Source organism: Paraburkholderia gardini, assembly GCF_907164545.1.
Taxonomy (GTDB): Bacteria; Pseudomonadota; Gammaproteobacteria; order Burkholderiales; family Burkholderiaceae; genus Paraburkholderia; species Paraburkholderia gardini.
Genome location: NZ_CAJQZB010000006.1, coordinates 56,911 through 111,578, shown reverse-complemented (window position 1 = coordinate 111,578; position 54,668 = coordinate 56,911). Strand labels below are relative to the sequence as shown.

Annotated in this window: 59 protein-coding genes and 1 other RNA gene (2 of these 60 only partly in view); 27 read left to right on the top strand and 33 right to left on the bottom strand. The window is 63.4% G+C overall.

Features of this window, described 5'->3' with window-relative positions; genetic code table 11:
* Both secD and secF read left to right on the top strand, forming a co-directional pair.
* Positions 1-146, top strand: the final stretch of a protein-coding gene (gene secD / locus LPA37_RS06915) for a protein translocase subunit SecD (protein ID WP_229012125.1). Its footprint begins 1,903 nt before the window's first position; only the last 146 of its 2,049 coding nucleotides appear in the window; its start codon lies off the left edge, out of view; the stop codon is at positions 144-146.
* A gap of 18 nt (positions 147-164) precedes the next feature.
* Entirely contained in the window at positions 165-1,115 is a 951-nt protein-coding gene (gene secF, locus LPA37_RS06910) for a protein translocase subunit SecF (protein ID WP_228975072.1), read from the top strand.
* Between the two features lie 106 nt (positions 1,116-1,221).
* Here the strand turns inward: secF and LPA37_RS06905 are convergent, their stop codons facing one another.
* The 4 genes from LPA37_RS06905 to LPA37_RS06890 form a co-directional block, all read right to left on the bottom strand.
* Positions 1,222-2,499 carry an MFS transporter gene (locus LPA37_RS06905; RefSeq protein ID WP_228975074.1) on the bottom strand — a complete coding sequence of 426 codons (1,278 nt, stop codon included), beginning with the start codon at positions 2,497-2,499 and terminating at the stop codon, positions 1,222-1,224.
* A 243-nt stretch (positions 2,500-2,742) separates the two neighbouring features.
* Complete coding sequence (locus LPA37_RS06900; protein ID WP_228975316.1) at positions 2,743-3,303, bottom strand: YceI family protein; 561 nt, start codon at positions 3,301-3,303, stop codon at positions 2,743-2,745.
* 86 nt (positions 3,304-3,389) lie between these two features.
* Positions 3,390-3,953 (bottom strand): YceI family protein, encoded by a 564-nt coding sequence (locus tag LPA37_RS06895; protein WP_229012124.1) that lies wholly within the window; start codon positions 3,951-3,953, stop codon positions 3,390-3,392.
* Positions 3,954-3,960: 7 nt separating this feature from the next.
* Positions 3,961-4,530 carry a cytochrome b gene (locus LPA37_RS06890; RefSeq protein WP_229012123.1) on the bottom strand — a complete coding sequence of 190 codons (570 nt, stop codon included), beginning with the start codon at positions 4,528-4,530 and terminating at the stop codon, positions 3,961-3,963.
* Between the two features lie 442 nt (positions 4,531-4,972).
* Here LPA37_RS06890 and LPA37_RS06885 point away from each other — a divergent pair, with 442 nt between their 5' ends.
* From LPA37_RS06885 to LPA37_RS06870, 4 genes are read left to right on the top strand one after another with little or no spacing between them, the layout of a single operon-like run.
* On the top strand, positions 4,973-5,653 hold the full coding sequence (locus tag LPA37_RS06885) for a paraquat-inducible protein A (RefSeq protein WP_228975081.1): 681 nt from the start codon (positions 4,973-4,975) through the stop codon (positions 5,651-5,653).
* A gap of 7 nt (positions 5,654-5,660) precedes the next feature.
* Positions 5,661-6,311, top strand: a complete 651-nt coding sequence (locus LPA37_RS06880; protein ID WP_228975083.1) for a paraquat-inducible protein A — start codon at positions 5,661-5,663, stop codon at positions 6,309-6,311.
* Complete coding sequence (locus tag LPA37_RS06875; RefSeq protein WP_228975086.1) at positions 6,308-7,927, top strand: PqiB family protein; 1,620 nt, start codon at positions 6,308-6,310, stop codon at positions 7,925-7,927. Before LPA37_RS06880 ends, LPA37_RS06875 begins: the two co-directional genes overlap by 4 nt.
* Entirely contained in the window at positions 7,924-8,721 is a 798-nt protein-coding gene (locus LPA37_RS06870) for a PqiC family protein (RefSeq protein ID WP_229012122.1), read from the top strand. The genes LPA37_RS06875 and LPA37_RS06870 overlap by 4 nt, the downstream gene beginning before the upstream one ends.
* A gap of 1 nt (position 8,722) precedes the next feature.
* On the opposite strand, the gene LPA37_RS06865 is transcribed toward LPA37_RS06870, so the two are convergent.
* Positions 8,723-8,968 (bottom strand): hypothetical protein, encoded by a 246-nt coding sequence (locus LPA37_RS06865; RefSeq protein WP_229012121.1) that lies wholly within the window; start codon positions 8,966-8,968, stop codon positions 8,723-8,725.
* A gap of 34 nt (positions 8,969-9,002) precedes the next feature.
* On the opposite strand from LPA37_RS06865, the gene LPA37_RS06860 reads away from it, so the two are divergent.
* The 3 genes from LPA37_RS06860 to LPA37_RS06850 all read left to right on the top strand — a co-directional run bounded on the left by LPA37_RS06860 (position 9,003) and on the right by LPA37_RS06850 (position 11,691).
* Positions 9,003-10,307: a THUMP domain-containing class I SAM-dependent RNA methyltransferase gene (locus LPA37_RS06860; RefSeq protein WP_228975090.1), complete on the top strand. Its 1,305-nt coding sequence runs from the start codon at positions 9,003-9,005 to the stop codon at positions 10,305-10,307.
* Between the two features lie 192 nt (positions 10,308-10,499).
* Positions 10,500-10,883, top strand: coding sequence for a VOC family protein (locus tag LPA37_RS06855; protein ID WP_229012120.1), 384 nt, complete (start codon positions 10,500-10,502; stop codon positions 10,881-10,883).
* 61 nt (positions 10,884-10,944) lie between these two features.
* Positions 10,945-11,691, top strand: coding sequence for a helix-turn-helix transcriptional regulator (locus tag LPA37_RS06850; protein WP_229012119.1), 747 nt, complete (start codon positions 10,945-10,947; stop codon positions 11,689-11,691).
* 55 nt (positions 11,692-11,746) lie between these two features.
* On the opposite strand, the gene LPA37_RS06845 is transcribed toward LPA37_RS06850, so the two are convergent.
* Genes LPA37_RS06845 through LPA37_RS06835 form a run of 3 tightly spaced genes read right to left on the bottom strand, consistent with a single transcriptional unit; the run spans position 11,747 to position 14,682 of the window.
* Positions 11,747-13,201, bottom strand: coding sequence for an NAD(P)(+) transhydrogenase (Re/Si-specific) subunit beta (locus LPA37_RS06845; protein WP_229012118.1), 1,455 nt, complete (start codon positions 13,199-13,201; stop codon positions 11,747-11,749).
* Positions 13,201-13,527, bottom strand: coding sequence for an NAD(P) transhydrogenase subunit alpha (locus LPA37_RS06840; RefSeq protein WP_228975099.1), 327 nt, complete (start codon positions 13,525-13,527; stop codon positions 13,201-13,203). The genes LPA37_RS06845 and LPA37_RS06840 overlap by 1 nt, the downstream gene beginning before the upstream one ends.
* Positions 13,528-13,539: 12 nt before the next feature.
* Positions 13,540-14,682: a Re/Si-specific NAD(P)(+) transhydrogenase subunit alpha gene (locus LPA37_RS06835; RefSeq protein WP_229012117.1), complete on the bottom strand. Its 1,143-nt coding sequence runs from the start codon at positions 14,680-14,682 to the stop codon at positions 13,540-13,542.
* A gap of 228 nt (positions 14,683-14,910) precedes the next feature.
* Between LPA37_RS06835 and LPA37_RS06830 the strand changes: the two genes are divergently transcribed.
* From LPA37_RS06830 to LPA37_RS06820, 3 genes are all read left to right on the top strand, one after another.
* A complete protein-coding gene (locus tag LPA37_RS06830) occupies positions 14,911-15,408 on the top strand; it encodes an NUDIX hydrolase (RefSeq protein WP_229012116.1) in 498 nt (165 codons plus the stop codon).
* A 10-nt stretch (positions 15,409-15,418) separates the two neighbouring features.
* A complete protein-coding gene (gene mnmA / locus LPA37_RS06825) occupies positions 15,419-16,579 on the top strand; it encodes a tRNA 2-thiouridine(34) synthase MnmA (protein WP_229012115.1) in 1,161 nt (386 codons plus the stop codon).
* A 67-nt stretch (positions 16,580-16,646) separates the two neighbouring features.
* The gene (locus tag LPA37_RS06820) at positions 16,647-18,281 is read left to right on the top strand and encodes an FMN-binding glutamate synthase family protein (RefSeq protein WP_229012114.1); all 1,635 of its coding nucleotides are present in this window, start codon (positions 16,647-16,649) and stop codon (positions 18,279-18,281) included.
* A gap of 98 nt (positions 18,282-18,379) precedes the next feature.
* Here the strand turns inward: LPA37_RS06820 and LPA37_RS06815 are convergent, their stop codons facing one another.
* From LPA37_RS06815 to LPA37_RS06805, 3 genes are all read right to left on the bottom strand, one after another.
* Positions 18,380-19,243: an ABC transporter permease gene (locus LPA37_RS06815; protein WP_229012113.1), complete on the bottom strand. Its 864-nt coding sequence runs from the start codon at positions 19,241-19,243 to the stop codon at positions 18,380-18,382.
* A 16-nt stretch (positions 19,244-19,259) separates the two neighbouring features.
* Complete coding sequence (locus LPA37_RS06810) at positions 19,260-20,054, bottom strand: ABC transporter ATP-binding protein (protein ID WP_228975111.1); 795 nt, start codon at positions 20,052-20,054, stop codon at positions 19,260-19,262.
* A 102-nt stretch (positions 20,055-20,156) separates the two neighbouring features.
* The gene (locus LPA37_RS06805; RefSeq protein WP_228975113.1) at positions 20,157-21,179 is read right to left on the bottom strand and encodes an ABC transporter substrate-binding protein; all 1,023 of its coding nucleotides are present in this window, start codon (positions 21,177-21,179) and stop codon (positions 20,157-20,159) included.
* Between the two features lie 234 nt (positions 21,180-21,413).
* On the opposite strand from LPA37_RS06805, the gene LPA37_RS06800 reads away from it, so the two are divergent.
* Positions 21,414-22,091, top strand: coding sequence for a response regulator (locus LPA37_RS06800; protein WP_228975319.1), 678 nt, complete (start codon positions 21,414-21,416; stop codon positions 22,089-22,091).
* Positions 22,081-23,478 carry a sensor histidine kinase gene (locus LPA37_RS06795; RefSeq protein WP_228975115.1) on the top strand — a complete coding sequence of 466 codons (1,398 nt, stop codon included), beginning with the start codon at positions 22,081-22,083 and terminating at the stop codon, positions 23,476-23,478. Before LPA37_RS06800 ends, LPA37_RS06795 begins: the two co-directional genes overlap by 11 nt.
* 21 nt (positions 23,479-23,499) lie before the next feature.
* On the opposite strand, the gene LPA37_RS06790 is transcribed toward LPA37_RS06795, so the two are convergent.
* Entirely contained in the window at positions 23,500-24,111 is a 612-nt protein-coding gene (locus LPA37_RS06790; protein ID WP_228975116.1) for a glutathione S-transferase C-terminal domain-containing protein, read from the bottom strand.
* 206 nt (positions 24,112-24,317) lie between these two features.
* Between LPA37_RS06790 and LPA37_RS06785 the strand changes: the two genes are divergently transcribed.
* The 9 genes from LPA37_RS06785 to LPA37_RS06745 all read left to right on the top strand — a co-directional run bounded on the left by LPA37_RS06785 (position 24,318) and on the right by LPA37_RS06745 (position 33,748).
* Positions 24,318-25,742, top strand: coding sequence for an aminopeptidase P N-terminal domain-containing protein (locus tag LPA37_RS06785; RefSeq protein ID WP_228975320.1), 1,425 nt, complete (start codon positions 24,318-24,320; stop codon positions 25,740-25,742).
* Positions 25,743-26,948, top strand: coding sequence for a UbiH/UbiF/VisC/COQ6 family ubiquinone biosynthesis hydroxylase (locus tag LPA37_RS06780; RefSeq protein WP_228975122.1), 1,206 nt, complete (start codon positions 25,743-25,745; stop codon positions 26,946-26,948). It begins immediately after the preceding gene.
* 196 nt (positions 26,949-27,144) lie between these two features.
* Positions 27,145-28,200, top strand: coding sequence for a tRNA dihydrouridine synthase DusB (dusB, locus tag LPA37_RS06775; protein WP_228975123.1), 1,056 nt, complete (start codon positions 27,145-27,147; stop codon positions 28,198-28,200).
* Positions 28,197-28,430: a Fis family transcriptional regulator gene (locus tag LPA37_RS06770; RefSeq protein ID WP_090532649.1), complete on the top strand. Its 234-nt coding sequence runs from the start codon at positions 28,197-28,199 to the stop codon at positions 28,428-28,430. Before dusB ends, LPA37_RS06770 begins: the two co-directional genes overlap by 4 nt.
* Positions 28,431-28,484: 54 nt before the next feature.
* Positions 28,485-30,050 carry a bifunctional phosphoribosylaminoimidazolecarboxamide formyltransferase/IMP cyclohydrolase gene (gene purH / locus LPA37_RS06765; RefSeq protein ID WP_228975124.1) on the top strand — a complete coding sequence of 522 codons (1,566 nt, stop codon included), beginning with the start codon at positions 28,485-28,487 and terminating at the stop codon, positions 30,048-30,050.
* Positions 30,051-30,306: 256 nt separating this feature from the next.
* A complete protein-coding gene (gene ruvC / locus LPA37_RS06760; protein WP_229012112.1) occupies positions 30,307-30,849 on the top strand; it encodes a crossover junction endodeoxyribonuclease RuvC in 543 nt (180 codons plus the stop codon).
* Between the two features lie 151 nt (positions 30,850-31,000).
* Complete coding sequence (gene ruvA / locus LPA37_RS06755; RefSeq protein ID WP_229012111.1) at positions 31,001-31,582, top strand: Holliday junction branch migration protein RuvA; 582 nt, start codon at positions 31,001-31,003, stop codon at positions 31,580-31,582.
* A 120-nt stretch (positions 31,583-31,702) separates the two neighbouring features.
* Positions 31,703-32,770 (top strand): Holliday junction branch migration DNA helicase RuvB, encoded by a 1,068-nt coding sequence (ruvB, locus tag LPA37_RS06750; protein WP_228975134.1) that lies wholly within the window; start codon positions 31,703-31,705, stop codon positions 32,768-32,770.
* A gap of 45 nt (positions 32,771-32,815) precedes the next feature.
* The gene (locus tag LPA37_RS06745) at positions 32,816-33,748 is read left to right on the top strand and encodes an oxygenase MpaB family protein (RefSeq protein WP_228975136.1); all 933 of its coding nucleotides are present in this window, start codon (positions 32,816-32,818) and stop codon (positions 33,746-33,748) included.
* A gap of 85 nt (positions 33,749-33,833) precedes the next feature.
* On the opposite strand, the gene LPA37_RS06740 is transcribed toward LPA37_RS06745, so the two are convergent.
* From LPA37_RS06740 to tyrS, 3 genes are all read right to left on the bottom strand, one after another.
* On the bottom strand, positions 33,834-34,493 hold the full coding sequence (locus LPA37_RS06740; protein ID WP_228975138.1) for a histidine phosphatase family protein: 660 nt from the start codon (positions 34,491-34,493) through the stop codon (positions 33,834-33,836).
* A gap of 75 nt (positions 34,494-34,568) precedes the next feature.
* Complete coding sequence (gene dtd / locus LPA37_RS06735) at positions 34,569-35,027, bottom strand: D-aminoacyl-tRNA deacylase (RefSeq protein WP_228975142.1); 459 nt, start codon at positions 35,025-35,027, stop codon at positions 34,569-34,571.
* A gap of 64 nt (positions 35,028-35,091) precedes the next feature.
* Positions 35,092-36,339: a tyrosine--tRNA ligase gene (tyrS, locus tag LPA37_RS06730; protein ID WP_229012110.1), complete on the bottom strand. Its 1,248-nt coding sequence runs from the start codon at positions 36,337-36,339 to the stop codon at positions 35,092-35,094.
* 190 nt (positions 36,340-36,529) lie between these two features.
* Here tyrS and LPA37_RS06725 point away from each other — a divergent pair, with 190 nt between their 5' ends.
* A complete protein-coding gene (locus LPA37_RS06725; RefSeq protein WP_229012109.1) occupies positions 36,530-37,660 on the top strand; it encodes an anhydro-N-acetylmuramic acid kinase in 1,131 nt (376 codons plus the stop codon).
* 111 nt (positions 37,661-37,771) lie between these two features.
* Here the strand turns inward: LPA37_RS06725 and erpA are convergent, their stop codons facing one another.
* The 3 genes from erpA to rplM all read right to left on the bottom strand — a co-directional run bounded on the left by erpA (position 37,772) and on the right by rplM (position 39,194).
* The gene (gene erpA / locus LPA37_RS06720; protein ID WP_090532670.1) at positions 37,772-38,137 is read right to left on the bottom strand and encodes an iron-sulfur cluster insertion protein ErpA; all 366 of its coding nucleotides are present in this window, start codon (positions 38,135-38,137) and stop codon (positions 37,772-37,774) included.
* A 224-nt stretch (positions 38,138-38,361) separates the two neighbouring features.
* On the bottom strand, positions 38,362-38,754 hold the full coding sequence (gene rpsI / locus LPA37_RS06715; RefSeq protein WP_090532672.1) for a 30S ribosomal protein S9: 393 nt from the start codon (positions 38,752-38,754) through the stop codon (positions 38,362-38,364).
* Between the two features lie 11 nt (positions 38,755-38,765).
* A complete protein-coding gene (gene rplM, locus LPA37_RS06710; RefSeq protein ID WP_095418259.1) occupies positions 38,766-39,194 on the bottom strand; it encodes a 50S ribosomal protein L13 in 429 nt (142 codons plus the stop codon).
* A gap of 639 nt (positions 39,195-39,833) precedes the next feature.
* Here rplM and LPA37_RS06705 point away from each other — a divergent pair.
* Positions 39,834-40,256 carry an OsmC family protein gene (locus LPA37_RS06705; protein WP_228975149.1) on the top strand — a complete coding sequence of 141 codons (423 nt, stop codon included), beginning with the start codon at positions 39,834-39,836 and terminating at the stop codon, positions 40,254-40,256.
* 95 nt (positions 40,257-40,351) lie between these two features.
* Here the strand turns inward: LPA37_RS06705 and rnpB are convergent.
* The 3 genes from rnpB to pyrC form a co-directional block, all read right to left on the bottom strand.
* Positions 40,352-40,765, bottom strand: an RNA gene (rnpB, locus tag LPA37_RS06700) — RNase P RNA component class A.
* Positions 40,766-40,804: 39 nt separating this feature from the next.
* On the bottom strand, positions 40,805-41,641 hold the full coding sequence (locus LPA37_RS06695) for a DUF3025 domain-containing protein (protein WP_407672492.1): 837 nt from the start codon (positions 41,639-41,641) through the stop codon (positions 40,805-40,807).
* 148 nt (positions 41,642-41,789) lie between these two features.
* Positions 41,790-42,851: a dihydroorotase gene (gene pyrC / locus LPA37_RS06690; protein ID WP_228975151.1), complete on the bottom strand. Its 1,062-nt coding sequence runs from the start codon at positions 42,849-42,851 to the stop codon at positions 41,790-41,792.
* A 168-nt stretch (positions 42,852-43,019) separates the two neighbouring features.
* Here pyrC and LPA37_RS06685 point away from each other — a divergent pair, with 168 nt between their 5' ends.
* Positions 43,020-43,937 carry a class II glutamine amidotransferase gene (locus LPA37_RS06685; RefSeq protein WP_229012108.1) on the top strand — a complete coding sequence of 306 codons (918 nt, stop codon included), beginning with the start codon at positions 43,020-43,022 and terminating at the stop codon, positions 43,935-43,937.
* Between the two features lie 105 nt (positions 43,938-44,042).
* Here LPA37_RS06685 and LPA37_RS06680 read toward each other — a convergent pair whose 3' ends face one another.
* The 6 genes from LPA37_RS06680 to LPA37_RS06655 all read right to left on the bottom strand — a co-directional run bounded on the left by LPA37_RS06680 (position 44,043) and on the right by LPA37_RS06655 (position 49,801).
* Positions 44,043-44,768 carry an amino acid ABC transporter ATP-binding protein gene (locus LPA37_RS06680; protein ID WP_229012107.1) on the bottom strand — a complete coding sequence of 242 codons (726 nt, stop codon included), beginning with the start codon at positions 44,766-44,768 and terminating at the stop codon, positions 44,043-44,045.
* Entirely contained in the window at positions 44,765-45,442 is a 678-nt protein-coding gene (gene gltK, locus LPA37_RS06675) for a glutamate/aspartate ABC transporter permease GltK (protein ID WP_228975158.1), read from the bottom strand. Before gltK ends, LPA37_RS06680 begins: the two co-directional genes overlap by 4 nt.
* On the bottom strand, positions 45,442-46,182 hold the full coding sequence (locus LPA37_RS06670; RefSeq protein ID WP_228975159.1) for an amino acid ABC transporter permease: 741 nt from the start codon (positions 46,180-46,182) through the stop codon (positions 45,442-45,444). The genes gltK and LPA37_RS06670 overlap by 1 nt, the downstream gene beginning before the upstream one ends.
* A gap of 78 nt (positions 46,183-46,260) precedes the next feature.
* Positions 46,261-47,154: a glutamate/aspartate ABC transporter substrate-binding protein gene (locus LPA37_RS06665; RefSeq protein WP_228975161.1), complete on the bottom strand. Its 894-nt coding sequence runs from the start codon at positions 47,152-47,154 to the stop codon at positions 46,261-46,263.
* Positions 47,155-47,373: 219 nt separating this feature from the next.
* Positions 47,374-48,678, bottom strand: coding sequence for a Glu/Leu/Phe/Val family dehydrogenase (locus LPA37_RS06660; protein WP_228975163.1), 1,305 nt, complete (start codon positions 48,676-48,678; stop codon positions 47,374-47,376).
* A gap of 166 nt (positions 48,679-48,844) precedes the next feature.
* Positions 48,845-49,801 carry a LysR family transcriptional regulator gene (locus LPA37_RS06655; protein WP_228975164.1) on the bottom strand — a complete coding sequence of 319 codons (957 nt, stop codon included), beginning with the start codon at positions 49,799-49,801 and terminating at the stop codon, positions 48,845-48,847.
* A 185-nt stretch (positions 49,802-49,986) separates the two neighbouring features.
* Here LPA37_RS06655 and purB point away from each other — a divergent pair, with 185 nt between their 5' ends.
* Positions 49,987-51,375, top strand: a complete 1,389-nt coding sequence (purB, locus tag LPA37_RS06650; RefSeq protein ID WP_229012106.1) for an adenylosuccinate lyase — start codon at positions 49,987-49,989, stop codon at positions 51,373-51,375.
* 202 nt (positions 51,376-51,577) lie between these two features.
* Here the strand turns inward: purB and LPA37_RS06645 are convergent, their stop codons facing one another.
* The 6 genes from LPA37_RS06645 to LPA37_RS06620 form a co-directional block, all read right to left on the bottom strand.
* Positions 51,578-51,859 carry a hypothetical protein gene (locus LPA37_RS06645; protein ID WP_229012105.1) on the bottom strand — a complete coding sequence of 94 codons (282 nt, stop codon included), beginning with the start codon at positions 51,857-51,859 and terminating at the stop codon, positions 51,578-51,580.
* On the bottom strand, positions 51,856-52,470 hold the full coding sequence (locus LPA37_RS06640; protein ID WP_229012104.1) for a hypothetical protein: 615 nt from the start codon (positions 52,468-52,470) through the stop codon (positions 51,856-51,858). The genes LPA37_RS06645 and LPA37_RS06640 overlap by 4 nt, the downstream gene beginning before the upstream one ends.
* Before the next feature lie 2 nt (positions 52,471-52,472).
* A complete protein-coding gene (locus LPA37_RS06635; RefSeq protein ID WP_267478131.1) occupies positions 52,473-53,003 on the bottom strand; it encodes a PAAR domain-containing protein in 531 nt (176 codons plus the stop codon).
* On the bottom strand, positions 52,996-53,379 hold the full coding sequence (locus LPA37_RS06630) for a hypothetical protein (protein WP_229012103.1): 384 nt from the start codon (positions 53,377-53,379) through the stop codon (positions 52,996-52,998). The genes LPA37_RS06635 and LPA37_RS06630 overlap by 8 nt, the downstream gene beginning before the upstream one ends.
* Positions 53,380-53,813: 434 nt before the next feature.
* Positions 53,814-54,308, bottom strand: a complete 495-nt coding sequence (locus LPA37_RS06625; RefSeq protein ID WP_228975176.1) for a gluconokinase — start codon at positions 54,306-54,308, stop codon at positions 53,814-53,816.
* Between the two features lie 14 nt (positions 54,309-54,322).
* Positions 54,323-54,668, bottom strand: the end of a protein-coding gene (locus tag LPA37_RS06620) for a GntP family permease (protein WP_228975178.1). Its footprint extends 1,016 nt past the window's final position; only the last 346 of its 1,362 coding nucleotides appear in the window; the start codon falls outside the window, past its right edge; the stop codon is at positions 54,323-54,325.

The following is a 54,668-nucleotide window of genomic DNA, read 5'->3' as shown; positions in this document are numbered from 1 at the left end:
ACACGGCGCAAGCCGTCGCTGCCGCCGGCGCACGCAAGGCCGCGAAAGCCAGTGCGGCGAACGCCGCGCCGCGCACCGGCAAGCCGGTTGTCCGCCGTCGTAACGATCCGGGCACCGCGCCCCGGAAACCGGGTTCATCCCGCTGAGTCCCGGAGAAAGAGACCATGGAATTTTTCCGCATCCGCAAAGACCTTCCGCTCATGCAGCGCGCGTTGATTTTCAACGCGATCTCGCTGCTGACGTTTATTGCCGCCGTGTTTTTCCTTGCGCATCGCGGGCTGCATCTGTCGGTGGAGTTCACCGGCGGAACGGTGATCGAAGTGCAGTATCCGCAGGCCGTGCCGCTCGAACCGTTGCGCGACACGCTCGGCAAGCTCGGTTACGCCGACGCGCAGGTGCAGAACTTCGGCACTTCGCGCGACGTGCTGATCCGCCTGCCGCTGAAGTCGGGTTTCACGTCCGCGCAGCAGAGCGACCAGGTGATGGGCGCGCTGAAGACCGATAACGCGAAGGTGCAGTTGCAGCGCGTCGAGTTTGTCGGTCCGCAGGTCGGCAAGGAGCTCGCTACCGATGGCCTGCTTGCACTTGCATGCGTGGTCGCCGGTATCGTGATCTATCTGTCGTTCCGGTTCGAATGGAAGTACGCCGTCGCCGGCGTGATCGCCAACCTGCACGACGTGGTGATCATTCTCGGCTTCTTCGCATTCTTCCAGTGGGAGTTCTCACTGTCGGTTCTCGCCGCCGTGCTCGCGGTGCTCGGTTACTCGGTGAACGAATCGGTCGTTATTTTCGACCGGATCCGCGAGACGTTCCGCCGCGAACGCAAGATGACGGTCATCGAAGTCATCAACCACGCGATCACCAGCACGATGTCGCGCACGATCATCACGCACGGCTGCACGCAGATGATGGTGCTGTCGATGTTCCTGTTCGGCGGCCCGACGCTGCACTATTTCGCGCTGGCGCTGACGGTCGGTATCCTGTTCGGTATCTACTCGTCGGTATTCGTCGCCGCGGCGCTGGCGATGTGGCTCGGCGTGAAGCGTGAAGATCTGATCAAGGACAGGAAGGAACGTCACGACCCGGACGATCCGAACGCAGGCGCGCAGGTTTAAGTATTACCCTTCGCGACAACGCAGGTGCATATGACAAAGGCCGGTTCTTTCGAACCGGCCTTTGTCGTTTACCGCGCAACCGTCTGCCGTCTGCGCGGCAACCACATCATTTGAACCCGAGCTTGCGGCGCGCCGCGATCAACGCGACAAGACTGATCACCGCCGCGAACATCATGTAGAAGCTCGGCGCGGTTTTGGTCCCGGTCGCGCTGATCAGCCACGCGATGATGAACGGGCCGAAGCCGCCAAAAACCGTCACCGCGATGTTATATGCGAGCGACATGCCGGTCGTGCGCGTCGCCACCGGAAAGATCTCCGAGAGCAACCCCGGCAGCGCGCCGAAGTAACCGGTCATCAGAAACGCGAAGACGATCTGGATCGCGATGAGCGTTTCGAACGTCGGATGCGCGACGAGATACGCGAACGCCGGATAGATCAGCACCAGCAGCAACACGGCTGACGCCAGCATGATGCCGGTTCGTCCGTGGCGGTCGGACAGATGCCCCACGACCGGCGAGAACACGAGCTGGATCGCGCCGACGAGCAGGATCGCCGCGAACGACACCGAAGGCGACAGCCCCAGTTGCTTCACGCCGTAGGTCGGCATGAACAGCACGAGATACGTCGATACCGTGCCGAGCACCACGAGGCCCATCGCGATCACGAGGCGCAGCTTGTGGCTCGCGAAGGTATCGCGCAGCGGGGTGGTGGTGGTTTCGGCGGCGAGGAATTCCGGCGTCTCGTCGAGGCGCGTGCGGATGTACCACGCGACCGGCCCGATCAGCAGCCCGAAGACGAACGGCACACGCCATCCCCACGACATCATCTGCTCCGGCGAGAGCTTGCCCGTCAGCACGACGCCGAAGAGCGCCGCGAGCAGCGTGGTCAGCCCCTGGCTCGCGATCTGCCAGCTCGCGAAGAAGCCCCGCCGGCCCGGCACGTGTTCGGCGAGAAACGCCGTCGCGCTGCCGAACTCGCCGCCGGCGGAAAAGCCCTGCATCAACCGCGCGAGCACCAGGATCACCGGCGCGGCAAGACCGATCGTCCCGTATACTGGAAGGACCGCGATGATGAGCGTGCCCGCCATCATCAGCAGGATCGAAAGCGTCAGGGCCGCCTTGCGCCCTGCCCGGTCGGCGTACGCGCCGAGCACGATCGCGCCGAGCGGGCGCATGAAGAAAGAGACGCCGAACGTGCCAAGCGTGACCAGCAACGAAACGGTGTCGTTACCCGCGGGGAAAAACAGCTTCGAGATGGTGACCGCGAAAAACCCGTAGACGACGAGGTCGAACCATTCCAGCGCATTGCCGATCGACGCGGCGACTACGATGCGCCACGAACTGTGCCGTGCCGCTGCGGCGCTTGTGGCCGTCGTTGCATTCATTCAGATCTCCCGTGCGCGCGAATCGTGTCGTCGCCCGCCTGGATGCGCGCACAACCAGTTGGGCAGTAGCGCACTATGTACCTGAAAAATTAACTTCGCGCGAGCACCAGATGCAGCACCCGGACATCACGCCTGAAGCAAAACACCCCACTGGCGTCATCCGCCAGTGGGGTGCAGGGTCCTGCCAGTTGGGTTCAGTGCGGGTTCATGTCTCACCATCCCGCGCGAATGCCCGGGAAACCGTTACTGCTTGATGCCTTCAGACTGGATATGCAGCTTCGTCTGCATGCTGAAGCCATACTTCTTGCCGAAGTCCATGCCGAAGTCGGCGCGATCGAACGTCGTGCTGGCTTCCACGCCGCACACTTCGCGCTTGAGCACCGGATGCTGCATGCACTTGAACGATTCGATCGTCAGGTTCACCGGCTTCGTCACGCCATGCATCGTCAGCGTGCCGATCACTTCGACAGGCTTGTCGCCGTCAAATTTGATCTCAGTGCCTTTGTACGTCGCCGCCGGAAACTTCGCGACGTCGAAGAAGGCATCGGACTTCAGGTGCTCGTCGAGCTTCGGGTTACCGGTGCTCACCGAAGCCGGATCGACCGTGACGTCGACCGTGCCGGTCTTCGCCGCGCGGTCGAGTGTGACCGTGCCCGTGCTCTTCGTGAACTTGCCGCGCCACACCGACAGGCCGCCGAAGTGGTCAGCCTCGAAGCTCGGATACGTGTGCGTGGGGTCGAGTTGATAGGTATCGGCGGCGAACGCGCCAATCGAGAGGGTCGATGCCAGAGCGGCGATCAGCAGATGTTTCTTCAATTCATGCTCCTTCAGGTATCCAGATACGCCGCACACGGAGGCGGTGTGAGAACAGCGAGAACGGCAAACAATGATTACTTGTGTGCTGCAACGATATGAAACTTGATGACCACGTCGTCAGCCACGACCGACGTATCTTTCCATTCACCCGTGCCGACGTCGAACTGCGAGCGCCTGATGGGCAGCGAGCCGTCGAAGGTCTGCGTCGCGCCCTGCTGCACGACGGTGACCGGCACCGTGACCGTCTGCGACTTGCCCTTGATCGTGAGCTTGCCGGTCACCTTGAACTGGTTGCCGCCGGCCGGGGCAATCGCGCTCGAAACGAAAGTCGCCGCCGGGTAAGTCTTCGAGTCGAACCATTCCTTGCCGCGCACCTCGTCGTTGTAGCTTTCGTCGCCGAGGTCGTAACTGCCGGTATCGATGGAAAGCTGTGCCGTGCCGGCCGCCGGTTTTGCCGGATCGAACGCGATCTGCGCGGTGAACTTGCCGAACTTGCCTTCGACCGGCACGTTCATCTGCTTCGACGTCGCCGTGACGGTGCTCTTCGAGACGTCGACCTGGGCGAGCGCGCTGCCCGCGACAGTGAGCGCCACGGCCGTGAAAGCCGTCAGCAAGGTGCGATGCAATGAAACCTTCATATGTGTCCTATTTGAGGAAAGGGATCATGCGCGACAGCAGGCCGTCGCGATCCACCAGCTGATGCTTGAGCGCCCCGACGACGTGCAGGACGACGAGCGTGAGCAGGCCGTAATCAAGCGTCACGTGAACGACCTTGAGGATGGCTTTCAGATGCGGGTCCGGCGCGATCAGCAACGGCAGGCGCACGAGACCGAGATACACGACCGGGATATTCGACGCCGAGCTGTACAGATAGCCCGACGCCGGAATCGCGATCATCAGCACGTACAGCAGCACGTGCACGAGCTGCGCGGCGAGCCGCTGCCAGGCGACCATGCCGTCCGGCAGTGCGGGCGCCACATGCGTCGCGCGCCACAGGATGCGCAGCACGGCGAGCGCGAACACGGTCACGCCGATCCACTTGTGCCACGAGAAATAGCGCAGCTTGGCGGGCGTGAAACCCGGGATGTCGGTCATCACCCAGCCGAGCGAGAATCCACAGACGATCAGCAGCGCGATCAGCCAGTGAAACGCAATCGCGGTCCGGGTGTAATGATCGGGCGTGCTGGGTGCCGCAGCGGAAGAATGAAATGCCATGACGGATCGCTGACGTAAACAGGGTTAACGGGTCGCGCAAGCACTTATTCCAGCCGCCGCGGATGCAACCGATGCGGGCCCGGACAGCAACCATCCTGCATGGGACCGGAGTAACTTGCATGCGTATGTCGACGCCAAGGCCGCCATGCTACCGCAAGCCCGTAAAGCTGGCTGCACGCGCCCGTGCAACAGTGCGTCGCGCGAGTGGAACGATTTGGGGCCCGAAAGTGTCCGAAGCGTGTGCGGACCACCAGCCCCAGACGTGTGGGTGCAACAATTTTTGGAATCCTGCGGTCAGGGTGTTTGGTAACATGGGCGCAACTCACAGGCGAAAGCGCCCTGCGGCGCTGCTCTCCGGGTCGCCGTCTTCGTGAACGCTGGCAAAAGGTTGTACTGGTTTGTACCGCGGGTTCCTGTCCACGTCGTCTGTCTTCGCTCCTACATGGAACATGACCACCTGATCGCGTGCCACGAGTGCGACGCGCTGTTCCACAAGCCGCGGCTCGACCGCCGCTCGCTGGCGCGGTGCCCGCGCTGCAAGGCAACGCTCTACCGGAGCGCGTCGTCGCGCATCGACAACGTCGTCGCCATGACGCTGGCCGCGATCGTCACGTTCCTCATCGCACAGGCGTTCCCGATCGTTGAACTCGAAACCAGCGGAATCACGTCGCAGACCACGCTATTCGGCGCGATCGTCGCGTTGTGGAACGAGGACATGCAGATCGTCGCGGTGATGGTCTTCTGCTCGACGACGCTCTTCCCGCTCACCGAACTCCTCGCCCTTCTCTATGTGCTCGTGCCGGTGCGCGCGGGCTACGTGCCGCCGCTCTTTAACCGCGTGCTGCGCGCGATCCAGTTCGTGCGACCGTGGGGCATGATCGAGGTGTTCATGCTCGGCGTGCTGATCACCATCGTGAAGATGATCAGCCTCGCGCGCGTGATTCCAGACGCCGCGCTCTTCGCCTTCGGCGCGCTGACGCTGATGTTCGCGGTCGTCGTCACGTTCGATCCGCGCACGTTGTGGGATATCGCCGATACCCTGCCCCGGGAACGTCTGCGGCGCATCCGGCGCCTCAGGGCGACGCGGGCCGCCGGCCAGCCACCTGCACCCCATCAGGGATGAAAGCGGGATGAAATACATCACAGCAAAACGCGCGGGTTTCGTCAGTTGCCATGCATGCGGGCGGGTCGAGCCGTGGCAACGCCTGGCGCACGGTCAGCAGTGCGGGCGCTGCGGCGCGACACTGCACCGCCGCACCCCGGACAGCCTGATGCGCGTGTGGGCGCTGCTCATTTCGGCCGCGCTGCTCTATATTCCGGCGAACCTGCTGCCCGTCATGCATACGGCATCGCTGGTCGGCGCCGAGGACGACACGATCATGAGCGGCGTGGTCTACTTCTGGACCTCGGGCGACTGGCCGCTTGCCGTCATCGTGTTCATTGCCAGCATCCTGGTGCCGATGCTCAAGCTGAGCGTGCTCGCGCTGCTGACCATTACCGCGCAGCGCCGCTCGAAGTGGCGGCCCGACCAGCGCACGAAGCTCTACCGGCTCGTCGAGCGGATCGGCCGCTGGTCGATGCTCGACGTGTTCGTCGTGACGCTGACGGTCGCGCTGGTCCGTTTCAAATCACTCGCGGTGATTACCGCCGGCCCGGGCGCACTCGCGTTCGGCTCCGTGGTGATCCTCACGATGCTGGCCTCGATGCAGTTCGATCCGCGCCTCACCTGGGATTACGTCGATGAGCGCAAAGACAGAAAAACCACAGGGATCAAACCATGAATAGCCCACAAGGACCGAATCCGCCGCCCGATCTGCCGGATCCCGATATCGAGCCGCCGCGCCGCAGCTGGCTGCCGTCGCTCGTCTGGGTGGTTCCGCTGGTCGCGGCGCTGATCGGCGTCGCGCTGGTCGTCAAGTCGGTCTCCGGCAGGGGGCCGACCATCACGATCAGCTTCGTGAGCGCGGAAGGGCTCGAGCCGGGCAAGACGAAGGTCAAGTACAAGGACGTCGATGTCGGCTCCGTGAAGACCATCAAGCTCGCGAAAAACCTCTCGCACGTGAGCGTCGAGGTGCAGCTCACCAAGGAAGCCGAGGATTTCGCTGTGAAAGGCACGCGCTTCTGGGTCGTGAAGCCGCGCGTGGGCGCGAGCGGCGTGTCCGGATTGAGCACACTGCTGTCCGGCGCGTTCATCGGCGTCGACCCCGGACGCACGGAAGACACGCAGAAAGACTTCGTCGGGCTGGAGACCCCACCGCCGATTACCGGCGACCAGAAAGGCCATCAGTTCACGTTGCGCGGTGAGTCGCTCGGCTCGATCGACATCGGCTCGCCGATCTACTACCGGCGTGTGCAGGTGGGCCAGGTCGTGGGCTTTTCGCTCGACAAGGACGGCACCGGTGTCACGATGCAGGTGTTCGTGAGCGCGCCGTTCGACCAGTACGTCGGCACCAATACAAGGTGGTGGCACGCGAGCGGCGTCGACGTCCGGCTCGATTCGAGCGGCTTCAAGCTGAACACCCAGTCGCTTGCGACGTTGATCGTCGGCGGTCTTGCGTTCCAGGGGCCGCCGGGGCAACCGCCCGGTCCGCAGGCGCCAAACAACATGACGTTCCGCCTTGGCTCCGACCAGGCCGATGCGATGCGCGATCCGGACGGCGAACCGCTGCGCGTGGTGATGAACTTCAACCAGTCGCTGCGCGGGCTGGCGGTGGGCGCGCCAATCGACTTCCGGGGCATCGTGCTCGGCGAGGTCACGGCCATCGGCATCGACTACGATCCGAAGGCGCGCAACTTCAAGATGCCGGTAACGATCAACATCTATCCGGGACGTCTCTCGCGACGCGCGCGCGGCCCGGTGCCCGAACCGGGTAGCGCCGCGGGCCACGAGTTGCTGGAGCGGCTCGTCAAGCACGGTCTGCGTGGCCAGCTGCGTACGGGCAACCTGATCACGAACCAGCTGTACATCGCGCTCGACATCTTCCCGAAAGCGCCGCCCGCGAAAATCGACATCAATCAGGATCCGATGGAACTGCCGACGATCCCGAACTCGCTCGACGAACTGCAGATCCAGGTCGCGGATATCGCGAAGAAGCTGGATGCGGTGCCGTTCGACCAGATCGGCAACAACCTGAACGCCGCACTGAAGAACGCCGACCAGCTGTTCAAGCGGCTCGACACCGAAGTCGTGCCGGAGGCACGCGACACGCTGGCCGCCGCGAAGCAGACGTTCGGCTCGGCGGAAGCCACCTTGCAGCAGGATTCGCCACTGCAATCGGACGTGCACCAGGCGCTGCAGGAACTGACGCGCACGCTGCAATCGCTGAACGCGCTGTCGGACTACCTCGAACGTCATCCGGAATCGTTGCTGCGCGGCAAACAAGGAGATAAACCATGATGTTCGCCCGGCTGTTTCATCCGGCGCGCGCCGCTAGCCGTGCTGCTGTCCGCGCAGGGTTTCGTGCGGTTGCCGGTGCTGTTGACCGCACCGGCCTTCCCTCCGTCACGACGGTGGCCGTGGCCGCCGGGGTGCTGGCGCTTGCGGGCTGCGCGTCGCCAGTGAGCCGCTTCTACACCCTCAATGCCACCGACACGACAGCGTCCACACGTCCTGCCGGCAATTCGTCGATGCTGATTGAGGTGCCGCCCGTCGACGTGCCGCCGCAGGTCGCGAAAACCCAGCTGGTGGTGCAGACGGGCCCGACGCAGGTTCAGGTGCTCGAACAGGAACGCTGGGCGTCCCTGCCGGGCGACGAGATCCGCCGCGCACTGTCGTCGGACCTCACCGCCCGGCTCGGCGCGATCGACGTCTACGGCACGCCGTATCCGGACGGCGCACCGGTTTATCGCGTGAGCGTGAACGTGCAGCGCTTCGAGTCGTGGCCGGGCTCGCATGCGCTCATCGACGCCGTCTGGAGCGTGCGCGTGGTGCGCACGCAGGCGGTGCTGACCTGCCGCAGCGTCGTGAGCGAGCCGGTCGCGACCGGCTACGACGCACTGGCGGAAGGTCATCGTCGCGCGGTGCAGGAAATCTCGACGGAAATCGCCGCTGGCGTGCAGGCACTCGCCGCCGCGCCGCAGACGCGGGCGGCAACGCCCGCGAAGGGCGCGTCGTCAAGCATGGCGACCGGCGCGGGCGCGATCAAGGTGTCGTGTCCGGCGCCGATGTCACCGGTCACACCGGCTGCCTGAGCTAGCTGATCCGGGCGGTTGCCGGAAGCGTCAGGCATGACGTGCCGCCGGCGCGCGCGGTGTGGCCGGCGGCCGAATGCAGGAAGCGCCCGCCATGCCATCCGTCCGGCATGGCATGGCGCCGTCGCGCGCATTGCCGCCGGTGGCCCCGCGCTGAACGGGCCGCGCCGATCACGCCGATCGCGCGGCCGGCCTTGCCGGCATGGGCGGCACCATGGCCCTGAATGCGCCCGCCGACCGCGTACAATACGGGCTTCCCTCCAGGCCTTCCGGCAACCTCAATGTCCTTCGATTTTTTCGTCCCCTGCCCACGCGGCCTTGAAGCCGCGCTCGCGTCCGAACTTGCCGAGATCGGCGAGCGCCATCTGAACGGCGCGCCGTTCGCGCCCGGCGCGCAGGTCCCGGGTGGCGTGCACTTCCGCGGAGGATGGCCCGCCGGCATGGCCGCCAACCTGCATTCGCGGATCGCCAGCCGCGTGCTGCTGAAGATCGCCCACCGCCCGTATCGCAGCGAGCAGGACATCTACGCGCTCGCGCTCGAACAGCGCTGGGAACAGTGGTTCTCCGCGAACGAAACACTGCGCGTCGACGTCACGGCGATCAAGTCGCCGCTGCGCAGCCTCGAATTCGCGACGCTGCGCATCAAGGACGCGATCTGCGACCGTCTGCGCGAAAAGAGCGGCGCGCGCCCGAGCATCGATACGGCCGAGCCCGACGTGCGCGTGTTCGCGTTCCTCACCGCAACCGACTGCACGCTGTATCTCGACACGTCCGGCGATCCGCTTTTCAAGCGTGGCTGGCGGCTCGACAAGGGCGCCGCTCCCCTGCGCGAAAACCTCGCGGCCGGCATCCTGCGCCTGACGGGCTGGACCGCTGGCACGCCGCTCTATGATCCGATGTGCGGCAGCGGCACGTTCCTCGCCGAGGCGGCGCAGGTCGCGCTGAATATCGCGCCGGGCGTCGAGCGCCGGTTTGGCTTCGAACGTCTGAAGCAGTACGACGTCAACGCGTGGCAGACGCTGAAAGTCGCTGCCGTCGACGCCAAACGCGCCGCGCGCGGCTCGCGTGCCGATCTGCAGATTTTCGGCAGCGACATTTCCGGCGACATGCTCGACAAGGCGCACGCCAACTTCGAGCGTGCTGGCCTTAACGTACCGCTCAAGCAGGTCGACGCGCGTGGCATGACGCCGCCAGCTGGCACGCCGGGCATCCTCGTCGCGAATCCGCCGTACGGCGAGCGTATCGAGGTGCGTGGGCGCGGCCCGCGCGGCGAAGTGCGCGAAACCGGCCGCGAAAGCCGCGAAGACGAAGGCTTCAAACGCGTCCACACCGATGCGCCGGACAGCGAATTCTTCAAGTCGTTCGGCGACGCGCTCAAGCAACGCTTCACCGGCTGGCACGCGTTCGTCCTGACGTCGGACCGCAAGCTGCCCGGCCAGATGCGCCTGCGTGAATCGACCAAAACGCCGCTCTTCAACGGCGCGCTCGAATGCCGTCTGTTCCGCTTCGACCTGATCGCCGGCAGCGTGCGCCAGCGGCCGGCAGCCAACCCAGGTGACACGGCTGAAGGCCAGAGCCAGAGCTAGCCTCCTTCTGTTCAGGCACGCATCAGAACAACGCGGCGGCGGGCACATGCCCCGTCCGCCGCGTTTTTTTGCCCTCGAATATTCGCGCGCTCAGCTCAGGCTACTGACAGGACGATGTCAGTAGCCCGGCAGCACACTCCAGTCTCGTCATCCGGCATCTGGCCCGGAGCGGCGACCACCAAGGAGCGTGTCATGTCAGCAGCTGATTCCCGCGTTATCGCCTGGTTTGAAATTCCGTCCACCGACTTCGATCGCGCGGTGCGTTTCTATGAGACCGTCCTCGGTAACCCGATGCGCCGCGCAGACTTCGGCCAGCCGATCGCCATCTTCACCTATGGCGAACAGGCGACCGGCGGTTGCGTGGTCGGCGGCACGTCACTGAAGCCGTCGGCGGCCGGCACGATGGTGTATCTCAACGCCGCGCCCAACGTGAACGCCGTGCTCGCGCGCGTCGAGAAGGCCGGCGGCAAGGTGGAAGGCCCTGCCATCCAGTTGCCGGACGACATCGGCTACATCGCCTTCATCACCGATACCGAAGGCAACCGCATCGGCCTGCATTCGCAGCACAACGGCTAGGCGATCGTGAAGCCGGGCGGACCGCACAGCGCGCTCCGTCCGCGGATAAGCGGAGCACGTCATGCGGCGCTATCATCGCGGGGGCGTTTCCGCCCTGTTACCTCCACGCAGGACATCCCCGATGACGCGTCGCGCCGACCGCCTTTTCCAGATCGCCGAACTGCTGCGTGGCCGCCGGCTTACCACCGCGCAGCAGCTTGCCGAATGGCTGAAGATCTCGCCGCGCACGGTGTATCGCGACGTGCGCGATCTGCAGCTCTCAGGCGTGCCGATCGAAGGCGAGCCCGGCATCGGTTACCGGCTAGCCCGCACGGCCAGCCTGCCGCCACTCACCTTCACCGCAGAGGAACTCGCCGCGCTCGCCGCCGGCGCGCGCATGCTCGAAACGTGGGGCGGCGCGAGTTTCGCTTCGGGCGCGCGCGGAGCGCTTGCAAAAATCGCCTCCGCGATGCCCGCGGACAAGCGCGCGACGCTTGAGCGCGCGCCGTTCTTCGCACCGTCGTTTCACGTCAAGGGGGAATTCTCGGAGAAGGTCGACGCGCTGCATCGGGCGATCGACGATCACCGTGTGGTGAGCTTCGCCTACGTCGACCGGAACGAAGCCGCGACAGAGCGGCGCGTGTGGCCGCTCGGGCTCGTCTACTGGGGGGCGCGCTGGACGATCGGCGCGTGGTGCGAACTGCGTGAGGGGTTTCGCAACTTCGACGTCGAGCGCATGCGGGACGTCGCGTTGCACGAAGCGTTTCCAGATATGGAAGGCCGCAGACTGGCGGACTTCATGCGGCATGTGAGAGCAAAGCCACGGTGAACCGGTTCGCGTCGCGGTTGCCTGAACCGCGACACGAACCGTTACATCACACGCCTCACTCCACCGCCTTCACCATATCCTCGATTACCTTCTTCGCATCGCCGAAAACCATCATCGTCTTGTCCATGTAGAACAGATCGTTGTCGAGCCCGGCATAACCCGCCGCCATCGAGCGCTTGTTGACGATGACCGTGCGCGCCTTGTAGGCCTCGATGATCGGCATGCCCGCGATCGGCGACTTCGGATCGTTCTTCGCGGCCGGATTCACGACGTCGTTCGCGCCGAGCACCAGCACCACGTCGACCTGGCCGAACTCGCCGTTGATGTCGTCCATTTCGAAGACCATGTCGTACGGCACTTCGGCTTCCGCCAGCAGCACGTTCATGTGGCCCGGCATCCGTCCGGCCACCGGGTGAATCGCGTACTTCACCACGATGCCCTTCTCGACGAGCTTGTCGGTCAGCTCCTTCAGCGCATGCTGCGCGCGCGCCACCGCCAGCCCGTAACCCGGCACGATCACGATCGTTTCCGCGTTGCCCATCATGAACGATGCGTCTTCCGCCGAGCCCGACTTGACCGGGCGCTGTTCCGCCGAGCCACCCGCTACCGCCGCGCCGCCTTCATTGCCGAAGCCGCCCAGGATCACGTTGAAGAACGAACGGTTCATCGCGCGGCACATGATGTACGACAGGATCGCACCCGACGAACCCACGAGCGAGCCCGCGATGATCAGCATCGGATTGTTCAGCGAGAAACCAATGCCCGCGGCCGCCCAGCCCGAGTACGAGTTGAGCATCGACACGACTACCGGCATGTCCGCACCGCCGATCGGGATGATGATCAGCACACCCAGCGCGAACGCGATCAACGTCATGATGATGAACGGCAGCCAGGCCTGCGTGAGAAAGAAGATCACGCCGAAGCCGAGCATCCCGAGCGCGAGCAGCAGGTTGATCAGATGCTGGCCTGCGTAGACGACGGGCGCACCCTGAAAGAGCCGGAACGTGTACTTGCCCGACAGCTTGCCGAACGCGATCACCGAACCGGAGAACGTGATCGCACCCACGAACGTGCCGATGAACAGCTCGACGCGATTGCCGTACGGCAGGAAGCCCGCGTACGGCGCATCCTCGACGCCCAGCCCGAACGCGGCCGGCTCCGACACCACCGCGTACGCGATACACACCGCGGCGAGACCGATCAGCGAGTGCATCGCGGCGACGAGTTCGGGCATCTTCGTCATCTCGACGCGCGCGGCGACGAACGCACCGATCGCACCGCCCACGATCAACGCGGCGAACAGCAGGCCAAGACCGAGTGCGAGGTTCGAGCCGAGTCCGGCGGCCTGCTTCGTGATCAATGCGATGGTCGTGAGAATCGCGATCGCCATCCCGACCATGCCGAACACATTGCCGGTGCGCGCGGTCTTCGGATTCGACAGCCCCTTGAGCGCCTGGATGAAACACACCGACGCAACGAGATATAACAGCGTGACGACATTCAGGCTCATTACGCGTTCTCCTTCGCGGCTGCGGGGAGCTTCTTCGGCTCTTTCTTGCGGAACATCTCGAGCATTCGTCTGGTGACGAGAAATCCGCCGAACACGTTCACTGCCGCAAGGCCAACGGCGAGCGTGCCGAAGAATTTGCCGGTCGTGCCCAGCGTGAGGCCTGCGGCCAGCATCGCGCCGACGATCACGATCGCCGAGATCGCGTTGGTCACGGCCATCAGCGGCGTGTGCAGCGCGGGCGTGACGTTCCAGACGACGTGGTAGCCGACGTAAATCGCCAGCACGAAGATGATCAGATTGATCACCGTATGGTTGATGACTTCCATTGCTGAGACTCCTTATGCCTTGCGTGTCACGGCGCCATCGCGGGCCAGCAGCGTGGCCGCGACGATGTCGTCCGCAAGATCGATGTTCAATGCGCCTTCCTTCGTGACGATCAGCTTGAGGAAGTCGAGCAGATTGCGCGCGTAAAGCGACGACGCGTCGGACGGCACCATCGACGCCAGATTCGTATAACCGACGATCTGCACGCCGAACTTCGTGACGACCTTGTCCGCTTCGGTCAGCGGACAGTTACCGCCGCGCTGCCCTTCATACTCGGGACCGCGGCCCGCGGCCAGATCGATCAGCACGGAACCGGGCTTCATCGCCTGCACGGTTTCGACGGAGATCAGCGTCGGTGCCGGACGGCCCGGAATCAGCGCGGTGCTGATGACGATATCGGCCTGCTTCGCACGTTCGTGAACGAGTGCGCCCTGGCGTGTGAGCCACGAAGCCGGCATCGGCCGCGCGTAACCGCCGACGCCCTGCGCGGCGTCGCGCTCTTCGTCGGTTCCGTAGGGCACGTCGAGGAATTTAGCGCCGAGCGATTCGATCTGCTCTTTCACCGCCGGGCGCACGTCGGATGCCTCGATCACCGCGCCGAGACGTTTCGCAGTCGCAATCGCCTGCAACCCGGCCACGCCCGCGCCGAGAATCAGCACGCGCGCCGCCTTCACGGTGCCCGCCGCCGTCATCAGCATCGGCATGAAGCGCGGATACAACGTCGCGCCGAGCAGCACCGCTTTATAGCCCGCGATGTTGGCTTGAGACGACAGTACGTCGAGACTTTGCGCGCGCGTCGTGCGCGGCGCCGCTTCGAGCGCAAATGCAGTCACGCCCGCAGTGGCGAGCTTTAATGCATTTTCTGAATTAAATGGGTCCAGCATCCCGATGAGCGTGGCGCCGCGTTTGAGCATCGGCAGTTCGCTATCGGTGGGTGACTGGACCTTGAGAACGAGATCGGCGCCGAACGCGGTCTGTGCGTCGACAAGTTCCGCTCCGGCGGCCGCAAAGGCTTCATCGGTAAAGCTCGCACCGGTGCCGGCGCCGCTTTGGATCGTGACTTTGTGACCTTGGGAAACGTACTTTTTGACCGTCTCGGGCGTCGCGGCAACGCGGGTTTCGTACGGCCGCGTTTCGGCTGGCACTCCGATGTGCATCGTTGAATCCTCCTCGACTTCCTGTTATTTCGTACAGTTGCGCCGACGAGGCACGCCGGCTTTGAGTATTGCATCGGCTAACTGCCTCACTTTAACCGAAACCCGCCGACAGACAGAAACTAGGGCCAATCCGGGTATCCAAATAGTTAATCCCTGCAATCCGGTCGCTGGATCGTCTGTGGGCGCGCTGCCGGCAGCCCTGCGCCATAGACGGTAAAATGCGATCCCATGAAACCGGAATCTTGGGCTCCACACGTCACGGTCGCAGCGATCGTCGAGCGCGACGGGCGCTTTCTCGTCGTCGAGGAACATACGGACGACGGGTTGCGACTGAACCAGCCGGCCGGCCATCTGGAGGCGGGCGAAACGCTTGTCGAAGCGGTGATCCGCGAAACACTCGAGGAAACCGCGCATCCGTTCACGCCTCACGCACTCGTCGGCGTTTATATGACGCATTTCGCGCGGCCGGAGCGCGAAGGCATCACGTATCTGCGCTTCACGTATTGCGGCGGCAGCGGCGAACCCGAGGCGGGTCGCGCGCTCGATCCCGATATCGTGCGCACGCTGTGGATGAGCGCCGACGAATTGCGCGCGTGTCCCGAACGGCATCGCACGCCGCTCGTCATGCAATGTATCGACGATTACCTAGCAGGCCGGCGCGTTCCGCTCGACTTCGTGCACACGCATTCGGTCGGGCCGCCCCGGTCAGTTAGCACACGGAAGTAGCAGGTAAATAATGGGCAAGCAGAAAGTAGTCGTAGGCATGTCGGGGGGCGTCGATTCGTCGGTGACCGCGTGGCTGCTGAAAGAACAGGGATACGACGTCGTCGGTCTTTTCATGAAGAACTGGGAAGACGATGACGACAGCGAGTACTGCTCGACGCGGCAGGACTGGATCGACGTCGTCTCGGTGGCCGACCTGATCGGCATCGACGTCGAGGCGGTCAACTTCGCCGCCGAATACAAGGACCGCGTGTTCGCCGAATTCCTGCGCGAATACTCGGCCGGCCGCACGCCGAATCCGGACGTGCTGTGCAACGCCGAAATCAAGTTCAAGGCCTTCCTCGATCACGCGATGTCGCTCGGCGCACAGACCATCGCGACGGGTCACTACGCCCGCGTGCGCGAACGCGAAGGCCGTTTCGAACTGCTGAAGGCGTTCGACCACACGAAGGACCAGTCGTACTTCCTGCATCGCCTGAACCAGGCGCAGCTGTCGAAAACGCTCTTCCCGCTCGGCGAGATTCCGAAAACGAAAGTGCGTGAGATCGCCGAACAGATCGGTCTGCCGAACGCGAAGAAAAAAGACTCGACCGGCATCTGCTTTATCGGCGAGCGGCCGTTTCGCGACTTCCTGAACCGCTATCTGCCGACGAAGCCCGGTCCGATGAAGACGACGGATGGCAAGGTCGTCGGCGAACACATCGGTCTTGCGTTCTATACGTACGGCCAGCGCAAGGGCATCGGTCTGGGCGGCAGCAAGGACGGCAGCGGCGAGCCGTGGTTCGCCGCGGGCAAGGACATTCCGTCGAATACGCTCTACGTCGCGCAGGGGCACGAGCATCCGTGGCTGCTGAGCCACTCGTTGAGCGCGGGAAACACGAGCTGGGTGGCGGGCGAGGCGCCGCCGGAAGACTTCGCGTGCGCGGCCAAAACGCGCTATCGCCAGGCGGACGCGGCCTGCACATTCAGCACCGCGGAGCTCGTCGAAGGCCATTTCGGCCTGCACTTCGACGACGCGCAGTGGGCTGTCACACCAGGGCAATCGGCGGTGCTCTACGATGGCGACGTGTGTCTTGGCGGCGGCATCATCGAACATGCCGCGACGGCGCAGCCGGCCACGCGTGCGCCGCAAACCGCTGCGTTGCTGGGCGCACGGCAGTCTGCGGCGCGCTAGCGCATCAGCGGACTGGCGTTGCCGGCACCGCGCGGGCTGCGGCGATATTCACTGCAATGGAGCTTTCATGTTCTCTCGACGTTATGTGGCGATGTGGTGCGCGATCGTACTACTGGCCGCCTGCGCAGCACTGGCCGCGCTGCATCACCTCTCGTGGTTCTGGATCGTCGTGCCGCTGGCGCTGGTCGCGCTCGGCATTTTCGATCTGACGCAGGAACGCCACGCGATCCTGCGCAATTACCCGCTCTGGGGCCACTTCCGTTTTCTGTTCGAATTCATCCGCCCGGAGATCCGCCAGTATTTCGTCGAAGGCGATACCGACGAGCGTCCGTTCTCGCGCGCCCAGCGCAGCATCGTCTACCAGCGCGCGAAAAACGATGTCGACAGCCGGCCGTACGGCACCGAGCTCGATGTGAAAGCGGTCGCGCACGAATGGATCAGCCACTCGCTCGCGCCGACAAAGCTCGACAGCCATGACTTTCGCATCGTCGTCGGAGCGGAGCGCGCGCAGCCTTATTCGATGTCGATCTTCAACGTGTCGGCGATGAGCTTCGGCTCGCTGTCGGCGAACGCGATCATGGCGCTCAATCTCGGCGCGAGGAAAGGCAACTTCGCGCACGACACCGGCGAAGGCTCGATGTCGAAATATCACCGCGAACACGGTGGCGACATCATCTGGGAAATCGCCTCGGGCTACTTCGGATGCCGCAACGACGACGGCACGTTCAGCGCGGAAAAATTCGCGAAGCAGGCGAACGAGCCGCAGGTGAAGATGATCGAAATCAAGCTGTCGCAAGGCGCGAAGCCCGGGCACGGCGGCGTGCTGCCGGCGGCGAAGATCACGCCGGAAATCGCGGAGACGCGCGGCGTGCCGATGGGCCGCGACTGCGTGTCGCCCGCCACACATTCCGAATTCTCGACGCCGCGCGGGCTGCTCGAGTTCGTCGAGCGGCTGCGCACGCTGTCAGGCGGCAAGCCGACCGGCTTCAAGCTGTGCATCGGACATCCGTGGGAATTTTTCGGCATCGCGAAAGCGATGCTGGAGACGGGCATCGTGCCGGACTTCATCGTCGTCGACGGCGCGGAAGGCGGCACGGGCGCGGCGCCGCTGGAGTTCACCGATCACGTCGGCGTGCCGCTGCAGGAAGGACTGCTGCTCGTGCACAACACGCTCACCGGCATCGGCCTGCGCGACAGGGTCCGTGTGGGCGCGAGCGGCAAGATGATCACCGCGTTCGATATCGCGAAGACACTCGCGATCGGCGCGGACTGGGTCAATGCGGCGCGCGGCTTCATGTTCGCTGTGGGCTGCATTCAGGCGCAGACATGTCACACGGGCCGTTGCCCGACCGGCGTCGCGACGCAGGACCCGGTTCGCCAGCGCGCGCTCGTGGTGCAGGACAAATCGGACCGCGTGTTCAACTTCCATCACAACACGCTGCATGCGTTGCAGGAAATCATCCAGGCCGCGGGCCTCGAACATCCTGCCGATCTGCGCGCGCATCACATCGTGCGGCGCGTGTCCTCGCATGAAGTGCGGTTGATGTCGGATCTGCTCAAGTATCTTGAGCCGAACGATCTGGTCAACGGCAACTACCGGTACTCGCTGTATGAAAAGTGGTGGCCGGTCGCGCGTAGCGATTCGTTCTCGCCGAAGCGCGTGCCGCCTTTGACGCAGCCAGCGCAACCGCAGACCGCGTAGAGCCGGAGAAAAAAACAAAGCACGCGCCCGAAACCGGGACGCGCGCTTTGTTCATATCTCGCAGCCTGCCTGCGGCGACACGCGAGATCCGCGAAAGGTCACACCGCTGCAGGCCGCCATTTCAGCAGACGATGCTCGACCGCCGTCAGCAGATAATCCGCCGCGAGCGCGACCACCGCCAGCACGATCATCGCCGCGAACACGCCGCTCGCGTTGAATGCGCCCTGCGCGGTCGAGATCAGCAGACCGATACCCTGCTTCGAACCCAGAAACTCGCCGACCACCGCACCGACCAGCGCGAAGCCGAAGCTCACGTGCAGGCTGGCGAGAATCCAGCTGAGCGCCGAAGGAATCACCACCGACGTCGTCACCTGACGGCGCGACGCACCCAGAATCTGCGCATTCGCGATCATGTAGCGATCGGCTTCACGCACGCCCTGGAACGCATTGGCGAACACGACGAAGAACACCATCACCACCGCGAGCGCCACCTTCGACGCCATGCCGAGACCGAGCGCAATCACGAACACCGAGCCGAGCACCACGCGCGGAATCGAGTTGGCGATCTTGATATAGAGGCTGAACACGTCGGAGAGCAGCTTGTTGCGCCCGAGCACGATGCCGCAGACGATGCCGCCCGCCCCGCCGATGAGAAAACCGATGATCGTCTCTTCGAGCGTCACCCAGACCTGCGTCAGAAGCGGGCCCTGCGACGTGCCGTTCACGAACCAGTCGACGATCTGGTCGAAAATCGCCGACGGCATCGAAAAGAAGAACGGATCGATCCATTTGAGTCGCGCGAAAAGTTCCCAGCCGCCGAGCACGACGACCAGAATCAGCACGCGCAGCGAAATGACCAGTGCCTGACGCTGGCGGATGCGCTTCTGCGCGACGCGCTCGACCTGCGCGAGCGAAGCCGGGTCGAGGCCCGCGGGCATCATCTGTTGAGGGGTAGTAGACATGTTTCCCGTTCCTTGATTAACCGATCTGCACTTCTTCGCGCAGGTCATGCCAGATATCGCGCGAGATCTCGATGAAGCGCGGGTCGTAGCGAACCTCCGACGTGACGCGCGGACGCGGCAGGTCGATCTCATACACTTTCTTCAGCGTGGCCGGACGCGCGGTCAGCACGAACACGCGATCGGCGAGCGCGATGGCTTCCTCGAGATCGTGCGTGACGAACACGACCGAGCCCGTGCCCGACCACAGTTGCAGCAGTTCGTCCTGCATCAGCGTGCGGGTCTGCATGTCGAGCGCGGAGAACGGCTCGTCCATCAGCAGGATTTCCGGTTTGTTGATGAAGGTCTGCGCGAGCGCGACGCGCTTTCTCATTCCGCCCGACAGTTGATGCGGATAGTGCTTGCCGAATTTCTCGAGACCGACGCGGCGCAGCCATTCGTTCGCTTCGTCATGCGCGGCCGATTTCGAACGGCCGCGATACAGCGGACCCGCCGCCACGTTGTCGAGCACCGAGCGCCACGGGAACACGGCGTCCGCCTGAAACACGAAACCGATGCGCGGATCGATGCCGTCGACCGGTGCGCCCATCACGCGCACTTCGCCGGTCGTCGGCTTCAGAAGGCCGGTGATCATGCTGAGCGTGGTCGACTTGCCGCAGCCGGTCGGACCGACGATGGCGACGAACTCGCCGCGCGCCACCGACATGCTGAAATCGCGCAATGCGACCGTCGCCTTGCCGTCCGGCGAAATGAAACGGCACGATACGTTGCGCAGCTCGATGGCCGGCGTGCCGCGTGACAATGGTTGATTCATCAGCTGGTGCCTCGTTGTTGCCTGACTGTTGCCTGGTTGTTGCGGGAAGGACAGGCGCGCCGCCGGGCACGCCCGTTCACGCCTGTCCGTCCTGTGAACGGATTACTTCGATACCGTCTTGACCGGCGCCGACGAAACGAAATCGTTCGTGTACGTCTTCGCGAGATCGATATGCTTGCCCTTCACCGAAGGGTTGAACGCCGACAACACTTTCAGCACCGTCTCCGGACCGTCGGCCGGCATCTTGCCGTCCTTCGTGAACATCGGCAGCGACGCCTTCAGCGCGCTCACGTACATATCCTTGTTGTTGCCGTAGTAATCCTTCGGCATCTTCGCGGCGATTTCCTCGGCGCTATGCGTCGCGATGAAGTTCAGCGTCTTCGCGAACGCATGCGACAGCTTCGCCGCTTCGTCCTTGTGCGACTCGGCCCACGCGCGCTGCACGTAGAAGCTCGATGCCGGGTACGTGCCGCCCAGTGCGGCCCTCGTGCCTTCGAGCGTGCGCATGTCGACCAGCACCTTCGCGTCGCCGGTCTTCAGCAACTGCGAGACGGTCGGCTCCGTCGTCATGCCGGCGTCGATGCGGTTTTGCTGGATCGCCGCGATAAAGCTGTTGCCGGCACCCACCGGCAGCAGCGTGTATTGCGTCGACGGCACGCCGGCGCGCTGTGCCAGGTATTGCGTGAGGAAGCTCGTCGAGGAACCGAGGCCCGTCACGCCGAGCGTCTTGCCCTTCGCGTCCGCCATGCTCTTCAGCGTGCCGGCGGCTTTGGTCGACACCATTTCGACTTCGCCCGGCACCTGGCCGAAGATCACCAGCGCCTCGACTTCCTTGCCCTTGCTCTGCAGGTCGATCGTGTGATCGTAAAAGCCGACCACACCTTGCACCGCACCCGCGAGCAGCTCGTTTTCGGCGTCGACGCCCGCCGGTTGCGAGAGGACCTCGACATCGAGGCCTTCGTCCTTGAAGTAGCCGAGCTCTTCGGTCAGTCTCGCCGGCAGATAGATGATCTTGGCGGCACCGCCGACCATGATCGTAAGTTTCTCGGCATGGGCCGAAGCCGAAACAGCGGCGAGGGCAAACGCAACACCGGACACGGCGGCAATCTGGCGCAAGGTACGCATGAAGCAGTCTCCTGAGGTCGGGTCGCCGCTTTGAGGTGCGGCGTTTTCTGGATGAATGTGGCGGATTATAGAAAGCGGAATCCTTCTGCCAGCTTTCGGTATGGATAGCAAATCATGGGTGTTAACCCCACGACCCCCCGAAAACGCCCCGCAAAACGCTGCAAATGCGGCGGGTGACGCGCAAGGCGCGTGTTTTACGGCACAATCGACGGCCTGATTTCAGCCGTACTCACCATGAAGCTGCTGCTCATCGAAGACAATCCGACGCTCGCGCACTGGCTCGCGAAGATGCTCGAGCAGGAGTCGTTCGCGCTCGACGCCGTTCAGGACGGCGACGCCGCCGACCAGCTCCTGCGCACGAATCACTACGACGTCGTGCTGCTCGACCTGAACCTGCCGAAGCTGTCGGGCAAGAATGTGCTGCGCCGCCTGCGCCAGCGCGGCGACGTGACGCCCGTGGTGATTCTGACCGCGAGCGGGTCGATCGACGAGAAAGTGGAACTGCTCGGCGCCGGCGCCGACGACTACCTCGTCAAGCCATTCGAAGTACGCGAACTGGTCGCGCGGATCAAGGTGCTGATCCGTCGGCAAACGCCCTCGAAAGCAACCGAAGTGATCTGCGGCGACCTCACATTCGATATCGACACGCGCCAGTTCACGCTGCGGGGCGCGCCGCTCAACGTGACGCCGCGCGAGCGCACGGTGCTCGAAACGCTGATCCTGCGGCTCGGCAAGACAGTGTCCAAACCGGCGCTGGTCGATGCGATCTTCACGCTCTCCGACGAGCCGAGCGAGGACGCCGTCGAGATCTATATCTCGCGGCTGCGCAAGAAGCTCGACGGCAGTTCGGCGGCGATCGTCACGCTGCGCGGGCTCGGCTACCTGCTGCGCAAGAAAGAAGATGACCAATAGCCTGCGCATGCGCCTGCTGTGGTGGCTGCTCGTGCCGCTCGCGCTGTACGTGTTCGTCACCGGCAAGGCGGAGTTCGACAACGCGCGGCACACGGCCGATCTGGTGCAGGACAACCAGCTGGTGTCGTCGGCGCGGATGATCGCGGGTGAAGTGGAATGGGTCGATGGCTTTCTGCGCGTCGACGTGCCGCCGGCGGCGCTCGAAGTGTTCGTCTCGCCGTATCACGATCAGGTGTTCTATCGCGTGACCGTCGAAGACGGCCAGCTGCTCGCCGGTACGCCTGATTTTCCGGGCAACCCGTCGCCGGTTGCGTCGGGAAATCCGACGTTCTACGACGCCAGCCGTGACGGCGACGCCGTGCGCGCCGTCGCTTTCGTCCGGCAAATGTACGACAACGGCGCGACGCGGCGCGTGCTGGTGTCGGTCGGCAAGACCGTGCGCTCGCGCGACGCGATGGCGCAGCAACTGTGGCAACCGCAACTCGTGCGGCAGATCGAGATGATCGTGCTGGCGGTGGCGCTCGTGTGCATCGGCCTCACGTTCGAGCTGCGGCCGCTGATGAAGGTGAAGGACGACGTCACCGACCGCGATCCGATGCAGCTCGCGCCGATTCGCGTCGAACGGCTCCATACGGAACTGCGGCCGATCGTCGACGCCATCAATCAATGCATCGCGCGCCTCGGCGTGCAGGTGGCCGCGCAACGGCGCTTCATCGCGGATGCCGCGCATCAGCTGCGCACCCCGCTCACGTTGCTTGGAACCCAGCTGCAGTTCGCGCGCCAGCACGGCGGCATCGAGCCCGGGCTCGCCGAAGCGCTCGCGGCGATGCACCGGAGCAACCGCTCGATGGTAGGCCTCACCAACAAGCTGCTACTGCTCGCGCAGGCCGAGGCGGCCGACTACACGCGGCTCGCCAGCGAACCCGCCGACCTGGCCGCGATTGCGAAAGACGTGGCCGAAGACCTGGCGCTCCTTGCGCAGGCGCGGGAAATCGACTTGGGGGCCGAACTCGATGGACCGGCGCCGGTGACCGGCCATCCGGGATTGCTGGCGGCGCTGGTCGCGAACCTCGCTGAAAACGCGATCCGCTATACGCAGGCAGGCGGCCATGTGACGGTGGCCGTGCGCACCGAAGGCGCGACGGTCACGCTGATGGTATCGGACGACGGACCCGGCATTGCACCCGAAGCGCGCAGCCGGGTGTTCGAGCCGTTCTACCGTGCCTCGGCCGATACCGAAGGCACCGGCCTTGGCCTTGCGATTGTCCGCGAGATCGTGCAGGCGCACCGCGGCGAGATCACGCTCGAGCCCGGCGCGGGTGGCCGCGGCGTGACCGCGACCGTGACGCTGGCCGCCGCGCACAGCCCGGCGCCACCCGGGGCATGACCCCGGACGCCGCGTGCGGGCTCAGTTCGACGGCACGGTATCGATGAACGACTGGCGCAGCGACAGCTTCTGGAAGTGCCGGTCGAGATCGGGGTACGTGTCGCGCCAGTTCAGCTCGGGCATGCGGAAATCCAGATAGCCGAGCGCACAGCCCACCGCGATGTCCGCGAGCGTGTAGTGATTGCCGGTACACCAGGTCTTGCTGCCGAGCCCGCGCGACATCGCCGCCAGACCGTCGTCGATCTTGTGCCGCTGCCGCGCAATCCAGGCTTCGCTGCGATGCTCTTGCGCGCGCTGCGTGCTTTCGAGACGGATCAGCACGACGGCGTCGAGCATGCCGTCCGCCAGCGCCTCCCAGCAACGCACCTCGATCCGCTCGCGACCCGACTGCGGAATCAGCTTGCCGACCGGCGACAGCGTATCGACGTACTCGCAGATCACGCGCGAATCGAAGACCGCTTCGCCGTCGTCCATCACGAGACACGGCACCTTGCCGAGCGGGTTGAAGGTGTGAATCGTGGTTTCCGGCACCCAGACGTTCTCGAGCACCAGCTGATAGTCGATCTTCTTTTCGGCGAGCACGATCCGCGCCTTGCGGACAAACGGACTGCCGAACGAACCAATGAGTTTCATGACACTGCCCTGTTTGGAATCCGGCGGAAGTATAACGTCGGTTTGCGTCGATCCCGGCGCCGCCCGGCGTCTTGTGATGCGCGCCGCACAGCGCTGTGGACGGATTGCAACATTGCGCCTCCGGCGCGCCGGAGGCGAGCTGGCCGGATGGCTAACGCAGTGCCCGCGTGCCGGCCTCCCCGGGCATTGGGCGCTACAATCGCACGATGAACCTGCTGACCGAACCCCAGATTGCCGTCGACGTCTACCGCAAGCGCCGCGAACGCGTGCTCGCCACGCTGCGCGCGAACGGCGGGGGCGTCGCCATCGTGCCCACGGCGCCCGAGGCGCTACGCAACCGTGACGCCGACTATCCGTACCGGCACGACAGCTATTTCTATTATCTGACAGGTTTCACGGAGCCCGAAGCGCTGCTCGTGCTGGACGCGAGCGCCGGGCCGGATGCACCCGCGTCGATCCTCTTCTGTCGCGCGAAGAACGTCGAGCGCGAAACATGGGAGGGCTTTCGCTTCGGGCCCGAAGGCGCACGCGAGGCGTTTGGGTTCGATGCGGCTTTCGCCTTCGACGAAATCGACGCGCAACTGCCGCGTGTGATCGCGAACAAGCCCGCGCTGCATTACGCGCTCGGCGCTTCGGCGACGCTCGACGGCCAGGTGCGCGGCTGGCTCGAAGCCGTGCGCGCCCAGGGCCGCAGCGGCGTGAGCGCGCCCGCGGCGATTCACGACCTGCTGCCCGTGCTCGACGAAATGCGTCTCTTCAAGGATGCGCACGAGCTCGCGATCATGCGTCGTGCCGGCCAGATTTCGGCCGAAGCCCACCGCCGGGCGATGGCCGCCTGCCGGCCTGGCGTGCGCGAGTACGAACTCGAAGCGGAGCTGCTCTACACGTTCCGCAAGCACGGTGCGCAGGCGCCGGCGTATGGCTCGATCGTCGCGGCAGGCGCGAACGCGTGCGTGCTGCACTACCCCGCCGGCAACGCGATCGCGCAGGAAAACGACCTGATCCTGATCGATGCCGCGTGCGAACTCGACGGCTATGCGTCCGACATCACACGCACGTTTCCCGCCAGCGGAAAATTCACGCCGGCTCAGCGCGAGCTGTACGACATCGTGCTCGCCGCACAGCAGGCGGCAATCGACGCCACGCGCCCAGGCGCGACGTTCGACGCGCCGCACCAGGCGGCCTTGCGCGTGCTGTCGCAAGGCCTGCTGGATACGGGCATCCTCGACCGCGGGCTCTTTGCCAGCGTCGACGAAGTCATCGCCGGGCGCGCCTACGCGCCGTTCTACATGCACCGCACCGGTCACTGGATCGGCATGGACGTGCACGATTGCGGCGACTACCGGGAACGCGGCGCACCGCCGGACGAAACCGGCGCGCTGCCGTGGCGCATCCTGCAGCCGTCGATGACGCTGACGATCGAACCGGGTCTCTACATCCGCGCGTCGGACGCGGTGCCCGAGCGCTACTGGAACATCGGCATCCGCATTGAAGACGACGCGGTCGTCACCGAAACGGGCTGTGAACTGCTGACACGCGACGTGCCGGTCAAGGCGGACGAGATCGAGGCGCTGATGCAGGCCGCGCAGGTCGGCGCGGCCGAGGACAGGAACGCAAGGAAGCGGCACTAAATGAATGAAGTAGCGCAACCGTCGACGCAACCGGCAACGGAATCGCCGTTCGATTTCGACATCACCATCGTGGGCGCGGGCCCGGTCGGCCTCGCGCTGGCGGGCTGGCTCTCGCGGCGCAGCGCGACACGCGCGCTTTCCGTCGCGCTGATCGACGCACGCGAGCCCGGCGATGCCGTGTCCGACCCGCGCGCGATCGCGGTGTCGCAAGGCAGCCGGATGATCCTCGAGCCGCTGCGCTGGCCCGGCGACGCCACGGCGATCCAGCGGATTCACGTGTCGCAGCGCGGTCACTTCGGTCGCGCGGTCATCGATCACACTGAGCATGACCTGCCCGCGCTCGGCTATGTGCTGCGCTATGGCTCGATCGTGCATGCGCTCGCTGACACCGTGCGCGAAACGCCCGTGCACTGGCTGCGTTCCACGTCCGCGCTGCCGTCCACGCAGGAGCACGACGGCGTCACGTTGCCGCTGGAAAGCGCGCACGTGAAACACACGGTGCGCACGCGGATTCTCGTCAACGCGGAAGGCGGCCTCTATCACGAGCAGAAAAGCGGTAACGGCACCTCGCGCGACTACGGGCAAACAGCGCTGGTCGGCACAGTCACGGTGTCGGCGCCGCAGCCGCACGTCGCGTGGGAACGCTTCACCCCGGGCGGCCCGATTGCGTTGCTGCCGATGGGCGGCGTGCGCGGCGCGGATTACGCGCTCGTCTGGTGCTGCTCGCCGGATGAAGCCGCCCGCCTCGCGCAACTCGACGACGCCGCACTCCTGCAGGCGCTCGGCGCGGCGTTTGGCGACCGCATGGGCGCCTTCACGCAGATCAAGGGCCGCGCGTCGTTCCCGCTCGGCCTGAATGCCGTCGATACGCTCGTCAAGGGCCGCGTCGTCGCAATCGGCAACGCCGCGCAGACACTGCATCCGGTCGCAGGACAAGGCCTGAATCTGGGCTTGCGCGATGCACACGCGCTTGTCGACGCGCTCGCGCAGCACGGCGCCACGCCGCTGGCGCTGGCCGCGTTCGCGGCGCGCCGCGCGCTGGACCGACGTCTGACGATCGGCGCCACCGACACGCTCGCGCGCCTCTTCACCGTCGACTTCCCGCCGCTCGCCACGCTACGCGGGCTCGCGCTCACCGCGCTTGAATTCCTGCCGCCGGTCAAGACCGCCCTCGCGCGGCAAATGATGTTCGGCCAGCGCCGCTGAGTGCCGGCGCGGCCCGCGCGCCCGGTGGGCCGCGGGCGCGGCACCGGTCGATGGCGAAGGCGCTTTCATAAAAGATTTAATGGCTTACGTCTGAGGCAAGTCGTCTGTCAGGAACCCGTTAACGGTAAAATAGCCGTTTTCCTACGTACTTCGTCATCGCGCGGATCGGCCCCGATCGCGCGGGAACGCTTCGGTCATGCCCATTCTCGGCTCGCACAATCTGCGCAATAACCTGTTCGTCGCCCCGATGGCCGGCGTGACGGACCGGCCGTTTCGCCAGCTGTGCAAACGGCTGGGCGCGGGCTATGCCGTCTCGGAGATGGTGGCGTCGAACGCGCAGTTGTGGAAAAGCGAGAAAACCCTGCGCCGCGCGAACCACGCGGGCGAAGTCGAGCCGATCGCCGTGCAGATCGCCGGCGCCGATCCGGCGATGATGGCCGAAGCGGCGCGCTACAACGTGGCGAACGGCGCGCAGATCATCGACATCAACATGGGCTGTCCGGCCAAGAAGGTGTGCAACGTCGCCGCCGGCTCCGCGCTGCTGCAAAACGAACCGCTGGTGCAGCAGATCGTCGAGGCCGTCGTGGGCGCGGTGGGCACCGGCCCCGATGCGGTGCCGGTCACGCTGAAAATCCGCACGGGCTGGAACCGCGACAACCGGAATGCGCTCAACATCGCGCGGCTCGCCGAAAACGCGGGCATCTCGATGCTGACGGTACACGGCCGCACGCGCGCCGACCTGTATCACGGCGACGCCGAATACGAGACCATCGCCGCCGTGAAGGGCGCGGTGCGTATTCCGGTGGTGGCGAACGGCGACATCGCCACGCCGCAAAAAGCGCGCGACGTGCTGGCCATCACAGGTGCCGATGCCATCATGATCGGCCGCGCGGCACAGGGTCGCCCGTGGCTCTTCCGTGAGATCGAACATTTCCTGCAGACGGGCGAACTGCTGCCGCCCCCGCGTATCGACGAGATCCAGCAGGTGATGAACGAACACCTGGAAGATCACTACGCGTTCTATGGCGAATTCACCGGGGTGCGCACTGCACGCAAGCATATCGGCTGGTACACTCGCGGCCTTTCTGGCGCCAATGTGTTCCGGCACCGTATGAATACGCTGGACACCACGCGCGAACAACTGCTCGCCGTCAACGAATTTTTCGACGCGCAGAAGGCGGTTTCCGACCGCCTGATCTACGTCGAGGACACCGTCGGCGAGCCGGACAATAACGACCGACTGGCAGCATGAGCAGACACAACATCGAACGATGCGTCCGCGACAGCCTGGACATGTACTTCCAGGATCTCGACGGCTCGAACCCGCACGATATTTACGACATGGTCGTGTCGTGCGTAGAAAAACCGATGCTCGAGGTGGTGCTCGAGCAGGCGGGCGGCAACCAGTCGCTGGCCGCCGAGTATCTCGGCATCAACCGCAATACGCTGCGCAAGAAGCTGCAACAGCACGGTTTGCTGTAGCGGGTTTGTCATAACTTCACGCGCCCCGTCACGTCTCTCCCCGGCTTTCTCATCATGATCAAGCAAGCGCTCATCTCCGTTTCCGACAAGACCGGCATCGTCGATTTCGCCAGATCGCTGTCGGACCTCGGCATCAGGATCCTGTCGACCGGCGGCACCGCGAAACTGCTCGCGGACGCGGGTCTCCCGGTGACCGAAGTTGCCGATTACACCGGCTTTCCTGAAATGCTCGACGGCCGCGTGAAAACGCTGCATCCGAAGGTTCACGGCGGCATTCTCGCGCGCCGCGACCTGCCGGAACACATGGCAGCGCTTGAGAAACACGACATCCCGACAATCGACCTGCTCGTCGTGAACCTGTACCCGTTCGTGCAGACCGTGTCGAAGGCCGAGTGCTCGCTGGAAGACGCGATCGAAAACATCGACATCGGCGGCCCGACAATGCTGCGCTCGGCCGCCAAGAACCATCGCGACGTGACGGTCGTGGTCGATCCGGCGGATTACGCGGTGGTGCTCGACGAAATGCGCGCCAACGCGAATTCGGTCGGCTACAAGACGAACTTTCGTCTGGCCACCAAGGTGTTCGCGCACACCGCGCAGTACGACGGCGCGATCACAAACTACCTGACAAGCCTGACCGAAGCGCTGCAGCATTCGTCGCGCAACACGTATCCGGCCACGTTCAACCTCGCGTTCGACAAGGTCCAGGATCTGCGCTACGGCGAGAACCCGCACCAGAGCGCTGCGTTCTACCGCGACCTCGCGGTGCCGGCAGGCGCACTCGCGAACTACAACCAGCTGCAGGGCAAGGAGCTGTCCTACAACAACATCGCGGACAGCGACGCGGCGTGGGAATGCGTGAAGACGTTCGACGTGCCGGCATGCGTGATCATCAAGCACGCGAACCCTTGCGGCGTGGCGATCGGCGCGGACGCGAACGAAGCGTACGCGAAGGCGTTCCAGACGGATCCGACCTCCGCGTTCGGCGGCATCATTGCGTTTAACCGCGAAGTCGACGAAGCGACGGCGCAGGCCGTGGCGAAGCAGTTCGTCGAAGTGCTGATCGCGCCGGCGTTCAGCGCGGCCGCACGCCAGGTATTCGCGGCAAAGCAGAACGTGCGCCTGCTCGAAATCGCCCTCGGCGACGGTCACAACGCGTTCGACCTGAAGCGCGTGGGCGGCGGTCTGCTCGTGCAATCGCTCGATTCGCGCAACGTGCAGCCGCACGAACTGCGCGTCGTCACGAAGCGCCACCCGACGCCGAAGGAAATGGACGACCTGCTCTTCGCATGGCGCGTCGCGAAGTACGTGAAGTCGAACGCGATCGTATTCTGCGGCAACGGCATGACGCTTGGTGTCGGCGCGGGCCAGATGAGCCGCGTGGATTCGGCGCGCATCGCGAGCATCAAGGCGCAGAACGCCGGACTGACACTGACCGGCTCGGCCGTGGCGTCCGATGCGTTCTTCCCGTTCCGCGATGGCCTCGACGTGGTCGTCGCCGCGGGCGCGACATGCGTGATCCAGCCGGGCGGCTCGATGCGCGACGACGAAGTGGTCGCCGCCGCAGACGAACACAACATCGCGATGGTGCTGACGGGCGTGCGTCACTTCCGTCATTGATTCAGGCTGATTTGCCGGAATCAACGGAACTGCCGGATGCGGCGGATGCTCCGGACATGACGGCCTGACCCGGAACGGCTCGACAGTTTTCCTGTCGGGCCGTTTTCTTTTGACCACACGCGATGCCGCCTTCGCCGGCACCCTGCACTTTCACATGTCCACCCTCGCGACATTTATTGCCACGCCGCCCACGCCACTGCCCGCTGTGCCGCCCGTTCGTTGTAGTATCGCAGGCACTTATTCCGCATCGCACCTCATGAGAATTCTCGGCATCGACCCCGGTTTGCGCGTCACTGGCTTTGGCGTGATCGACCAGACCGGTCATCAGCTGACCTACGTCGCGAGCGGCGTCATCAAGACGGCCGATGCCGATCTGCCATCGCGGCTCGGCACGATCTTCGACGGTATCTCGACGCTCATCCGTCAGCACACTCCCGATCAGTCCGCGATCGAAAAAGTGTTCGTCAACGTCAACCCGCAATCGACGCTGCTGCTGGGCCAGGCGCGTGGCGCGGCTATCTGCGGGCTCGTGGCGGGCGGCGTGCCGGTCTCCGAATACACCGCGCTGCAACTGAAGCAGGCGGTAGTCGGCTACGGACGCGCCACCAAGGAGCAGATGCAGCAGATGGTCGCCCGCCTGCTGAACCTCTCCGGCGTGCCGGGCACCGACGCCGCCGATGCGCTCGGCATGGCGATCTGCCACGCGCACGGCGGCAGCACGCTGAGCACGCTCGGCGGCCTCGCGCCTTCGCTGGCGAAGAAGGGGCTACGCGTGCGGCGTGGACGGCTCGTCGGTTGAAGCGAAGCCACCGCTCTGTGCGTTCACCGACAGCGCAGGCGCGCCGCAATCGATCCACATTCGCACCGTTTCACCCGGGCCTTCACCGTAGCCATCCTGCCACCCGACACGCTGCGCTACACTCGCGCTTTACTTCACCATCGAACTCACCATGATCGGTCGCATTGCCGGCGTCCTGCTGGAAAAGAATCCGCCGCATCTGCTCGTCGACTGCAACGGCGTCGGCTACGAAGTCGACGTACCGATGAGCACGTTCTATAACCTGCCGGCAACCGGCGAGCGTGTGGTTCTTCTCACGCAGATGATTGTGCGGGAAGACGCGCAGCTGCTGTACGGCTTCGGCACCGCCCAGGAACGCACGACGTTCCGCGAGCTGCTGAAGATCAGCGGCATCGGCGCACGGATGGCGCTCGCGGTGCTCTCCGGCATGAGCGTTCACGAACTCGGCCAGGCCGTCACGTTGCAGGACGCCGCGCGCCTCACACGCGTTCCTGGCATCGGCAAGAAAACGGCCGAACGCCTGCTGCTGGAACTAAAAGGCAAGCTGGGCGCCGATCTGGGTGCGATGGCGGGCGCGGCCTCGGCATCCGGTCACGCCAGCGATATCCTGAACGCACTGCTCGCATTGGGTTACTCCGAAAAAGAAGGATTGGCGGCCATCAAGAACGTGCCGGCCGGCGCCGGCGTTTCCGACGGCATCAAGCTTGCGCTGAAAGCATTGTCGAAGGGCTGACGCGGGTTGCGGACACGCGTGCAGCGCGACGACGGTTAAAGCTTCGCACGTCGCCTCGCGCTGCGCACCCTGGCCGTTCGGCCAGCTTTCGCGGCGGGCATCGCGCGGTACAATGTCCGCATGATCGAAATCGACAAACTCGCCGCCGAACGCGTCATCGCCGCCACGCCTACGTCGCCGAACGAAGAGGCGTTCGAGCGCGCGTTGCGCCCGCGCCAGCTCGACGAGTACGTCGGACAGGAAAAGGTGCGCGGCCAGCTCGAGATCTTTATTGAGGCGGCCAGGCGCCGCTCCGAATCGCTCGACCACGTGCTGCTGTTCGGGCCGCCGGGTCTCGGCAAGACCACGCTCGCGCACATCATCGCGCGCGAAATGGGGGTCAATCTGCGGCAAACGTCCGGGCCCGTGCTCGAACGCGCAGGCGACCTCGCGGCGCTGCTGACCAATCTCGAAGCGAACGATGTGCTTTTCATCGACGAAATCCACCGGCTCTCGCCGGTCGTCGAGGAAATCCTGTATCCGGCGCTGGAGGATTACCAGATCGACATCATGATCGGCGAAGGTCCGGCCGCGCGTAGCGTGAAGCTCGATCTCCAGCCGTTCACGCTGGTTGGCGCCACAACGCGTGCCGGCATGCTGACGAATCCGTTGCGCGACCGTTTCGGTATCGTCGCGCGGCTGGAGTTCTACACCGCTGAAGAGCTTGCGCGCATTGTCGGCCGGTCTGCATCGCTGCTGGGTGCGCAGATTCATCCGGATGGCGCGTTCGAAATCGCCAAACGCGCACGCGGCACGCCGCGGATCGCGAACCGTTTGCTGCGTCGCGTGCGCGATTTCGCGGAAGTGAAAGCGGACGGCAACATCACCGCGAAAGTCGCCGACGCGGCGCTTGCCATGCTCGATGTCGATCCGGTCGGCTTCGATCTGATGGACCGCAAGCTGCTCGAAGCGATCCTGCACAAGTTCGACGGCGGCCCGGTGGGCGTCGACAACCTGGCTGCCGCGATCGGCGAAGAGCGCGATACGATCGAAGACGTGCTCGAACCGTACCTGATCCAGCAGGGCTTCCTGCAACGCACGCCGCGCGGCCGCGTGGCGACGTTGCTGACGTACCGGCACTTCGGCCTGTCCGCGCCGGAATCGTCGAACCCGGTGCGCGATCTTTGGGATGCGGGCGGCGCGTCCTGATCCTCAGGGCGCGCGAACGGTGTCCCGGGCAGGAGTATTCCGCCGATGTCAGATCAAGCCAGCCAGCCGAACGATCGCGCCAGTTTCGCCGCGCTGGTGGCAAAACGTGTCCGCACCAGGCTCGCTGCCGGCGTCACCCATCTGACAAGCGGCAGCGGCCCGTCGCTCGATTATTCGTCACCGCCCGGAGATCCAGGGCTGTTTGGCCCTGATGCCATCTGCTGGAAAGTCCACGCCGACTTCACGTCGATGATGGCGGGCGGCATTAGCGCGTTGTTGCTGCAGGCGCTGCATCCACTGGCGCTGGCCGGCGTATGGGACCACTCGTCGTTTCGCACCGACATTCTCGGCCGCCTGCGCCGCACCGCGACGTTTATCGCCGGCACGACTTATGGCAATCAACGTGATGCGCTCGCACTGATCGAGCGCGTGAAGCGGATCCATCTCGGCGTGACCGGCACCGCGCCGGATGGCCGCCCGTATCGCGCAAGCGATCCCGCGCTGTTGACGTGGGTGCATGTCGCGGAAGTATCGAGCTTCCTCACCGCTCACCTGTACTACGTGAACCCGGCGTTGCCGGGCGAGGCGCAGGACCAGTATCTTGCCGAGACGGCGCGCATCGCCAAAATGCTTGGTGCTGCGGGCGTTCCCCGTTCGCGGGCTGAAATCGACGCGTACCTGATCGCGATGCAGCCCGAACTGGAGGCCAGTTCGCGTACCCGTGAGGTCGTAAGAATCCTGATGAACGCGCGGCCGCCGGGCGCGATGATGCGGCCGGCAGGAGCCCTGATACTCAACGCGGGCGTCGACCTGTTGCCGCCATGGGCGAAGGCCATGCTCGGGTTCGACACGTTCGCCGGCGTGCGACGCGCGCTGGTGCAACCGGGCGTGAAACTGGTCGCGCCGGTGATGCGCTGGGCACTGGTGAATGGCGTATCGAAGCGTGCACGCCGGCGCGTGGCGACGCCGCACGGATAAACCTGATCAAGAGCAGGAGCGCGTCGTTACGCGTCGGCAGGCGGTGAGCGCAAGTCCAGTGCGGCACCTCGCACCCGAACGCGCGCTACAGCACCTTTCGGAAGCCGTCGTCATCGCTACGTCCGCCGAGATGTTCGACGTCGGCCCACGATACGACCGTCGCGACACCGCCGTCGAAATTCACGACGTTCACGCTCGTGTTGAGTAGCGCATAGTTACGCGGTGCATCCAGCGGCAGGGTGTTCGCAAACCGGTACACGCAGTCGAGCACGCCGCCGTGCGCCACGCACGCGATCCGGCCGTCCGGGTGCGCCGCGACAAGCGGTTCGATCGCGTGCACGACGCGGTGATAAAACATGCGCATCGATTCGCCAGCCGGCGGCGTGAAGCCGGGATCGCGGGTTTGCCAGTGCGCGTATTCGTCCGGAAAACGCACGGCGATCTCATCGCTGTCGTGTCCCTGAAACGCGCCAAACGAGCGCTCGCGCAAGCCGTCACGCAGTTCGATCCGCATGCCGAGCGCATCCGCGACGGGCTGCGCAGTTTGTTGCGCTCGCATCAGATCGCTCGAATAGATCGCGTCCAGCAGCGCGCCCTGCTCCGCCTCGCGTGCAAGCCGCTCCGCCAGCTTCCGCGCCTGTTCAATACCGCGCGTTGCAAGCGGAATGTCGGTGTGCCCCTGGATGCGCTTGATGCGGTTCCAGTCGGTCTCGCCGTGCCGGATGAAGAGAACCTGCGTGGTCATCGGATATGCGCCTCGGTCGGATGCGGAAGGGCCATTGTCGCAAAAAGCGGCAATGCAAGACGCCGCGCTGAGTCTTCAGGGACGCGTCTGGAGCCAGAACGTGACCGGGCCGTCGTTGACGAGCGATACCTGCATGTCGGCGCCGAACTCGCCGGTCTCGACGACCGGATGTCTGGCACGCGCGGCAGCGACGAAGTAGTCGAACAGACGCCGGCCTTCGTCAGGCGGCGCGGCGGGCGTGAAGCCCGGACGCAGGCCGCTGCTGGTATCGGCGGCGAGCGTGAACTGCGACACGAGCAGCAGGCCGCCCGCGCCACCCGCTCCGTCGATGTTCTGCACGGACAGGTTCATCTTGCCCGCGGCATCGCTGAACACGCGGTAGCCGAGCAGCTTCGCGAGCAGCTTGTCCGCGACGGCATCGGTATCGCCGCGTTCCGCACAGACGAGCGCCAGCAGACCCGCCCCGATCTCCCCCGTCACGCGATCGCCCACGCGCACGTCAGCGCGCCGCACGCGTTGAATCAGCGCGATCACGCCGGATTCCCCGGTACGACGATCAGCGCAAAGCCGGCCACGACCCGCAAACGCGTGAAGACCATCAGGCCGTCAACGTCACGCGGGCGAAGCGGCGCTTGCCGACCTGCACGACGTACTCGCCCGCCTCGATCTTGAGACCCTTGTCGGACACCGTCGCGCCGTCGATCTTCACGCCGCCCTGCTCGATGTTGCGCAGCGCCTCGCTCGTCGAGGGCACGAGACCCGCCTGCTTCAGCAACTGCCCGATCGCGAGCGGCGCCCCGGCGAGCGTGACCGGGGGAATATCGTCGGGCACACCGCCCTTCGCGCGATGATTGAAGTCTTCGAGCGCGCGTTCGGCATCGGCCGGCGAGTGAAAGCGTGCGACGATTTCCTGCGCGAGCATCACCTTGAAATCACGCGGGTTACGGCCGCCTTCGATCTCGCGCCTGAAGCCCGCGATTTCGTCCATCGGGCGGAACGACAGCAGTTCGAAGTAACGCCACATCAGCACATCGGAGATGCTCATGAGCTTGCCGAACATATCGGCCGGTTTTTCGCTGATGCCGACGTAGTTATGCTTCGACTTCGACATCTTCTCGACACCGTCGAGACCTTCGAGCAGCGGCATCGTCAGGATGCACTGCTGTTCCTGACCGTATTGCTTCTGCAGTTCGCGGCCGACGAGCAGGTTGAACTTCTGGTCCGTGCCGCCCAGTTCGAGGTCGGCGTTCAGCGCGACCGAATCGTAACCCTGCATCAGCGGATACAGTAATTCGTGGATCGAGATCGGCACACCGCCCTGGAAGCGCTTCGTGAAATCCTCGCGCTCCAGAATACGCGCGACCGTGTAGCGCGACGCGAGCTTGATCATGCCGTCGGCGCCAAGCGGCATCGACCATTCGCTGTTGTAGCGGATTTCGGTCTTCTCACGGTCGAGTACGAGCGCGGCCTGATCGAAATACGTCTTCGCGTTCGATTCGATCTGTTCGCGTGTGAGCGGCGGACGCGTTGCGTTGCGCCCCGACGGATCGCCGATCAGCGACGTGAAATCGCCGATCAGGAAAATCACCGTATGCCCCAGATCCTGCAACTGACGCATCTTGTTCAGCACGACGGTATGGCCGATGTGGATGTCGGGCGCGGTCGGATCGAGGCCCAGCTTGATGCGCAGCGGCGTGCCGGTGGCCGCGCTCCTGGCGAGCTTTTGCGCGAACTCGTCTTCGATCAGCAGTTCGTCGACGCCGCGTTTGGTGACGGCGAGCGCGTGACGAACCTCGTCGGTGATCGGGAAAGCGGGGGTGGGCTTTGAAGTGGACTCGGAGCTCATGCTGGAACGTGACGTCGAAAAAGGAGATTGTCCCATAGTTGGCGCGGGCGGCCGGCGCCGGGACGGACACCGGATTTTACGTGATTCGCCCCACAAGGCCGGTCTTTCGCGGACACGCGCCTTTCCTCGCGGCCTGTTGCGCTGTTAATCTGTTAAAACAGTTCGCAATAAACGGCACAAGGAGCAAAACGTGGCGCGAGACACGGCAGATGGCGTGTATATCGGATTGATGTCCGGCACAAGCATGGACGGCGTTGATGGCGTCGCAGTCGAGTTCACCCAGGGCAAGCCACCGGCGGTCAAGGCCGAAGCGTTCGTCGGCTTTTCGGAAGGCTTGCGTGACTCGTTGTTCGCCCTGCAACAGCCGGGAGAGAATGAAATCGAGCGTGAAGCAATGGCCGCGAACGCGCTCGCCGCGCGCTACATGGTGTGCTGCCATGAACTGATGCGCAGTGGCAACCTGTCCGTCAGCCAGATTCGCGCGATCGGTGTGCACGGTCAAACCGTGCGGCATCGTCCGGAAAAAGGCTACACGCGCCAGATCAACAATCCGTCGCTGCTCGCCGAGATGACCCATGTCGATGTGGTCGCCGATTTCCGTTCGCGTGATGTCGCCGCCGGTGGCCAGGGCGCGCCGCTCGTGCCAGCGTTTCACGCGACGGTGTTCGGCAAGAAGGGCGAGACGCGCGTCGTCTGCAACCTCGGCGGCATCAGCAACATCACGATTCTTGGCGCTACCGGCGGCGTACGCGGCTTCGATTGCGGACCCGCCAACGCGTTACTCGACGAATGGGCGCACCGTCATCTCGGCAAACCGTTCGACGAAGGCGGCGCTTTCGCTGCCAGCGGACAGGTGCATCGCCCCCTGCTCAACGCGTTACTCAACGAGCCGTTCTTCGAACAGCAACCGCCGAAGAGCACCGGGCGCGATCTGTTCAATGCCGGCTGGATGGACGCGAAGCTCGCGCCCTTCGCCGAAGTAAGCCCGGCCGATGTGCAGGCGACGCTCACGGCGCTCACCGCGATCACGATTGCGCGCGAGATCGAGCGCCACGCGTCCGATAGCCGGGCGGTCTATGTGTGCGGCGGTGGCGCGCGCAATCCTGAACTGCTGAAAGCGCTGAAGACGGCGCTCGAGGAAAGCGGCGTAAGCGGCGTGCCGGTGATGACCACCGAAGCGCTCGGCGTGCCCCCCAACCAGGTGGAGCCGCTGGCGTTCGCGTGGCTCGCGATGCGCTGTATCGCGCGCGAACCGGGCAACCTGCCGGCCGTCACGGGAGCCGCCGGCGAGCGCGTGCTTGGAGCGATCTATCCGCGTTGAGCGGCCAGTGCGCTACCTTCGGTTGAAACGCTGGAAGGCAATAAAAAACGGGGCTTTTCAGCCCCGTTTTTGTCCGTCTCCGGCGTAATGCCGGTCGGCTGTCAGATCGAATCAGACCGAGAACGATGAGCCGCAACCGCAGCTCGTCGACGCGTTCGGATTCTTGATCACGAACTGCGCGCCGTTGATGTCGTCCTTGTAATCGATCTCGGCGCCTACCAGGTACTGGTAGCTCATCGAATCGATCAGCAACTGGACGCCGCTCTTGTTCATCACGGTATCGTCTTCGTTGATGGCTTCGTCGAACGTAAAGCCGTACTGAAAGCCCGAGCAGCCACCGCCCTGCACGAACACGCGCAGCTTCAGCTCCGGGTTGCCTTCTTCGTCGATCAGCTGCTTGACCTTGTCAGCCGCTGCGTCGGTGAAAACGAAGGGGCTTGGCATCTCGGTCACGGGGGTGTCGGTGACTGCGTTCATTCGAACTCTCCAAATAAGCTTCTAGCCGCTATTGTAGGGCTGATCTCAATATCGTGCTGAAGCCCTGTGAAATCAAGGGCTTCGTGTAGGGGTATTCGGCGCCCCGACTTCAGGCCAGGCGGATTCCGGGACACACGCCATCCCATGAAAAAAGCCGCCCACGCATACGCGAAAGCGGCTTTTTTGCAGCAGATTCGCCCGAAGACAAATCTGACCCAAAGCGATTAACGCTTCGAGAATTGCTTCCTGCGGCGTGCCTTGTGGAAGCCGACCTTCTTACGTTCGACTTCACGGGCATCACGCGTCACGAAGCCAGCGCTCGACAGAGCCGGCTTCAGCGTTGCGTCATAGTCCATCAGCGCGCGGGTGATGCCGTGGCGAACCGCACCGGCCTGACCCGTTTCGCCGCCGCCCGACACGTTGACCTTGATGTCGAACGTGGTGGCATGGCTCGTCAGTTCCAGCGGCTGGCGCACGATCATCAGCGACGTTTCGCGCGAGAAGTAATCGGCGATGGGCTTGCCGTTCACAATGATGTCGCCCTTGCCTGCCTTGATGAAGACACGTGCAACGGCGCTCTTGCGGCGGCCCGTACCGTAATTCCAGTTACCGATCATGTGGGCTCCCCTTAGATCTCGAGCGCTTTCGGCTGTTGTGCCGAATGCGGATGCGTTGCGTCAGCGTAGACCTTCAGCTTCTTGATCATCGCGTAGCCGAGCGGGCCCTTCGGCAGCATGCCCTTGACCGCTTTCTCGAGCGCACGGCCCGGGAAGCGTTCCTGCATCTTGCCGAACGTCGTTTCGTAGATACCGCCCGGGTAACCCGAGTGACGGTAGTACTTCTTGTCAGTAGCCTTGTTGCCCGTGACGCGAAGCTTGCCGGCGTTGATAACGATGATGAAATCACCGGTGTCGACGTGCGGAGTGAATTCAGGCTTGTGCTTGCCGCGAAGACGGTGTGCCACTTCGCTGGCGACACGCCCGAGAACCTTATCCGTCGCGTCAATCACGTACCATTCACGCGTAACCTCATGGGCTTTTGCGGAAAACGTCTTCATGATCGATCCAAAAAAATTGCTGCGCCCAATGTATTTTTTCCTGCTTGTAGTGTGCGCATCGAGGCGCGTGCAGGCTCTCCCTGGTTCTTCCTCCGCGGGCGCGGATGCGGAAAAGCCCTGAATTATAAAGGAAATTGCCGCGCGGCGTCAAAAATTGCGACGAAAGGCACAGGCGACGGGGTGGCGACCCGTAAAGGGCAGGCAAAAGGCAGGCGAAAAAAAGCCCGAACGGTTGGTTCGGGCTTAATCCACCAAAGGAGGAGGTGGAGGAGACAGCGGAGATTGTCGAGCTGCGACAACCAATGAAACCGATTATATGAGCCGACCTTGTGCAACGCAAGAATATTTGCATGGTGAAATGTTATTTCATTATGCAAAACGACGGCATCGCCAGTCTGAATGAGTAAAAACCCTTATAAATCAGCGCATGCCGGCGCTGCAACGCAGTCGACGGATTGGACGGCTAGAGTAAAACCCCTAAAAGCATCGAGGCAATCCCGTGACCGGCGCAGCATGGCGCACCGCAACATACAAGGCGTTTGCGGGCGCACCGGAATGCCCGGACAGGCGCGGACATCCCTTGAACCGGCGGGCTACAATGCCCATCTTGAATTCAAGCGGAACGCGCTGGAGCACGGCATGGAATGCAAAGTAAGCTGGATGGGGCAGGACGGGATGGCTTTCGCAGCCGAAACGGGTAGTGGCCATCTGGCCATGATGGACGGCGCGCCGGAAGGCGGCGGCCGCAATCTGGCGCCGCGTCCGATGGAAATGGTGCTCCTCGGCACCGGCGGCTGTACGGCGTACGACGTCGTGATGATCCTGAAGAAGAGCCGTCAGGAAATCGCCGGATGCTCGGTCACACTGAAGGCCGAGCGCGCGAGCGAAGATCCGAAGGTCTTCACGAAGATCCACTTCCACTTCACCGTGACGGGCAAGAACCTGAATCCGGCGACCGTGGAACGTGCGATCAACCTGTCACACGACAAATACTGCTCGGCGTCGATCATGCTCGCCCGATCGGCCGAATTGACGCATTCGTTCGATATCGTCGCGGGCTGATCCGGGCTTCACGCAATCAGCCGCACGTATTGCACCTGCGCACCAAAGAAAAATGCCGGCGTCGATCATTCGACGCCGGCATTTTTTTGTTCAGGTGGCAAAGCAGGCCGATAAGCCGGATTCTGTGCACGCACTGCGCCCGAAGGCGCGATGCGCGTGGCAGCCATTCCTCTAGGCGCGCCATTGCTGACGCGCTCAAGCTTCCTACCCGCAGACGAGACGGGGGCCCCATCCTGCATCTCGAAGATGCGCGCCTGCCTACTTGGAATTGCTCCGGGTGGAGGTTACCGTGCCGGTCTGTGTCGCCACAGCCGCGGTGCGCTCTTACCGCACCGTTTCACCCTTACCTGATCCCGGCTTGCGCCGGGCCATCGGCGGTCTGTTCTCTGTTGCCCTGTTCCGCGTGTCACCACGGATGGCCGTTAGCCATCACCCTGCCCTGTGGAGTCCGGACTTTCCTCGCCCTCTCTGGCCGAAACCGCGGAGGCCGCGACTGCCTGACCTGCTTTGCTGGCGCCGATTCTAACATCGCGCGGCAAAGCCGCTGTTTATCGGGCCCGCCGGCCGGACCGAAAGACTGCCGTGTCGTCGTAAAACGTTGGGGTTTCGTTTGCCGCCCACCAGCCTGGAATGCCCAGCACCGGAAGCGGCGCGAACACGCGCCCGTTCAGTTCGCCCGCCGCCGGGAGCGCCGCGCTCACCGCGCTGTCCAGCCATGCATCGCGTACGGTGACGCTCCAGGCGAACCAGTCCGCAGGCACGTCGACGATCCATGCATGCGCGGTGCATGCCTTATATGGCGCGACCAGCTTCTCGAGCAGCGCGTGACCAAAGCATCGCACCTCGCATCGCGAGCCCCACGCCGTACGATTCGCGACGAACAGCGTGCGCCAGTCGAACGCACGCAACGCGGCGCCGAGCGATGGATCGGTACACGCGAACAGCACGGCGTTTTCGTCGAACAGCGTCAGCGCGTCGCGCGTGCCGCCGCGGGTCGGGCCGACGCCGAGCACGTCGATCGCCGCCGACTGCAGCGCGTTCAGCGTCGCCTTGATCCGCGGAAACTGGAACCAGACGAGCGCGTTGAAGAAGTCGTGAAGATTGTGGCGGGTCGGCACGCCGCCAGTGGACGCGATATGTGCTTCGTACGCGGAGCCGGCCGGCAGGTCGTCCTGCGCGATGAAGGCAAGCGGCTGGCCGCGGCCGGTCGTCTGCTGCGAGCGCTCCGCGTCCGCATTCATCGCGGCGAGCAGCGCAGGTGCGCCGACGAGCGCCGCCTGCTGCCAGCGCTCGCCGCGCGCGACGAATTGCGCGAACCACGGCGCGCGCCAGTCGATCCGCGCGAACGGCGTTTCCATTTGCGAAAGACGACCGGACGACGCCATGTCAGGTGCAGGATTCACCGCCGATGCCTCGAACGCGGTACACCCTGAAGCGGCCGCGAGCGAATGCGTCGCGGCGTCCTCCCGGGTTGAGTCGAGGCCGCCAGGCTCCGTGTTCACCCGCCACGCCCCCGCATCACCAGACCGACGCTCAGGCGAGACGCCAGCCGATTGCTTCGCCGCCGCGCAGCGGCACGACCGGCGTATCGCCCGCGACGACTTCAGCCGGCAGCGTCCACTGCTCGCGCCGCAGCGTCACCGTTTCGGCGCTTCTCGGCAGCCGGTAGAAGTCCGCGCCGAAGAAACTCGCGAAACCTTCGAGCCGGTCGAGCGCGCCCGCGTTATCAAACGCCTCGGCGTACAGTTCCAGCGCGTGCAGCGCCGTATAGCAGCCCGCGCAGCCGCACGCGTGCTCCTTCAGGCCCTTTGGATGCGGCGCGCTGTCCGTACCGAGGAAAAAGCGCGGATTGCCCGAGGTCGCGGCCTCGACGAGCGCGACGCGATGCGTTTCGCGCTTCAGCACCGGCAGGCAGTAGTAATGCGGTCGGATGCCGCCCTGGAAAATCGCGTTGCGGTTGTACAGCAGATGGTGGGCCGTGATCGTCGCGCCGAGCAGTTCCGGCACTACGCCCGCATCGCGGATGTAGTCGACTGCATCTTTCGTCGTGATGTGCTCGAACACCACTTTCAGCGCCGGAAACGCGCGGCGCAACGGCGTCATCACGCGATCGATAAACACCTTCTCGCGATCGAAAAGGTCGATCGACGCATCCGTCACCTCGCCGTGCACCAGCAGCGGCATGCCTGTTTCCTGCATCGCTTCGAGTGTTTTCGCGCACTTCATGATGTCGGTGACGCCCGCGTCCGAATTCGTCGTCGCGCCCGCCGGATACAGCTTCACGCCATGCACGAAGCCGCTTTCGCGCGCGCGGCGGATTTCGTCGGGCGGCATGTTGTCGGTGAGATACAGCGTCATCAGCGGCTCGAACGTCACGCCCGCCGGAATCGCGGCCACGATCCGCTCGCGATACGCCGCGGCCTGCGCGGTGGTCGTCACGGGCGGCTTCAGGTTCGGCATGATGATCGCGCGGCCGAACTGGCGCGCGGTGTGCGGCAGCACGGCCGCGAGCATCGCGCCGTCGCGCACGTGAAGGTGCCAGTCGTCCGGGCGGGCGATCGTCAGGGAATCGTGGGAAACGTTGGAAGCTGTCATGGCGAAAGAAGTGACGAGCGCCGCGAAACGATTCAATCGACGTCGGCAAACCGCAACACTGCGGCCTGAACACCCGTCAATTTCATTATTTGCCGCTTCTGGCTCGGTGATATGCTTGGAAAATCATCATTGTAACGGCTCACTCCGTTCACCCGCGGCTTTCGCAACATGTGCCAATTACTCGGAATGAACTGCGCCGCGCCCACGGACGTCACGTTCTCGTTCACCGGCTTTGCCGCGCGCGGCGGCGTCACCGATCACCACGCGGACGGCTGGGGTATCGCCTTCTTCGAAGACAAGGCCTGCCGGCTCTTCATCGATCACCAGTCGTCAGCCACCTCGCCGATTGCCGAGATGGTCAAGCGCTATCCGATCAAGTCGAAGAATACGATCGCGCATATCCGCAAGGCGACGCAAGGTCATATCCAGCTCGAAAACTGCCACCCGTTCATGCGCGAACTGTGGGGACGGCACTGGATCTTCGCGCACAACGGCGATCTGCAGGATTACCAGCCGTTTCTCACAGGCGTCTATCAGCCGGTCGGCACCACCGACAGCGAACTCGCGTTCTGCGCGTTGCTGCAAGGCCTGCGCAAGGAATTCCCGGGCTCGCAGCCGGGGCTCGATGAACTGTTCCCCGCACTCGAAAAACTGACACGCGAAATCACGCAGGCCGGCGTGTTCAATTTCCTGATGTCAAACGGACAGGCGCTCTTCGCGCACTGCTCGACGCGCCTCTACTACCTCGTGCGGCGCTGGCCGTTTTCGACGGCGCATCTGGTCGACGCCGACGTATCGATCGACTTCGCCAAGTACACGACGCCGGAAGACCGCGTCGCGGTGATCGCCACGCAACCGCTCACCGACAACGAAGTGTGGACCGCGTTCGAACCCGGCGATCTGCTGATGTTCCAGCACGGCGAAGTGGTCGCCCGCACGAATGTGCCGGTGCCGCCGGCCGTGCTCGAAAAGCTGCGCGATCCGGCAAGCGACCCTTCGGCCTCGGCGCCGACGCCGGTCGTTCACGAGCCGATGCCCGCGACCCTGGATCTCGAATCCGACGACGCGGCCGCGTTCGAATCCTGAAACGCGGCGCCGGGCCACCGCCGTTAGCAACGCCCACGCCCAGTAAAAAAGCCGCTTCGAAAGAAGCGGCTTTTTCTTGCGCCCTCGATGCAGCGCGCCGAACCGTCAGTGCAGGATTTTCGCCAGAAAATCCTTCGCGCGATCCGACTTCGGATTCGCGAAGAAGTCTTCCTTGCGGTCGTCTTCGACGATCAACCCCTTGTCCATGAAGATCACGCGGTGCGCGACCTTCTTCGCAAAGCCCATTTCGTGCGTGACGCACATCATCGTCATGCCTTCCTGTGCGAGTTCGACCATCACGTCGAGCACTTCGTTGATCATTTCCGGATCGAGCGCCGAAGTCGGTTCGTCGAACAGCATCGCGATCGGGTCCATCGAAAGCGCGCGCGCAATCGCCACGCGTTGCTGCTGACCGCCTGACAACTGCCCCGGATATTTGTCCGCCTGCGCGCGCAGGCCGACGCGATCCAGCAGCTTCAGGCCCTTTGCATTCGCTTCGTCTTTCGAACGGCCGAGCACCTTGATCTGCGCAAGCGTCAGGTTCTCGGTAATCGACAGATGCGGGAACAGCTCGAAGTGCTGGAACACCATGCCGACTTTTGCGCGCAGCTTCGACAGATTGGTTTTCCTGTCGGTCAGCGACTGGCCGTTGATGACGATCTCACCCTTCTGGAACGGCTCGAGGCCGTTCACGGTCTTGATGAGCGTCGACTTGCCCGAACCCGACGGCCCGCACACGACCACGACTTCGCCTTTTTTCACTTCCGTCGTGCAGTCGGTCAGCACCTGGAACTGGCCGTACCACTTCGAAACATTCTTGATAGAGATCATCTTGCGACCTTTTTCTGAAGACCTTTGACAAGGCTCGATGCGACCACGCAAATCACGAAATAGCACGCGCCGGCGAACAGTACCATCTCGACGTTGGTGCCGTCGCGATCGCCAATATTCGTTGCTGTACGGAAGAAATCCGCGAGGCTGATCACGTACACAAGCGACGTATCCTGAAAGAGCACGATCGCCTGCGTGAGCAGCAGCGGCACCATTGCACGGAACGCCTGCGGCAACACGATGAGCCGCATCGCCGTGCCATACGGCATGCCGAGCGCGAACGCCGCATTGATCTGGCCGCGCGGCACCGCCTGAATCCCGGCGCGGATGATCTCCGAATAATAAGCCGCTTCAAAAAGCGAGAACGCGACCATCGCCGAGGCCAGACGGATGTCGATATCCGCCGAAAGACCGAGCACGTTCTGCAGCACCTGCGGGACGATCAGGAAGAACCACAGCAGCACCATCACGAGCGGAATCGAACGGAAGACGGTGACATAGCCCTTCGCGAACCATTCGAACGGCTTGAACGACGACAGCCGCATCATGGCGAGCACGGTGCCCCACACGATACCGATGACGATCGCGATCAGCGTGATCTGCAACGTGACGATGGCGCCGGTCCACAACGTAGGCAGTGCGCCCGGAATACCACTCCAGTCGAAATGATGCATCACTTGCCTCCGATGTAGCCGGGCAGCCGCGCTCTGCGCTCGATGGCGCGCATCAGCAGCATGACAACGAAGTTGATCAGCACGTACGCGAGCGTGACCGCAATGAACGATTCATAGGTTTGTGCCGTGTAATCGACGAGCTGCCGTGCCTGGGCCGACAGATCGAGCAGACCGATCGTGGACGCCACCGCCGAGTTTTTGAAGATGTTCAGAAACTCCGACGTGATCGGCGGCACGATGATCCGGTACGCCACCGGCAGCAGCACATAGCGATACGTCTGCCATTGCGTGAAGCCCATCGCGAGACCCGCGGCGCGCTGGCCGCGCGGCAGCGCGTTGATGCCCGAGCGCACCTGCTCGCACACGCGCGCGGCGGTGAAGAGGCCAAGACACAAAATGGACGACGAGAAGAACTGCACGCCGGGCGGCAGCTGCTTGTACCACGTGCCGATCGAAACCGGCAGCAGTTCGGGTATCACGAGATACCAGATGAAAAACTGAACGATCAGCGGAATATTCCGGAAGATCGCGACATAAACTGTACCGATGCCGGCGAGCAATCTGTTTGGCAGCGTGCGCAGCACACCGAAGAACGATCCGACGATCAGCGCGATAACCCACGCCGACAGCGACACCGTAACCGTCACCCAGAAGCCGGAGATGATCCAGCCCAGGTACGTGGTCGGCTCGCCGGTCGATACCGGACTCAGCAGAATGCCCCAGTTCCAGTGATAAGACATGAGGAAGACTCCAGCAAAAAGAAACGGAAGAAGCGCGTTGGCCCCTTCCGTTTCGTCTGACGCCAGGACTTGCGACGGTTAGTCGATTGCCTTGTCGTTCGGGCTCTTGAAGAGCGCCTTGATGTCATCGCTTTCCGGGAAGTTCAGGTTGAGACCCTTCGGCGGAATCGGCGATTCAAACCACTTCTTGTAGATCTTGTCGGCTTCGCCCGAGGTTTCGACCTTCGCGATCGCGTCGTCGACCACCTTCTTGAACTCCGGATCGTTCTTGCGCAGCATGCAGCCGTAGGCTTCGTGCGATTGCGGCGTGCCGACGATCACGAAGTCGCCCGGGTTGTTCGACTTGGCGCGCTCGCCCGCGAGCAGCGCGTCGTCCATCATGAACGCGACAGCGCGGCCGGTCGACAGCGTCAGGAACGACTCGCCGTGATCCTTCGCGCTGATGATGTTCATGCCCATGCTCTTGTCCTGGTTCATCTTGCGCAGCAGGCGCTCGGACGTCGTGCCGGCCGTGGTCACCACCGTCTTGCCCTTCAGGTCCGCGAAGTCCTTGATGCCCGAGTCTTTTTTGGTCATCAGACGCGTGCCGATCACGAAGATCGTGTTCGAGAAGGCGGCCTGCTGCTGGCGCTCGGCGTTGTTCGTGGTCGAACCGCATTCCATGTCGATCGTGCCGTTCTGCACGAGCGGAATACGGTTTTGCGAAGTGACCGGCGTCAGCTTGACCTTCAGGTTAGGCATGTTCAGCTTCTGCTTGACTGCTTCGACGACCTTCAGCGCGAATTCCTGCGAGTAGCCGACGACGTTCTGCTTGTCGTCGTAGTAAGAAAACGGAATCGACGATTCGCGATGTCCCAGCGAAATCACGCCCGTATCCTTGATCTTCTTCAGCGTGCCAGTGTCCTGCGCATGCGCGCCAACAGTGAACAGACCCAGTGTGGCGAGAAGCAGCGCAGCTTTTTTAACCTTCATTTTTTGATCTCCTTTCAAGTACCGGCGCCAGTTTAGCAAAGTAATTATTCTGAAAGTAATGGTTGTTAACCATGTTCGGACTTGTGCGGTGCGCAAATCCGGACATGGTTCACATCGCACATACGCGAAAGCGGGCGGCATCGAATCGATGCCGCCCGTTTGCCGGTTTGATGGCCAGTACGCGGCACAAGCCGCATTTTAACCCCGGCTCATCAGCGATCAGGGGTACAGGCCGCGCATTTCACGCGCCTGAAGAATCCGCTTGCAGGCAACGATAAACGCAGCCGTACGAACCGAGACATTCTGCTCGCTCGAAACCTGCCACACCGCTGCAAAAGCTTCACGCATCACCCGTTCGAGGCGCTGGTTGATCTCGTCTTCCGTCCAGAAAAAGCTCGAGAAATCCTGTACCCATTCGAAATATGACACCGTCACACCGCCGGCATTGGCCACGACGTCCGGAATCACGAGGATGCCCTTGTCGTGCAGGATGTCGTCGGCGGACGTCGTGGTCGGGCCGTTCGCGCCTTCCACGATGATCTTCGCGCGGATTTTGCCAGCGTTCTTTTCGGTGATCTGGTTTTCCAGCGCGGCCGGGATCAGGATATCCGACTCGACGCTCCAGAAGTCTTCGTTCGCGATCGCGTCGGCTTCCGGAAAGCCGCCGACGCCGCCCGTCTTCGCCACGTGCTCCAGCAGCGCGCGGGCGTCGATACCCGTGGACTTGTACAGCGTGCCGGTGTGATCCTGCACGGCGACGACCTTCGCGCCGGCGTCCTGGAAGAGACGCGCCGCAATGCCGCCGACGTTGCCAAAACCCTGCACCGCGATACGCGCGCCTTCGATGTCGAAGCCGATGCGGCGGGCCGCTTCGCAACCCACGACAAAGACGCCCCGGCCCGTGGCGTCACGACGGCCGAGCGAGCCGCCGAGCGTGATCGGCTTGCCGGTCACGACGCCGGTGGCCGTCTGCCCCTGGTTCATCGAGTACGTGTCCATCATCCACGCCATGATCTGCTCGTTCGTATTCACGTCCGGCGCGGGGATGTCGGTATTCGGCCCGATAATGATGCCGATTTCGCTCGTGTAGCGGCGCGTCATGCGCTCGAGTTCGCCACGGGAAAGCGTACGCGGATCGACGCGGATACCGCCTTTCGCGCCGCCGTACGGCACGTTCACCGCCGCGTTCTTCACCGACATCCACGCCGACAGCGCCATCACTTCCGAGAGCGTCACGTCCTGGTGATAACGCACACCGCCCTTGCCCGGGCCGCGCGAAACGTTGTGCTGCACGCGATAGCCTTCGAAGTGCGCGACGGTGCCGTTATCGAGCTCGATCGGCACATCGACGATCAGAATGCGCTTCGGACGCTTCAGCGTTTCGAGCCAGCGCGACAGGGAACCCAGGTAAGGCGCGACGCGGTCGACCTGACGAAGATAGTTGCCCCAGGGGCCGAGGTCGTCGCTGTGAAGGTAGGACGGGATGGACTGCGAGGTTGATGCGGACTGCTCGTGGGATGACATGAACGCTCCTGCGTCGATCGAATGCGCCCATTGTCGAAAAAGGGAGTCACGAAATCCAATGCCGTTTGATTATTGCGTTATGTTTTTCTTGCATAACGTCGGGAATATGAAAAAATCTGTCGCATTTTGCGCGGGCGTCGGCGCTTGCATCTCACGTCAGATCGTGTCATGCCGCGTCCTGCGCCAGTTCCGCCGTCACCACATCCCAAAGCTGGCGCACCAGCACCTGGCGCGGGTCGTCGCCTTGCGCCGCGAGCTTGTCGCGGTAGAGGCGGATTTCCATCGTCAGCGTGAACCGGCCTTCCGCGACGCCGCGCGACCCGCGGTCCAGACGGATCAGGCTGCCGTCGGCCACCGCGTCCTCTACGGCGCTATGCGGCAGGAACGCGAGACCGTGGCCGGCGAGCGTCATCGCCTTCAGTCCTTCGGCCATATCCGTTTCATACATGCGATCGAGATAGAGACGCGTCGGCGCATTGGCGACGATCACCTCCGTCATGCGCCCGAGATAGGCGTTCGGCGTGTATGACAGATACGGCGCGGGCGCTTCCGGCGTGCCGGGCAGCGTGTGGCGCGGCCGGCCTCCGCGCAGCGGCGCGGAGAACGGGCTGATCGGCTCGAGACCCAGGATAAGCATGTCGTAGCGCGCCGGGTCGAGCGCGACCGGATGGCTCGGATGGTGATAACCCATCACCAGATCGCAGCCGCCTTCGACGAGCGAAAGCACGGCGTCATGCACGTTCAGCGCGCGCAGACGCGTGTGGATCGAGCCGAGTTGGGCCTCGATGCGTTGCAGCCAGCGCGGAAAATAGGTGAGCGACAACGTGTGCGGAACCGCGAATTCGATCGTCGCGGCCGGCGTTGCCGTGTGGCCGCGCAGCAGCGTGCGCGCTTCGTGAAACTGCGAGAGCATCGCGAGCGCCTGCTCGTAGAACACCTGGCCTGCGGACGTGAGACGCGTCGGGTAAACCGAACGGTCGATCAGTTCCGTGCCGAGCCACGCTTCGAGTGCCTGGATGCGGCGCGAGAACGCCGGCTGCGTCACGTGCCTTAGTTCAGCCGAGCGGCTGAAGCTGCGGGTTTCCGCGAGCGAAACGAAGTCTTCGAGCCATTTCAGTTCCATGCGGACCCTGGTCGCCGTGCGGCAAAAGGAGAAGTCAGCATTCTAGCGGCGCAGCTGCTTCATCGGGCGTGCCTGCGGGCACGAGCGGGCACGCCGGCGGCTACGAGCGGGCTTCGGTGGTCGCCAGTGGTAAAATTCCGGGTTCTCCCCGATTCTCTTCCTCACCTTCCGTCCCCGCCTCCATCATGTCCGATACCCGTCCCGACACCCTCTTCGCGCTGAACGCGCTTTCTCCGCTCGACGGCCGCTACGCCGCGAAAACCGAAGCCCTGCGCGAATGGCTCTCGGAAGCCGCGTTCATGCGCAATCGCGTGACGGTCGAAATTCACTGGCTGATCGCGCTCTCGCACGCCGGTTTCGCCGAAGTGCCGCGCTTCTCCGAGGCGTCGGAGCAGTTCCTGCTGCAACTGGCTGAGCGCTTCACCGCGCACGACGCCGCGCGCATCAAGGAAATCGAGCGCGTGACGAACCACGACGTGAAGGCAGTCGAATACTGGCTGAAGGAATCGGTGAAGGGTCAGGCGGAACTGGAACGCGCGAGCGAGTTCATCCACTTCGCGTGCACGTCGGAGGACATCAACAACACGTCGCACGGCCTGATGCTGGCGGGCGCACGTGAACACGTGATCCTGCCGGCGCTGCGCTCGGTGCATCAGCGCCTCGTCGCGCTCGCGCATGCCCAGGCCGAACAGCCGATGCTGTCGCGCACGCACGGCCAGCCGGCCAGCCCGACGACGCTCGGCAAGGAAATCGCCAACGTCGCCGCGCGGCTGGAACGCGCGATCGAGCGCGTCGCGAAGGTCGAACTGCTCGGCAAGATGAACGGCGCGGTCGGCAACTTCAACGCGCATCTGTCCGCGTATCCGGAGTTCGACTGGGAAGCGTTCTCGCGCGAAGTGGTCGAAGAGCGCCTGAAGCTCACGTTCAATCCGTACACGATCCAGATCGAGCCGCACGACTACATGGCCGAACTGTTCGATGCCGTGTCGCGCGCGAACATCATCCTGCTCGACCTCGACCGCGACGTGTGGGGCTATATCTCGGTGGGGTACTTCAAGCAGCGTCTGAAGGCCGGCGAAATCGGTTCGTCGACGATGCCGCACAAGGTCAACCCGATCGACTTCGAAAACTCGGAAGGCAACCTCGGTCTCGCGAACGCGACGCTGCGCCATCTGGCCGACAAGCTGCCGGTTTCGCGCTGGCAACGTGACCTGACCGATTCGACGGTGCTGCGCAATATCGGCGTCGCGTTCGGTTACTCGCTGCTCGCCTATGATTCGCTGATTCGTGGCCTCGACAAGCTCGAAGTGAATGCGGCGCGTCTGAACGAAGACCTCGATAACTGCTGGGAAGTGCTGGCCGAGCCGGTGCAAACGGTGATGCGCCGTTATGGCATCGACAATCCGTACGAGCAACTGAAGGAGCTGACGCGCGGCAAGGGCATCACGCGCGAAGGTCTGCAGACGTTTATCGGCGGCCTGAGCATCCCCGCTGACGCCAAGCAACGGTTGCTCGCGATGACCCCGGCTTCGTATGTCGGCAAGGCGGTTGAGCTGGCGAAGCGGATTAAGTAAGTCTGCTGTTCGCGTTTAGTTGCGGCAAAGAAAAGGCGCTCCCCGGAACCCCGCCCAAGCGGGTTAAAGCCTTAGCTTGGCGCGCCTATAGTCGCACTACGAATTGCACGGCGATCTGCTTATCGTCCGTTTCCCTGGTGTGCCTGCGGATTGCCGTAACGGATCGTATGCAGATTTGGGCGCGAGGATTACGACACAGGTATCAGAAGCTCAGCGCAAACCACAAAAAAAATTCGATCGCCGGCAACAGAAGGATGAGGAACAGAACAATCATCGTTCTGTTCTCCTTGTCAACCACACCAAACCCCGTTGCTATAGAAATCGTCACCAGCCACCCTGCCAAACAGTAAAACGAAGGCTGCACGCTCGAGGGCCACGTTCCTCCAGCAAAATCTATTTCCCTCCACGAGGTCCGCCTTAGCCAGCCAGACAGCAAGATCAGAGTCGATTGAATCAGGGCAAGGATGAAATAGCGTTTCTTCAATGGTTAGCCTGCTTCGGATAATAGTTCTTCTTTGCGAGACGCTTTGATTTCTCTAGCACGGCATCGAGCTCGGCAGGCGCTATCGGCGTGGGCAACCAGCGCGGGTCATGAGCCAGAATACCGATCGATTCCAGTACGTCAGCCACATTCGATGAGCAATTATTGTCAAAAAGACTGTACGTGCTTTCACCCGGATGTGCCCGCTTGAATGCTCGATCGACACTTACACGTCGCTCCAGCTCGCGTTTTACCTTCTCTTTTTCAGCTGGCGATACTCTGAGCACCAGGCCCACATTGTCACGCCACAAATTTCCGCCGGTTCGTATTGACCCGTTAGTCAGATTAACCACGCCACCATAAAAATAGGTGTGTTTATCTATTTTTACGTATTCTTCATGAGCGCGGCTATAGACGATTCCGTCAATTTCCATGGCGACATGCCCCCACTGTGAGCCCACACTGAGCAACCGGGAGTCACTGACAATGACTTCGATGGTGGTGGAATCTGCAATGATTTGTTTTACCGAAGTGTCTTTTGTCGGCGTGGTAGTTTTGTATGCTATTAAACGGTATTTCACCCCATCCGGGGAGATGTGAATCTGCTCTGACATGGCTATCCTGCAAGATAAACGTGTATGTTCTCAGCGGCGGCAATTGACGAAAGCAAATGCGTATATCCTTTCTCGTCCGTTTCACCGTATTCAAATCCACCGGTTTCCCGTCGCAGCGCATACGCCGTGTTTGTAAGGGCGTGCCCGTCGATATCTCGCAGGATGAACTGGTCATCATAGGACGCAACGGATGCGCCTTTTGCGAGGGCTGATTGGGCCGCGCTCACCACACTGCTAGCACCCGTAAATCCGCGGTTGGAATTGAGAAAGTATCCAGGATTACTGCCTACGATCACCCGGTTCTTCCCGCACGGACAGAGTACCGAATCACCGTCAACGACAACGTCGCGCCCCTTGTCGGATATTCCCTTGCCGGTTCCAAATATTCTGTGGGTTCCCGTGCAGTTGTTGCACGTCGCCACGTCGCCATCCAGCGCGAGCTTTTTGCCGTGATCGGTATACCCCTTTGAGGAGCCCATGACGCGACCACCCGTTGTCGTCGAGTCACCATCCCGTACCGCCGCCTTACGCATGGTTGGGCCCTCTGTCCACGTCAGTATTCAGAGACGGCATATAGACCGGCTCAAAAAGGCCTGGAAAGAGTTCGCCGTCGCGAACCGATATGTCGTGGCTGTCCTGCAGTGTTTGCGCGATCGTCTCGTCATTGCTCAGACGGGAACCGACCTGCGCGAGCAGCCCGGTAATGCAGGTTGCGGAGGAAACCGGTCCATCAATGACGACCGCCTTGCTGCCGACCTCGCGAGTCGCCTTTTCACCGACGCGGGCCAAATTCAACCCGTCAACCGTTAATCTACTGCATGCCTGCGTGACGCTCCCGCCGCGCTCAGTACGCCAGCCTCCGGTGCGAAAAAGATACGTGGTTTCGTTTTTCTGCTGTTCCGACATCATGAAGTCTCCTGTCAGAATGGGATAGCGCAGTCGATCCTCCGCGCCAGACAATCGGCGCGCCGCAATCCCCGCCAACACTCTCAACAAGCAGAAAGAACAAGCGAATCAGACAAGTTCGAAAAGCGGGGTAGCTACTCGAACGGCAAGTCGCTTTTTTGATACGGGGCAACCATTTGTCCACGCCTCCTCCCCACGTTCAGTCACCTTCACGCAGTTGCGCTTCACTTCGTTCGCGTTGGTCAGCTTATGGGAGAACCTGGACCTCCAGGATCGCACCCATGCCGGGGGCACATAAAAAAACGACCCGGTCACTCAAGCGACCGGGTCGTCAAATTCCGCCCTTTGCGTTACTCCGCTCAGTACCTTCGGAAAACCTTAACTGAACGGCGCAAGCGCCAAAGGCGCCTTTTTCACATCCACCACACGCCAGAAAATCAGCGCCCCTCAACCTGCCTCAGCACCTCATCGACGATCTGTTCCGGCGTGAGTTCGATACTCACCGTGATCGCCTCATCCTCACCCGGCTCTTCGAGCGTATCGAGCTGACTCTGCAACAGCGATGGATCGAAGAAGTGCCCGGTACGCGTCTGCAACCGCTCTTCCAGCACTTCGCGCGACCCCTTCAGATAGACGAAGCACACGTCCTTGTCACCGTCACGCAAAATGTCGCGATACGAGCGCTTCAGCGACGAGCACGTGAACACCGCAGCCACGCCCGCGCGCTGCTCTTTCTCGATCGCCGCGCGAATCGTGCGCAGCCACGGCCAGCGGTCTTCGTCCGTCAACGGGATGCCGTGATGCATCTTCTCCTTGTTGGCTTCGCTGTGAAACGCGTCGCCATCCGTGAAGTCGCAGTGCAGGCGCTCGGCGAGCAACTCGCCGATCCGCGTTTTGCCCGCGCCCGACACACCCATCGCGATCAGAATCATCAAAAACTCCTTGCTTACAGTACCGCCGCGAGCGCGAACGTCAAGCCCAGGCCCATCAGCGAAATGATGGTTTCGCACAGCGACCATGTCTTGAACGTCTGGACCACCGTCATGCCGAAGTATTCCTTCACCAGCCAGAAGCCGCCGTCATTCACGTGCGAGAAAATCAGCGAACCCGAGCCCGTCGCCAGCACCAGCAGTTCGGGCTTGACCTGCGCGACACCGGCCGCCGCGATCGGTGCGACGATGCCGCAGGCGGTCGTCATCGCGACCGTCGCCGAACCCGTCGCAAGACGGATCAGCGCGGCGACGAACCAGCCGAGCAGCAACGGCGACAGATGAGCCGACGTCGCCGAATCG

What these genes read in the sequence shown, in the direction of transcription:
- secF (WP_228975072.1), top strand. Translation starts at nt 165, where the DNA reads ATGGAATTTTTCCGCATCCGCAAAGACCTTCCGCTCATGCAGCGCGCG.
- LPA37_RS06905 (WP_228975074.1), bottom strand. Translation starts at nt 2,499, where the DNA reads ATGAATGCAACGACGGCCACAAGCGCCGCAGCGGCACGGCACAGTTCG.
- LPA37_RS06895 (WP_229012124.1), bottom strand. Translation starts at nt 3,953, where the DNA reads ATGAAGGTTTCATTGCATCGCACCTTGCTGACGGCTTTCACGGCCGTG.
- LPA37_RS06890 (WP_229012123.1), bottom strand. Translation starts at nt 4,530, where the DNA reads ATGGCATTTCATTCTTCCGCTGCGGCACCCAGCACGCCCGATCATTAC.
- LPA37_RS06885 (WP_228975081.1), top strand. Translation starts at nt 4,973, where the DNA reads ATGGAACATGACCACCTGATCGCGTGCCACGAGTGCGACGCGCTGTTC.
- LPA37_RS06880 (WP_228975083.1), top strand. Translation starts at nt 5,661, where the DNA reads ATGAAATACATCACAGCAAAACGCGCGGGTTTCGTCAGTTGCCATGCA.
- LPA37_RS06875 (WP_228975086.1), top strand. Translation starts at nt 6,308, where the DNA reads ATGAATAGCCCACAAGGACCGAATCCGCCGCCCGATCTGCCGGATCCC.
- LPA37_RS06870 (WP_229012122.1), top strand. Translation starts at nt 7,924, where the DNA reads ATGATGTTCGCCCGGCTGTTTCATCCGGCGCGCGCCGCTAGCCGTGCT.
- LPA37_RS06860 (WP_228975090.1), top strand. Translation starts at nt 9,003, where the DNA reads ATGTCCTTCGATTTTTTCGTCCCCTGCCCACGCGGCCTTGAAGCCGCG.
- LPA37_RS06855 (WP_229012120.1), top strand. Translation starts at nt 10,500, where the DNA reads ATGTCAGCAGCTGATTCCCGCGTTATCGCCTGGTTTGAAATTCCGTCC.
- LPA37_RS06850 (WP_229012119.1), top strand. Translation starts at nt 10,945, where the DNA reads ATGCGGCGCTATCATCGCGGGGGCGTTTCCGCCCTGTTACCTCCACGC.
- LPA37_RS06845 (WP_229012118.1), bottom strand. Translation starts at nt 13,201, where the DNA reads ATGAGCCTGAATGTCGTCACGCTGTTATATCTCGTTGCGTCGGTGTGT.
- LPA37_RS06840 (WP_228975099.1), bottom strand. Translation starts at nt 13,527, where the DNA reads ATGGAAGTCATCAACCATACGGTGATCAATCTGATCATCTTCGTGCTG.
- LPA37_RS06835 (WP_229012117.1), bottom strand. Translation starts at nt 14,682, where the DNA reads ATGCACATCGGAGTGCCAGCCGAAACGCGGCCGTACGAAACCCGCGTT.
- LPA37_RS06830 (WP_229012116.1), top strand. Translation starts at nt 14,911, where the DNA reads ATGAAACCGGAATCTTGGGCTCCACACGTCACGGTCGCAGCGATCGTC.
- mnmA (WP_229012115.1), top strand. Translation starts at nt 15,419, where the DNA reads ATGGGCAAGCAGAAAGTAGTCGTAGGCATGTCGGGGGGCGTCGATTCG.
- LPA37_RS06820 (WP_229012114.1), top strand. Translation starts at nt 16,647, where the DNA reads ATGTTCTCTCGACGTTATGTGGCGATGTGGTGCGCGATCGTACTACTG.
- LPA37_RS06815 (WP_229012113.1), bottom strand. Translation starts at nt 19,243, where the DNA reads ATGTCTACTACCCCTCAACAGATGATGCCCGCGGGCCTCGACCCGGCT.
- LPA37_RS06810 (WP_228975111.1), bottom strand. Translation starts at nt 20,054, where the DNA reads ATGAATCAACCATTGTCACGCGGCACGCCGGCCATCGAGCTGCGCAAC.
- LPA37_RS06805 (WP_228975113.1), bottom strand. Translation starts at nt 21,179, where the DNA reads ATGCGTACCTTGCGCCAGATTGCCGCCGTGTCCGGTGTTGCGTTTGCC.
- LPA37_RS06800 (WP_228975319.1), top strand. Translation starts at nt 21,414, where the DNA reads ATGAAGCTGCTGCTCATCGAAGACAATCCGACGCTCGCGCACTGGCTC.
- LPA37_RS06795 (WP_228975115.1), top strand. Translation starts at nt 22,081, where the DNA reads ATGACCAATAGCCTGCGCATGCGCCTGCTGTGGTGGCTGCTCGTGCCG.
- LPA37_RS06790 (WP_228975116.1), bottom strand. Translation starts at nt 24,111, where the DNA reads ATGAAACTCATTGGTTCGTTCGGCAGTCCGTTTGTCCGCAAGGCGCGG.
- LPA37_RS06785 (WP_228975320.1), top strand. Translation starts at nt 24,318, where the DNA reads ATGAACCTGCTGACCGAACCCCAGATTGCCGTCGACGTCTACCGCAAG.
- LPA37_RS06780 (WP_228975122.1), top strand. Translation starts at nt 25,743, where the DNA reads ATGAATGAAGTAGCGCAACCGTCGACGCAACCGGCAACGGAATCGCCG.
- dusB (WP_228975123.1), top strand. Translation starts at nt 27,145, where the DNA reads ATGCCCATTCTCGGCTCGCACAATCTGCGCAATAACCTGTTCGTCGCC.
- LPA37_RS06770 (WP_090532649.1), top strand. Translation starts at nt 28,197, where the DNA reads ATGAGCAGACACAACATCGAACGATGCGTCCGCGACAGCCTGGACATG.
- purH (WP_228975124.1), top strand. Translation starts at nt 28,485, where the DNA reads ATGATCAAGCAAGCGCTCATCTCCGTTTCCGACAAGACCGGCATCGTC.
- ruvC (WP_229012112.1), top strand. Translation starts at nt 30,307, where the DNA reads ATGAGAATTCTCGGCATCGACCCCGGTTTGCGCGTCACTGGCTTTGGC.
- ruvA (WP_229012111.1), top strand. Translation starts at nt 31,001, where the DNA reads ATGATCGGTCGCATTGCCGGCGTCCTGCTGGAAAAGAATCCGCCGCAT.
- ruvB (WP_228975134.1), top strand. Translation starts at nt 31,703, where the DNA reads ATGATCGAAATCGACAAACTCGCCGCCGAACGCGTCATCGCCGCCACG.
- LPA37_RS06745 (WP_228975136.1), top strand. Translation starts at nt 32,816, where the DNA reads ATGTCAGATCAAGCCAGCCAGCCGAACGATCGCGCCAGTTTCGCCGCG.
- LPA37_RS06740 (WP_228975138.1), bottom strand. Translation starts at nt 34,493, where the DNA reads ATGACCACGCAGGTTCTCTTCATCCGGCACGGCGAGACCGACTGGAAC.
- tyrS (WP_229012110.1), bottom strand. Translation starts at nt 36,339, where the DNA reads ATGAGCTCCGAGTCCACTTCAAAGCCCACCCCCGCTTTCCCGATCACC.
- erpA (WP_090532670.1), bottom strand. Translation starts at nt 38,137, where the DNA reads ATGAACGCAGTCACCGACACCCCCGTGACCGAGATGCCAAGCCCCTTC.
- rpsI (WP_090532672.1), bottom strand. Translation starts at nt 38,754, where the DNA reads ATGATCGGTAACTGGAATTACGGTACGGGCCGCCGCAAGAGCGCCGTT.
- rplM (WP_095418259.1), bottom strand. Translation starts at nt 39,194, where the DNA reads ATGAAGACGTTTTCCGCAAAAGCCCATGAGGTTACGCGTGAATGGTAC.
- LPA37_RS06705 (WP_228975149.1), top strand. Translation starts at nt 39,834, where the DNA reads ATGGAATGCAAAGTAAGCTGGATGGGGCAGGACGGGATGGCTTTCGCA.
- LPA37_RS06695 (WP_407672492.1), bottom strand. Translation starts at nt 41,641, where the DNA reads ATGGCGTCGTCCGGTCGTCTTTCGCAAATGGAAACGCCGTTCGCGCGG.
- pyrC (WP_228975151.1), bottom strand. Translation starts at nt 42,851, where the DNA reads ATGACAGCTTCCAACGTTTCCCACGATTCCCTGACGATCGCCCGCCCG.
- LPA37_RS06685 (WP_229012108.1), top strand. Translation starts at nt 43,020, where the DNA reads ATGTGCCAATTACTCGGAATGAACTGCGCCGCGCCCACGGACGTCACG.
- LPA37_RS06680 (WP_229012107.1), bottom strand. Translation starts at nt 44,768, where the DNA reads ATGATCTCTATCAAGAATGTTTCGAAGTGGTACGGCCAGTTCCAGGTG.
- gltK (WP_228975158.1), bottom strand. Translation starts at nt 45,442, where the DNA reads ATGCATCATTTCGACTGGAGTGGTATTCCGGGCGCACTGCCTACGTTG.
- LPA37_RS06670 (WP_228975159.1), bottom strand. Translation starts at nt 46,182, where the DNA reads ATGTCTTATCACTGGAACTGGGGCATTCTGCTGAGTCCGGTATCGACC.
- LPA37_RS06665 (WP_228975161.1), bottom strand. Translation starts at nt 47,154, where the DNA reads ATGAAGGTTAAAAAAGCTGCGCTGCTTCTCGCCACACTGGGTCTGTTC.
- LPA37_RS06660 (WP_228975163.1), bottom strand. Translation starts at nt 48,678, where the DNA reads ATGTCATCCCACGAGCAGTCCGCATCAACCTCGCAGTCCATCCCGTCC.
- LPA37_RS06655 (WP_228975164.1), bottom strand. Translation starts at nt 49,801, where the DNA reads ATGGAACTGAAATGGCTCGAAGACTTCGTTTCGCTCGCGGAAACCCGC.
- purB (WP_229012106.1), top strand. Translation starts at nt 49,987, where the DNA reads ATGTCCGATACCCGTCCCGACACCCTCTTCGCGCTGAACGCGCTTTCT.
- LPA37_RS06640 (WP_229012104.1), bottom strand. Translation starts at nt 52,470, where the DNA reads ATGTCAGAGCAGATTCACATCTCCCCGGATGGGGTGAAATACCGTTTA.
- LPA37_RS06635 (WP_267478131.1), bottom strand. Translation starts at nt 53,003, where the DNA reads ATGCGTAAGGCGGCGGTACGGGATGGTGACTCGACGACAACGGGTGGT.
- LPA37_RS06630 (WP_229012103.1), bottom strand. Translation starts at nt 53,379, where the DNA reads ATGATGTCGGAACAGCAGAAAAACGAAACCACGTATCTTTTTCGCACC.
- LPA37_RS06625 (WP_228975176.1), bottom strand. Translation starts at nt 54,308, where the DNA reads ATGATTCTGATCGCGATGGGTGTGTCGGGCGCGGGCAAAACGCGGATC.